Source organism: Limosilactobacillus galli (assembly GCF_947381495.1).
GTDB classification, from domain to species: domain Bacteria; phylum Bacillota; class Bacilli; order Lactobacillales; family Lactobacillaceae; genus Limosilactobacillus; species Limosilactobacillus galli.
In genome coordinates this window covers 1-57671 of record NZ_CANCWK010000001.1, presented here as the reverse complement: position 1 = coordinate 57671, position 57671 = coordinate 1, and the positions used below count along the sequence as shown (strand labels likewise).

60 protein-coding genes and 1 other annotated feature (1 of these 61 running past the window's edge) are annotated in these 57671 nt (G+C 52.8%); of the genes, 55 read left to right on the top strand and 5 right to left on the bottom strand.

All coding sequences use genetic code 11. The features are described 5' to 3' along the window. The 10 genes from thiI to QOS10_RS00255 form a co-directional block, all read left to right on the top strand. Nucleotides 1-728, top strand: partial view of a tRNA uracil 4-sulfurtransferase ThiI gene (gene thiI / locus QOS10_RS00300; protein WP_283592997.1) — the 3' portion only. It extends 493 nt beyond the left edge of the window; 728 of the gene's 1221 nt are visible here — the last part of the coding sequence; its start codon lies beyond the left edge, outside the window; it ends in the stop codon at nucleotides 726-728. Between the two features lie 46 nt (nucleotides 729-774). Further along, nucleotides 775-990: a binding site (T-box leader), on the top strand. 83 nt (nucleotides 991-1073) lie between these two features. Then, entirely contained in the window at nucleotides 1074-3731 is a 2658-nt protein-coding gene (locus tag QOS10_RS00295) for a valine--tRNA ligase (protein ID WP_283592996.1), read from the top strand. A 74-nt stretch (nucleotides 3732-3805) separates the two neighbouring features. Beyond that, the gene (locus QOS10_RS00290) at nucleotides 3806-5119 is read left to right on the top strand and encodes a bifunctional folylpolyglutamate synthase/dihydrofolate synthase (RefSeq protein ID WP_283592995.1); all 1314 of its coding nucleotides are present in this window, start codon (nucleotides 3806-3808) and stop codon (nucleotides 5117-5119) included. Between the two features lie 55 nt (nucleotides 5120-5174). Beyond that, nucleotides 5175-5816 (top strand): JAB domain-containing protein, encoded by a 642-nt coding sequence (locus tag QOS10_RS00285; RefSeq protein WP_283592994.1) that lies wholly within the window; start codon nucleotides 5175-5177, stop codon nucleotides 5814-5816. 144 nt (nucleotides 5817-5960) lie between these two features. Then, complete coding sequence (locus tag QOS10_RS00280; protein ID WP_283592993.1) at nucleotides 5961-6965, top strand: rod shape-determining protein; 1005 nt, start codon at nucleotides 5961-5963, stop codon at nucleotides 6963-6965. Between the two features lie 109 nt (nucleotides 6966-7074). After that, a complete protein-coding gene (gene mreC / locus QOS10_RS00275; protein WP_283592992.1) occupies nucleotides 7075-7929 on the top strand; it encodes a rod shape-determining protein MreC in 855 nt (284 codons plus the stop codon). Nucleotides 7930-7935: 6 nt separating this feature from the next. Next, the gene (gene mreD, locus QOS10_RS00270) at nucleotides 7936-8472 is read left to right on the top strand and encodes a rod shape-determining protein MreD (RefSeq protein ID WP_283592991.1); all 537 of its coding nucleotides are present in this window, start codon (nucleotides 7936-7938) and stop codon (nucleotides 8470-8472) included. Between the two features lie 465 nt (nucleotides 8473-8937). Beyond that, entirely contained in the window at nucleotides 8938-9579 is a 642-nt protein-coding gene (locus QOS10_RS00265) for an amino acid ABC transporter permease (protein ID WP_283592989.1), read from the top strand. A 16-nt stretch (nucleotides 9580-9595) separates the two neighbouring features. Next, entirely contained in the window at nucleotides 9596-10273 is a 678-nt protein-coding gene (locus tag QOS10_RS00260; RefSeq protein WP_283592988.1) for an amino acid ABC transporter ATP-binding protein, read from the top strand. 16 nt (nucleotides 10274-10289) lie between these two features. Further along, nucleotides 10290-11138, top strand: a complete 849-nt coding sequence (locus QOS10_RS00255) for an amino acid ABC transporter substrate-binding protein (RefSeq protein WP_283592987.1) — start codon at nucleotides 10290-10292, stop codon at nucleotides 11136-11138. Here QOS10_RS00255 and QOS10_RS00250 read toward each other — a convergent pair. Further along, nucleotides 11135-11341 carry a hypothetical protein gene (locus tag QOS10_RS00250; RefSeq protein WP_283592985.1) on the bottom strand — a complete coding sequence of 69 codons (207 nt, stop codon included), beginning with the start codon at nucleotides 11339-11341 and terminating at the stop codon, nucleotides 11135-11137. The two genes, QOS10_RS00255 and QOS10_RS00250, sit on opposite strands and share 4 nt — an antisense overlap. Here QOS10_RS00250 and yfmF point away from each other — a divergent pair. From yfmF to trxA, 23 genes are all read left to right on the top strand, one after another. Beyond that, nucleotides 11336-12586 (top strand): EF-P 5-aminopentanol modification-associated protein YfmF, encoded by a 1251-nt coding sequence (yfmF, locus tag QOS10_RS00245; protein ID WP_283592984.1) that lies wholly within the window; start codon nucleotides 11336-11338, stop codon nucleotides 12584-12586. The two genes, QOS10_RS00250 and yfmF, sit on opposite strands and share 6 nt — an antisense overlap. A 4-nt stretch (nucleotides 12587-12590) precedes the next feature. Beyond that, nucleotides 12591-13889: an EF-P 5-aminopentanol modification-associated protein YfmH gene (yfmH, locus tag QOS10_RS00240; protein WP_283592983.1), complete on the top strand. Its 1299-nt coding sequence runs from the start codon at nucleotides 12591-12593 to the stop codon at nucleotides 13887-13889. 84 nt (nucleotides 13890-13973) lie between these two features. Next, nucleotides 13974-15029 (top strand): helix-turn-helix domain-containing protein, encoded by a 1056-nt coding sequence (locus tag QOS10_RS00235; protein ID WP_283592982.1) that lies wholly within the window; start codon nucleotides 13974-13976, stop codon nucleotides 15027-15029. A gap of 15 nt (nucleotides 15030-15044) precedes the next feature. After that, entirely contained in the window at nucleotides 15045-15629 is a 585-nt protein-coding gene (pgsA, locus tag QOS10_RS00230) for a CDP-diacylglycerol--glycerol-3-phosphate 3-phosphatidyltransferase (RefSeq protein ID WP_283592981.1), read from the top strand. Between the two features lie 86 nt (nucleotides 15630-15715). Continuing rightward, nucleotides 15716-16963 carry a competence/damage-inducible protein A gene (locus QOS10_RS00225; RefSeq protein ID WP_283592980.1) on the top strand — a complete coding sequence of 416 codons (1248 nt, stop codon included), beginning with the start codon at nucleotides 15716-15718 and terminating at the stop codon, nucleotides 16961-16963. Nucleotides 16964-17053: 90 nt separating this feature from the next. Next, the gene (recA, locus tag QOS10_RS00220; RefSeq protein ID WP_283592979.1) at nucleotides 17054-18127 is read left to right on the top strand and encodes a recombinase RecA; all 1074 of its coding nucleotides are present in this window, start codon (nucleotides 17054-17056) and stop codon (nucleotides 18125-18127) included. A gap of 182 nt (nucleotides 18128-18309) precedes the next feature. Continuing rightward, nucleotides 18310-19863 carry a ribonuclease Y gene (gene rny, locus QOS10_RS00215; protein WP_283592978.1) on the top strand — a complete coding sequence of 518 codons (1554 nt, stop codon included), beginning with the start codon at nucleotides 18310-18312 and terminating at the stop codon, nucleotides 19861-19863. A gap of 153 nt (nucleotides 19864-20016) precedes the next feature. Next, nucleotides 20017-22704 carry a DNA mismatch repair protein MutS gene (gene mutS, locus QOS10_RS00210; protein ID WP_283592977.1) on the top strand — a complete coding sequence of 896 codons (2688 nt, stop codon included), beginning with the start codon at nucleotides 20017-20019 and terminating at the stop codon, nucleotides 22702-22704. Between the two features lie 10 nt (nucleotides 22705-22714). After that, entirely contained in the window at nucleotides 22715-24733 is a 2019-nt protein-coding gene (gene mutL, locus QOS10_RS00205; RefSeq protein ID WP_283592976.1) for a DNA mismatch repair endonuclease MutL, read from the top strand. Between the two features lie 19 nt (nucleotides 24734-24752). Next, complete coding sequence (gene ruvA / locus QOS10_RS00200) at nucleotides 24753-25346, top strand: Holliday junction branch migration protein RuvA (protein ID WP_283592975.1); 594 nt, start codon at nucleotides 24753-24755, stop codon at nucleotides 25344-25346. A 15-nt stretch (nucleotides 25347-25361) separates the two neighbouring features. Next, on the top strand, nucleotides 25362-26375 hold the full coding sequence (gene ruvB, locus QOS10_RS00195; RefSeq protein WP_283592974.1) for a Holliday junction branch migration DNA helicase RuvB: 1014 nt from the start codon (nucleotides 25362-25364) through the stop codon (nucleotides 26373-26375). Between the two features lie 11 nt (nucleotides 26376-26386). Next, entirely contained in the window at nucleotides 26387-27460 is a 1074-nt protein-coding gene (locus tag QOS10_RS00190) for a tRNA-ribosyltransferase family protein (RefSeq protein ID WP_283592973.1), read from the top strand. 64 nt (nucleotides 27461-27524) lie between these two features. Then, complete coding sequence (gene yajC / locus QOS10_RS00185; RefSeq protein ID WP_283592972.1) at nucleotides 27525-27986, top strand: preprotein translocase subunit YajC; 462 nt, start codon at nucleotides 27525-27527, stop codon at nucleotides 27984-27986. A gap of 154 nt (nucleotides 27987-28140) precedes the next feature. Continuing rightward, the gene (gnd, locus tag QOS10_RS00180; RefSeq protein ID WP_283592971.1) at nucleotides 28141-29052 is read left to right on the top strand and encodes a phosphogluconate dehydrogenase (NAD(+)-dependent, decarboxylating); all 912 of its coding nucleotides are present in this window, start codon (nucleotides 28141-28143) and stop codon (nucleotides 29050-29052) included. A gap of 132 nt (nucleotides 29053-29184) precedes the next feature. After that, entirely contained in the window at nucleotides 29185-30141 is a 957-nt protein-coding gene (locus QOS10_RS00175; protein WP_283592970.1) for a DHH family phosphoesterase, read from the top strand. A gap of 17 nt (nucleotides 30142-30158) precedes the next feature. Next, nucleotides 30159-31532 (top strand): DEAD/DEAH box helicase, encoded by a 1374-nt coding sequence (locus QOS10_RS00170; protein WP_283592969.1) that lies wholly within the window; start codon nucleotides 30159-30161, stop codon nucleotides 31530-31532. Between the two features lie 257 nt (nucleotides 31533-31789). After that, the gene (alaS, locus tag QOS10_RS00165) at nucleotides 31790-34444 is read left to right on the top strand and encodes an alanine--tRNA ligase (RefSeq protein WP_283592968.1); all 2655 of its coding nucleotides are present in this window, start codon (nucleotides 31790-31792) and stop codon (nucleotides 34442-34444) included. Nucleotides 34445-34568: 124 nt separating this feature from the next. Continuing rightward, nucleotides 34569-34838, top strand: coding sequence for an IreB family regulatory phosphoprotein (locus QOS10_RS00160; protein WP_057807046.1), 270 nt, complete (start codon nucleotides 34569-34571; stop codon nucleotides 34836-34838). Continuing rightward, nucleotides 34835-35278: a Holliday junction resolvase RuvX gene (gene ruvX / locus QOS10_RS00155; RefSeq protein ID WP_283592966.1), complete on the top strand. Its 444-nt coding sequence runs from the start codon at nucleotides 34835-34837 to the stop codon at nucleotides 35276-35278. The genes QOS10_RS00160 and ruvX overlap by 4 nt, the downstream gene beginning before the upstream one ends. A 12-nt stretch (nucleotides 35279-35290) precedes the next feature. Then, nucleotides 35291-35593 (top strand): DUF1292 domain-containing protein, encoded by a 303-nt coding sequence (locus tag QOS10_RS00150; protein WP_283592964.1) that lies wholly within the window; start codon nucleotides 35291-35293, stop codon nucleotides 35591-35593. Between the two features lie 71 nt (nucleotides 35594-35664). Further along, nucleotides 35665-36195, top strand: coding sequence for a CvpA family protein (locus tag QOS10_RS00145; RefSeq protein WP_283592963.1), 531 nt, complete (start codon nucleotides 35665-35667; stop codon nucleotides 36193-36195). A gap of 13 nt (nucleotides 36196-36208) precedes the next feature. Then, on the top strand, nucleotides 36209-38578 hold the full coding sequence (locus QOS10_RS00140) for an endonuclease MutS2 (RefSeq protein WP_283592962.1): 2370 nt from the start codon (nucleotides 36209-36211) through the stop codon (nucleotides 38576-38578). Between the two features lie 87 nt (nucleotides 38579-38665). Further along, entirely contained in the window at nucleotides 38666-38980 is a 315-nt protein-coding gene (gene trxA, locus QOS10_RS00135; protein ID WP_283592961.1) for a thioredoxin, read from the top strand. Nucleotides 38981-39030: 50 nt separating this feature from the next. On the opposite strand, the gene QOS10_RS00130 is transcribed toward trxA, so the two are convergent. Further along, nucleotides 39031-39579 carry a YslB family protein gene (locus tag QOS10_RS00130; protein ID WP_283592960.1) on the bottom strand — a complete coding sequence of 183 codons (549 nt, stop codon included), beginning with the start codon at nucleotides 39577-39579 and terminating at the stop codon, nucleotides 39031-39033. A gap of 172 nt (nucleotides 39580-39751) precedes the next feature. Between QOS10_RS00130 and murI the strand changes: the two genes are divergently transcribed. From murI to cbpB, 4 genes are read left to right on the top strand one after another with little or no spacing between them, the layout of a single operon-like run. Next, a complete protein-coding gene (gene murI / locus QOS10_RS00125; protein ID WP_283592959.1) occupies nucleotides 39752-40543 on the top strand; it encodes a glutamate racemase in 792 nt (263 codons plus the stop codon). 16 nt (nucleotides 40544-40559) lie between these two features. Next, nucleotides 40560-41153, top strand: a complete 594-nt coding sequence (locus QOS10_RS00120) for an XTP/dITP diphosphatase (RefSeq protein ID WP_283592958.1) — start codon at nucleotides 40560-40562, stop codon at nucleotides 41151-41153. Further along, a complete protein-coding gene (locus QOS10_RS00115) occupies nucleotides 41153-41674 on the top strand; it encodes a metallophosphoesterase (RefSeq protein WP_283592957.1) in 522 nt (173 codons plus the stop codon). The genes QOS10_RS00120 and QOS10_RS00115 overlap by 1 nt, the downstream gene beginning before the upstream one ends. Nucleotides 41675-41686: 12 nt before the next feature. Next, complete coding sequence (cbpB, locus tag QOS10_RS00110; protein WP_283592955.1) at nucleotides 41687-42151, top strand: cyclic-di-AMP-binding protein CbpB; 465 nt, start codon at nucleotides 41687-41689, stop codon at nucleotides 42149-42151. Between the two features lie 41 nt (nucleotides 42152-42192). On the opposite strand, the gene QOS10_RS00105 is transcribed toward cbpB, so the two are convergent. Both QOS10_RS00105 and QOS10_RS00100 read right to left on the bottom strand, forming a co-directional pair. After that, nucleotides 42193-43029: an HAD-IIB family hydrolase gene (locus tag QOS10_RS00105; protein WP_283592954.1), complete on the bottom strand. Its 837-nt coding sequence runs from the start codon at nucleotides 43027-43029 to the stop codon at nucleotides 42193-42195. Continuing rightward, the gene (locus QOS10_RS00100; RefSeq protein WP_283592953.1) at nucleotides 43019-43897 is read right to left on the bottom strand and encodes a mechanosensitive ion channel family protein; all 879 of its coding nucleotides are present in this window, start codon (nucleotides 43895-43897) and stop codon (nucleotides 43019-43021) included. The genes QOS10_RS00105 and QOS10_RS00100 overlap by 11 nt, the downstream gene beginning before the upstream one ends. A gap of 148 nt (nucleotides 43898-44045) precedes the next feature. On the opposite strand from QOS10_RS00100, the gene QOS10_RS00095 reads away from it, so the two are divergent. From QOS10_RS00095 to QOS10_RS00010, 18 genes are all read left to right on the top strand, one after another. After that, a complete protein-coding gene (locus tag QOS10_RS00095) occupies nucleotides 44046-44486 on the top strand; it encodes a DUF948 domain-containing protein (protein WP_283592952.1) in 441 nt (146 codons plus the stop codon). Beyond that, a complete protein-coding gene (locus tag QOS10_RS00090; protein WP_283592951.1) occupies nucleotides 44479-44910 on the top strand; it encodes a hypothetical protein in 432 nt (143 codons plus the stop codon). Before QOS10_RS00095 ends, QOS10_RS00090 begins: the two co-directional genes overlap by 8 nt. A 157-nt stretch (nucleotides 44911-45067) precedes the next feature. Then, a complete protein-coding gene (gene ccpA, locus QOS10_RS00085; protein WP_283592950.1) occupies nucleotides 45068-46081 on the top strand; it encodes a catabolite control protein A in 1014 nt (337 codons plus the stop codon). A 6-nt stretch (nucleotides 46082-46087) separates the two neighbouring features. Then, nucleotides 46088-46945, top strand: a complete 858-nt coding sequence (locus QOS10_RS00080) for a hypothetical protein (protein ID WP_283592949.1) — start codon at nucleotides 46088-46090, stop codon at nucleotides 46943-46945. Between the two features lie 72 nt (nucleotides 46946-47017). Then, nucleotides 47018-47764 carry a YebC/PmpR family DNA-binding transcriptional regulator gene (locus QOS10_RS00075; protein ID WP_283592947.1) on the top strand — a complete coding sequence of 249 codons (747 nt, stop codon included), beginning with the start codon at nucleotides 47018-47020 and terminating at the stop codon, nucleotides 47762-47764. Between the two features lie 101 nt (nucleotides 47765-47865). Further along, nucleotides 47866-48843, top strand: coding sequence for a competence type IV pilus ATPase ComGA (gene comGA, locus QOS10_RS00070; protein WP_283592946.1), 978 nt, complete (start codon nucleotides 47866-47868; stop codon nucleotides 48841-48843). Then, a complete protein-coding gene (locus tag QOS10_RS00065; RefSeq protein ID WP_283592945.1) occupies nucleotides 48761-49831 on the top strand; it encodes a type II secretion system F family protein in 1071 nt (356 codons plus the stop codon). Before comGA ends, QOS10_RS00065 begins: the two co-directional genes overlap by 83 nt. Nucleotide 49832: 1 nt before the next feature. After that, a complete protein-coding gene (comGC, locus tag QOS10_RS00060; RefSeq protein ID WP_283592943.1) occupies nucleotides 49833-50150 on the top strand; it encodes a competence type IV pilus major pilin ComGC in 318 nt (105 codons plus the stop codon). Next, nucleotides 50147-50575 carry a type II secretion system protein gene (locus tag QOS10_RS00055; protein ID WP_283592942.1) on the top strand — a complete coding sequence of 143 codons (429 nt, stop codon included), beginning with the start codon at nucleotides 50147-50149 and terminating at the stop codon, nucleotides 50573-50575. Before comGC ends, QOS10_RS00055 begins: the two co-directional genes overlap by 4 nt. Then, nucleotides 50556-50846 carry a hypothetical protein gene (locus QOS10_RS00050; RefSeq protein WP_283592941.1) on the top strand — a complete coding sequence of 97 codons (291 nt, stop codon included), beginning with the start codon at nucleotides 50556-50558 and terminating at the stop codon, nucleotides 50844-50846. Before QOS10_RS00055 ends, QOS10_RS00050 begins: the two co-directional genes overlap by 20 nt. Beyond that, nucleotides 50843-51271, top strand: coding sequence for a ComGF family competence protein (locus tag QOS10_RS00045; RefSeq protein WP_283592940.1), 429 nt, complete (start codon nucleotides 50843-50845; stop codon nucleotides 51269-51271). Before QOS10_RS00050 ends, QOS10_RS00045 begins: the two co-directional genes overlap by 4 nt. Next, nucleotides 51264-51434: a hypothetical protein gene (locus QOS10_RS00040; RefSeq protein ID WP_283592939.1), complete on the top strand. Its 171-nt coding sequence runs from the start codon at nucleotides 51264-51266 to the stop codon at nucleotides 51432-51434. Before QOS10_RS00045 ends, QOS10_RS00040 begins: the two co-directional genes overlap by 8 nt. 124 nt (nucleotides 51435-51558) lie before the next feature. Continuing rightward, nucleotides 51559-52533, top strand: coding sequence for a class I SAM-dependent methyltransferase (locus QOS10_RS00035; protein ID WP_326520590.1), 975 nt, complete (start codon nucleotides 51559-51561; stop codon nucleotides 52531-52533). A gap of 19 nt (nucleotides 52534-52552) precedes the next feature. After that, complete coding sequence (locus QOS10_RS00030) at nucleotides 52553-53755, top strand: acetate/propionate family kinase (protein ID WP_283592938.1); 1203 nt, start codon at nucleotides 52553-52555, stop codon at nucleotides 53753-53755. Nucleotides 53756-53848: 93 nt separating this feature from the next. Beyond that, nucleotides 53849-54457 carry a metallophosphoesterase gene (locus tag QOS10_RS00025; RefSeq protein WP_283592936.1) on the top strand — a complete coding sequence of 203 codons (609 nt, stop codon included), beginning with the start codon at nucleotides 53849-53851 and terminating at the stop codon, nucleotides 54455-54457. Nucleotides 54458-54503: 46 nt separating this feature from the next. Continuing rightward, nucleotides 54504-55049: a YutD family protein gene (locus tag QOS10_RS00020; RefSeq protein WP_283592935.1), complete on the top strand. Its 546-nt coding sequence runs from the start codon at nucleotides 54504-54506 to the stop codon at nucleotides 55047-55049. Then, a complete protein-coding gene (locus tag QOS10_RS00015) occupies nucleotides 55046-55819 on the top strand; it encodes a TIGR01457 family HAD-type hydrolase (RefSeq protein WP_283592934.1) in 774 nt (257 codons plus the stop codon). Before QOS10_RS00020 ends, QOS10_RS00015 begins: the two co-directional genes overlap by 4 nt. Further along, nucleotides 55812-56468, top strand: coding sequence for a TIGR01906 family membrane protein (locus QOS10_RS00010; RefSeq protein WP_283592933.1), 657 nt, complete (start codon nucleotides 55812-55814; stop codon nucleotides 56466-56468). Before QOS10_RS00015 ends, QOS10_RS00010 begins: the two co-directional genes overlap by 8 nt. Here the strand turns inward: QOS10_RS00010 and QOS10_RS00005 are convergent. Beyond that, nucleotides 56418-57059, bottom strand: a complete 642-nt coding sequence (locus QOS10_RS00005; protein WP_283592932.1) for a VTT domain-containing protein — start codon at nucleotides 57057-57059, stop codon at nucleotides 56418-56420. The genes QOS10_RS00010 and QOS10_RS00005 overlap by 51 nt on opposite strands. Between the last annotated feature and the right edge of the window lie 612 nt (nucleotides 57060-57671).

Below are 57671 nucleotides of genomic sequence, written 5' to 3'. Positions count from 1 at the left end.
AGACAATCAAGGGGGCCGGTGGTCTGCCGGTTGGTACCGCTGGTAAAGGAATGATGATGATGTCCGGTGGGATCGACTCGCCAGTAGCCGCCTACCTGGCGATGAAGCGGGGCGTTTCCCTGGAAATGGTCCACTTCTACAGTCCGCCGTACACCAGTCCGCAGGCGTTGGCTAAGGCCCAGCAGCTGACCGAACGTCTGGCCAAGTACAGCGGGAGCATCCGCTTCATCCAGGTGCCATTTGCCGAGATCCAGGAAACAGTCAAGGAGAAGGTGCCCGAGGGTTACCTGATGACGGTGCAGCGGCGGATGATGCTGCGGCTGGCGGCGGCCCTGATGGTTAAGCGGCACGGCCTGGCAATCTTTAACGGGGAGTCCCTCGGTCAGGTGGCTTCCCAGACGATGGAGAGTATGCTGGCGATCAACGACGTTACGTCTTATCCTGTTCTGCGGCCGGTCCTATCCTATGACAAGACGGAGATCATCAAGATTGCCGAGCAGATTGGCACCTATGACCTGTCGATCCTGCCGTACGAAGACTGTTGTACCGTCTTCACACCGCCGTCGCCAAAGACCCGGCCAAATGTGGAACGGGCCCGTAAGTACGAACAGCGGTTGGATATTGAAGGCTTGATGAAGCGTTCCCTGGATGGGATCAAGATTACCAATATCCATCCCGGTGAAGACTTCCTCAACCAGAACGAAGACGTTTTTGCCGAATTGCTGTAATCGGTGCTTGACGCTCAGCGATAATTTAGCTATTATACAAGCATAATATTAAGCGATGACCGAAATAGTAACGAGGTACCATGATTCACCAGAGAGGGTCGCTGCTGGAAAGACCCGGATCAGCTTCGCGAATGTAGCTCGGGAGCTAGTTCGCTGAATTTCAGTAGGCGGGCCCGGTTCATTTACCGTTATTAAATGAACAAGCGGGGCAGTCCAGTGGCTGCTCAACGTAGGTGGTACCGCGAATTCAATCGTCCTATCTGTTTTGATAGGGCGATTTTTATTTGGTCACCGTTTTTATATGATGAAACTCAATTTTATAATCTTGAAAGGAGCGATTATACGATGGCAGCCGATAAGGAAATGTCAACAAAGTATGATCCGACAGCCGTTGAAGCTGGTCGTTACCAATGGTGGATTGACCAGGGTCTCTTCAAGCCAAGTGGCGATAAGAAGGCCCACCCATATTCAATTGTTATTCCACCGCCGAATGTTACTGGGAAGCTGCACCTGGGACACGCCTGGGACACGACCCTGCAGGATATGCTGATCCGTCAAAAGCGGATGCAGGGTTACGACGTTCTCTGGTTACCAGGGATGGACCACGCCGGAATTGCTACCCAGGCCAAGGTGGAAGCGCGTTTACGCAAGCAGGGAATTTCCCGTTACGACCTTGGGCGGGAGAAGTTCGTTCAACAAGTCTGGGACTGGAAGGACGAATACGCCGACATTATCCACAAGCAGTGGGCTAAGCTTGGGATCTCCGTGGACTACGACCGGGAACGGTTCACCCTGGATGAAGGGCTGAACAAGGCCGTCCGGAAGGTCTTCGTTGACCTGTACAAGAAGGGCTTGATCTACCGGGGAACCTACATTATCAACTGGGATCCGCAAGCACGGACGGCCCTGTCTGATATTGAAGTTATCCACAAGGACGATAAGGGTGCCTTCTACCATGTTAAGTACCCATTCACCGACGGGACGACCTTCAACGGCAAGGACTACATTGAAATTGCCACGACCCGTCCAGAAACCATGTTTGGTGACGAGGCCGTTGCCGTTAACCCGAACGACGACCGTTACAAGGAGCTGGTCGGCAAGCACGTCCGGGTTCCATTGGTTGACCGGGAAATCGAGATCATCGCTGATGACTACGTAACGCCGGACTTCGGAACTGGGATGGTTAAGATCACTCCTGCCCACGACCCGAACGACTTCAAGGTTGGGAAGCGTCATAACCTGCCAGAATTGAACACGATGAACGAAGACGCCTCCATGAACGAGAACACCGGCAAGTACCAAGGGATGGACCGGTTCGAAGCCCGGAAGGCCATGGTCAAGGACCTGACCGACCAGGGCTACATGCTCAAGGTAGTCCCAATTGTGCACTCCGTTGGTCACTCTGAGCGGACCGGGGTGCAAGTTGAGGCCCGCTTGTCCACCCAATGGTTTGTTAAGATGAAGCCGCTGGCTAAGCTGGCCCTCGACAACCAAAAGACGGCGGACAAGGTCAACTTCATTCCGGGACGGTTCGAACACACCTTCACCCAGTGGATGGAAAACGTTCACGACTGGGTTATCTCACGGCAGCTCTGGTGGGGCCACCGGATTCCGGCTTGGTACCACAAGAAGACCGGCGAAGTATACGTGGGCATGGAAGCTCCAAAGGATGCCGAAAACTGGACGCAGGATACCGACGTGCTCGATACCTGGTTCAGTAGTGGTTTATGGCCATTCTCAACCATGGGCTGGCCAGACACCGATTCACCGGACTACAAGCGTTACTTCCCAACCAGCACCCTGGTTACCGGTTACGACATCATCTTCTTCTGGGTATCCCGGATGATTTTCCAATCTCTGGAATTCACTGGTAAGGCCCCATTCAAGAATGTCCTTCTGCACGGTTTGATTCGTGACGAACAGGGTCGGAAGATGAGCAAGTCCCTCGGAAACGGGATTGACCCAATGGACGTCATCAAGAAGTACGGGGTGGACGCCTTGCGCTGGTTCCTGATCACTGGATCTACCCCTGGTCAGGATATCCGGTTCTCCTACACGAAGATGGATGCCGCTTGGAACTTCATCAACAAGATTTGGAACGCCAGCCGGTACGTCATCATGAACCTCGGCGACATGCCAGCACCAGTCCTGCCTGACAAGTCGAAGTGGGACCTGGCTGATCGTTGGATCCTGAGTCGGCTGAACGCTACCATCAAGCAGGTCAACGAACAGTTTGACAAGTTTGAATTCGGTGAAGCGGGGCGGGCCCTGTACAACTTCATCTGGAACGACTTCTGCGACTGGTACATCGAAATGACCAAGGAGAAGCTCAACAACGGGACTGATGAGGAGAAGGCCGACACCAAGAACATCTTGGGCTACGTCTTAGACCAGACCCTGAAGCTGATGCACCCGATCATGCCATTCGTGACCGAAAAGCTGTGGCAGTCAATGCCGCACGACGGCAAGTCCATCATGGTCGCTAAGTACCCCGTTGCTAACGCGGACCTGGATGACCCCGCTGCTACTGAGCAGATGAGCAACCTGATCGAGATGATCAAGGCGGTCCGGAACATCCGGAACGAGGCCAACGCCCCAATGTCCAAGCCGGTTGATATCCTGGTTAAGGTTGATAACCAGCACCTCGGTGACATGCTCAATGCCAACCGCGACTACATCGACCGCTTCTGCCACCCGGCAGAGCTGACCATCAGTACGGATGTGCAAGCCCCTAAGCTGGCCATGTCCGGAATCCTGGCCGGGGCCGAGGTCTACATCCCAATGGCCGAACTGGTCGACCTGGATGAAGAACGGGCCAAGATGAAGAAGGAAATTACCAAGCTCGAAAAGGAAGTTCAACGTTCCCAAAAGAAGCTGGGCAACGAGAAGTTTGTCAACAACGCCCCTGAAAAGGTCGTGGAAGCAGAAAAGCAAAAGGCCGTTGAATGGCAGCAGAAGCTTGATTCTGCCAAGGAACGGTTGGCTTCGCTGGAAGAAGCCTAAACGATTAAAAGGTGATTGTGGTACTATTTCAGTATCACAACCATCTTTTTTGTTTTTGAAGGGGAGAGAAGATCATGATTCAAAACTACGCAGACGCCCTGGCCTTTATCCATGGCCGGACAAAATTCAAGAAGATTCCGACCCTCAAGCGGATGCGCCGCTTTCTGGCCGAACTAGGTAACCCGGAGCAGGGCCTGCACTACATTCACGTGACCGGGACCAACGGGAAGGGGTCGACGGTGGCAATGCTGCGTTCAATGCTGCTTGACAGCGGCTTGACGGTGGGCAGCTTCACCTCGCCCTTTATCACCCGTTTCAACGAGCGGATTGAGTACAATGCCCAGCAGATCAGCGATGATGACCTTGTACGCTTGGCCCAGCGTCTGGAGGCGGTGGTTGCAAAACTCGACCGTGAGCTGCCGACCGGGGGGCCAACCGAGTTTGAGATCGACACCGCGCTGATGTTCTGCTACATGGCCGAGAAAAAGCCGGATGTTGTCCTGCTGGAGGTCGGCATCGGGGGCCTTTATGATTCAACCAATGTGATTATCCCCGACGTCAGTGTGATCACCACGGTCGGTTGGGACCACATGAAGTACCTCGGCAACACCCTGGGGGCGATTGCAACGCAGAAGGCCGGGATTATCAAGCCGGGGGTTCCGGTGGTGATCGGCAAGCTGCCGGCCGAAGCCCAGAAGGTGATTGAGCAGACGGCGACCGAGAAGAACGCTCCCTTGGCTGAGCTGGGACGTGACTTTGCGGTCCGCAAGACCAATGCCCACGGCCTACGTGCCCAGATCCAGTATGACGGCCTGAATATCCACCATGGCCGTTTCCAACTGGGCCTGGCAGGGGACTACCAGGTAGAAAACGCAGCGATCGCCCTGACTGCAGCCCAGCTCTTCCTGCAGGGGCGGAGATTGCCGGTTGATCAATCGGCCCTGCACCAGGGCCTCGCCGCCAGCCGGTGGCCCGGCCGGATGGAAGTCGTCAACCGTGAACCCCCGGTCATGCTCGACGGAGCTCATAACTTGCCGGGGATGCAGGCCCTAGTCAAGTCGATCCGGGACGACTTTGCCGATCGGGATGTGTATATCCTGGTTGCCATTCTGGCTGATAAACAATACGATTTGATGCTTGGTGAACTGGCCAGCCTGGGGAATGTCCACCTGACCGTTACCAACTTTGCGGGGCCGGGCCCCAAGCGGCCGAGTGCCGATCTGACCCAGGTGGCCGCCCAGCTGTCCAGCCGGTACCCGATTAAGGTAGCGGATACGTGGCAGGCTGGTTTCCAGCAGGTGGCCGGTCAGCTCAGCAGCGAGGATGTTATGATCGTGACCGGGTCCCTGTACTTTATTTCAGAAGTTCGCCACTTATTTGATGACTAATCGTGTTTCCTGCGTATTTATCTAGTGAGCGGATAAATACAAAGGAGCGATTGAAATGGAAGAACAGAAGTTGACGGGCTTTCAAGCCACCAGTTTGTATGAACGGGCGATCAGGTGTTGCCTTAGCGACGTCGAGATTCATGGGATAAGCGCGTATCGATATCTGCAGCTGTACTACCCGGACCTGATCGATCTCAAACAGATTTCACGAAACCAGCGGGATGAGTTATGTCAATGCGACCAGCGGATAAACCAGTTCTTTATGGCATTGGACCTGGGAGCGGCAATGGTCAAGGTGTACCCGGAGATCGAAGGAGTCGCCTATTCTAGCGTGGAGCTAGGGCAGGCCATGATTGCCCACTTTGCCGGCGAAGAGCAGGAGAGTGTCTGTGTAGCCTTTACCGACGCCCAAAATAACATCATCAAGCTTAAGACGCTGTTTATCGGCGGCAGGAGCGAGTGCGTCCTGTACCCTGACCAGATCTTTAAGCATGCCCTGCGGTATTCGGCGAGCGGCCTAGTGATGGTTCATAATCACCCGTCCGGTAATATTAAGCCTTCCCAGCAGGACCTGGCCTTTGCCAAGCGATTGGAACGGGGCGGCAAGCTCTTGGGTATCCAGGTGCTTGATTTCATGATCGTAGGCAATGACCAGTATTACAGCTGGCGGGAACAGGAACTGCAGGCGCAAAGTTAAAGAAAATTTTAATTTCGTCCGAAAAATTTTCCCTCGCAGGATTGATAATGTATATTAATGTTCGAATGTCTTTACTGGCTATGGTATAATATCCACGATATTAATTTGAATTTATCAGTTAAAAAAACGAAGGGAAGAAATAGATTGCTAGGAATTGGAACCAAAAATCTAGGAATCGACCTGGGAACCGCCAACACAATCGTTTACCTTGAGGGTAAGGGAATTGTGCTGCGTGAGCCATCAGTTGTTGCGCGTAATGCCAAGACTAATGAAGTGATCTCTGTCGGTTCAGACGCTCGTGATATGATCGGTCGGACACCAGAGAGCATCGTGGCCATTCGTCCGATGAAAGATGGGGTCATTGCCGATTACGACACGACCGTTGCCATGATGAAGTACTACATTGAGAAGGCCTTAGGAAGCAGCAATGGTAAGCCGTACGTTATGGTTTGTGTACCAAGCGGCATTACCGAAGTTGAGAAACGGGCGGTTATCGATGCGACCCGGGTAGCCGGGGCACGTGACGCCTATGTGATCGAAGAGCCTTTTGCTGCCGCTATTGGTGCCGGCCTTCCAGTGATGGATCCAACTGGCAGCATGGTTGTTGATATTGGTGGTGGGACCACTGATGTTGCTACCATTTCACTGGGCGGAATTGTTTCCAGCCGCTCCATTCGGATGGCCGGTGACAAGATGAATGATGCCATTGCCCAATACGTTCGTCAGCACAAGAACCTGCTCATCGGTGAGCGGACATCTGAGAAGCTCAAGTGGGATATCGGTTCCGCTTCCGTTGAAGCTGCTGATGAGATGGGCAAGACTGAGGTTCGTGGTCGGGACCTGGTTACTGGTCTGCCAAAGACAATGGAGGTTTCCGCCAAGGATGTTTCGACTGCTTTACAAGATGTGGTTGCAAACATCATCGAAGCTATTAAGGGGACGCTGGAAGAAACGTCACCGGAAATCGCTGCGGATGTCATTGATCACGGAATTGTTTTGACTGGTGGTGGAGCATTGCTGAAACACCTGCCAGATGTAATTGCGGATGCTACCAAGGTGCCAGTATTCATTGCCAACGATCCGCTTGACTGTGTGGCAATCGGGACTGGCGAATCCCTTAAGAGCATCGACGTAATGAAGAAGAAATAAAACGAGCAGGTACATGGCTGCTCGGCAATTGGGCGGGGCTGGTCGCAAAACGATTTGTTTTGTCTAGCCGCGCTTTTGTTATTTTGTAAATTACATTTGGAGGATTATCATGCGCAAGTTCTTTTCCAATCGTCGGTTGGTTATTATTGTGGTAATTCTGGTGGTCTGCTTCGGTCTGATGGCGGGCTCAATTACCATGCGCAATCGCCGGAACACACCACCGCTGATTCAGCAGTTTGGCAACGATATTGTCGGCTTTGCGGATAGTGCCGTGGCCCTGCCGGTTAATTGGCTGCAGACCAGTTTCAGCTCGGTTAATGACTTGATGAATACTTACTCGGAAAACCGGGAACTGAAGCAGCAGGTTACGGATCTCGCCCAGACAAAGGTCCGCAACCAGGCACTGGCTCATGAAAATAAACAGTTGAAGCAGGAACTCAAGCTCAACAACTCTATGACCGATTATGATACGGTTACGGCCGCCGTGCTGATGCGGACGCCATCAGCTTGGCAACAGCAGCTGGTGATCAATAAGGGTCAATCCAGCGGTATCAAGAAGAATATGCCGGTAATGAGCAATGGCGGCTTGATCGGCCGGATCGCCGAGGTCAATAAGACCAACAGCAAGGTTGAACTGCTCAGCGACACCAGTGAATCATCCAACCGCTTTGCGATCTCAATTCATTGCACGGACGGGGATGTCAACGGCATCATTACCGGTTACAATGCCTCACGCGGTGAGCTGGTCATGGGACAGGTTAACTCCAAGGCCAAGCTTAAGAAAGGGGCCCGGGTAACGACCAACGGTATGGGGGGCATTACCCCAAAGGGCCTGTATGTTGGTAAAGTTGCCCGCATCGGCAAGGACGACTATGGCCTTGCCCAAAAGGTTTATATTACTCCGGCAACGAACTTTAACGACATCAACATCGTTACGGTCGCTGAATCGGCATCTCAGGAGTGATGAAGAATGTATCGATTATCACGATTAAAATACGTTTTCCCCGTGGGCTTGTTTGTCTGCCTGTTTCTGGACGGGGCAATCAGTCACGTGTGGGCGCCATTGTTCTTTCACTACCCATACTCAATGGCAAGCGAATTAGTACTCTTGTGGCTAACCCTGGCTTATTTCTTTGAAAATGGGATTGAGATTCCGCTGATTCCGTTTGCCGTGGCCGCCGGAGTGGTGGCCGACTTATACAATTTCGGCATTCTAGGTCTGTACATGTTTCTGTTCCCATGCATTGTCGGTCTGACAACGATCCTGTCCAAGTATTTCAGTTCGTCGTTTTTATCGATGATCATGATCTTCTTTATTGACCTGGTTGTTTTCATGACCCTCAATTACTGGGCCTACTCATTGGTTGGTGTAACGTCAGCGGATTTTGGCGATTACCTGATTCACGTCCTGGCGCCAACCCTAGCCCTTAACCTGGTTTATTTTGTAGTTCTTTATTGGCCGATCCGCTCAATCTTTAATTGGGCGACGGACGAAAAAACTGCTTGATGCGGCTTGACAAGTCATGGGGAAGAGTGTAAGATACAACACAATTAATATCACGAACGACAATGAACAGACTAGTAGGGTAGTATTGGTTGCTAAGCGAGTCCCGTGAGATGGGAAGGGACCTTCCGAAATGCCTGAATCACATCTGTGAGTTGGTTTCCTAAATCAGCAGTAGGGGAACCCGGGGAAGCCCGTTACAGCACGGAGTTTAATTTTGAACTCGCTAAGGTTGATACTCGTGAGGGATCAACAAGATGAGGTGGAACCGCGGAAACGCCCTCGTAGCCATTTGGCTCGAGGGCGTTTTTTGTTTAGCGGCTTCAAAATTGAACTTAACGAGGTGGTCGCTGTGAGGCGGTCACGAACATGGGGTGGTACCGCGATTGATTCGTCCTCTAGGCATTTGGCCTAGGGGACTTTTTGTTTATTATCGTTTGGCGTTTTGAGAATGAAGGAGGACTTGATATGCAATACGTTACTGAGATTTTGCCATCATTATTACAAGGAGCCAGGCTGACCTTGCAGATCTTCTTTTGGACCCTGCTTTGCTCACTGCCGCTGGGGATCCTGGTCAGCTTGGGATTGATTTCCAAGGTTCGGCCTCTGCAATGGATCCTTGAAATCTACGTCTGGTTGATGCGGGGGACCCCATTGCTTTTGCAACTGATCTTTGTATTCTATGGTTTGCCAATTATCGGAATTGTCTTCCAGCGTTATGATGCCGCCTTGGTGGCCTTTATCCTGAACTACGCCGCCTACTTCGCGGAAATCTTCCGGGGCGGTTTCCAAGCCATCGATGAAGGACAGTTCGAAGCCGCACGGGTTTTGCGGTTGAGCTACTGGCAGACCCTGCGTAAGATTGTGATCCCCCAAGTGGTCAAGATCGTCATTCCGTCAATCGGGAACGAAGTCATCAACCTGGTTAAGGATTCCTCATTAGTTTACGTTATCGGTCTGGGTGATCTCCTGCGGGCCGGTAACGTTGCAACAGCCCGGGATGTTACCCTGGTACCGCTGCTGCTGGTCGCCGTGATTTACCTGATCCTGGTTGGGATCTGCACCCTGGTTCTGCGCAAGGTTGAACAACGCTACTCATACTTCAAATAATTAGGAGGAATTGCCAATGTTAGAAGTTAAGACTTTATACAAGAGTTTCGGTGACCGGGTCATCTTAGACAACGTCAACTTAACGGTTAAGGATGGCGAAATCCTCAGTATCGTCGGCCCGTCTGGAGCCGGGAAGACAACCCTGCTTCGTTGCATCACGGGGCTGGAACAAGCTGACAAGGGAGAATTTCTCATCGATGGCAAGCCCTTTGATCCGCAGGGGACGGCGGAATCCGACCGGGTGATCGGGGTCGTCTTTCAAGACTACAACCTCTTTCCGAACCTGTCCGTGATGGAAAACGTCACTCTGGCCCCAATCATGGTATTGAAGAAGTCCAAAGAAGAAGCTGCGGGCGATGCCAAGCGATTGCTGAAGGAACTTGGACTGAGCACTAAGGGCGACCTGTATCCGTGGCAGCTGTCCGGTGGGCAAAAGCAGCGGGTGGCCATTGCCCGGGCCCTGGCGATGAGCCCGAAGATCCTCTGTTATGATGAGCCGACCTCCGCACTGGACCCCGAGATGCGCAAGGAAGTTGCCAAGATTATCCTGGGTCTGAAGAAGGACGGCATGACCCAACTGGTGGTTACCCACGACTTTGACTTTGCTGACGAGATTGCCGATGATATCTTGAAGGTCAAGGCCCTCGACAAGTCGTTTGATCAGGTTCAGGATGTTGATAAGGAAAAGGAATAGAAGGGGAGAAAAGCGTATGAAGAAGTTCAAAGCAATCTGGCTGCTACTGCTGCTTTTGATTCCCACGCTATGTCTGACCGGCTGTGAGAGTGTAACGACGCGGGCCAATCACCAGGATACCTGGTCACGGATTGAGCGGCGCAAGAAGGTAATCGTCGGCCTCGACGATAGCTTTGTGCCGATGGGCTTCCGCCAGAAGAACGGGAAACTGGTCGGCTACGATGTTGACCTGGCCCGGGCCGTCTTCAAGCAGTACGGCATCAAGGTCGACTTTCAACCGATCGACTGGTCAATGAAGGAAACCGAGCTGAAAAACGGGACCATTGACCTCCTCTGGAATGGTTACTCCGTCAATGCCAGTCGGCGCAAGAAGGTGGCCTTCAGCCGCTACTACCTGGCTAACCGGCAGGTCCTGGTTACTCTGAAGCGGGACCGTATTAACAACCTCAACGACATGCAGGGGAAGACCCTGGGGGTTCAGACCGGTTCCACCGGGGATACGGTTCTAAACGAACACCCGAAGCTGCTGAAGGATAAGATCAAGGGCAAGACTCCTGTGATGTATGATACCTTCCCGAACGCCTTCATTGACTTGAATGCGGGACGGATTCAAGGGATCTTGATGGATGAGGTTTACGCCAACTACTATGTCAAGCACCAGAAGAATCCGGCCGACTACCGAGTCGAAGTTAACCGTCAATTCCCGGTTGAATACTTCGCGGTCGGGATGCGCAAGGGTGACAAGACGCTCCGGAAGAAGATTAATGCCGGCCTTGGCAGGCTGCAGCGTAATGGTCAGCTGAAGAAGATCAACGAGAAGTGGTTTGGGACCAACAGCACCTTCCTGGGCCCCGATAATGATTAATAGTCAGAATTAAGCTGGCGAGATGATGAATCTGCCAGCTTTTCTTTTGGGGTTAATTTGACTGAAATACCGGGATTAGTTTGTAATTTAGCTCGGTTTAACGTATCATTATTCAGTATGACTAATTCGGCAAAAAAGTTTGGCGAACGTTTTTCCTGCTTACAAACGTTTGATTTAATGGAAAGGAGAACATCACAGTGCATTTTGATCTTGCCAGTGGCGTGGCCCTCCACGTTATTCCCACCCAGCAATTTAAGATGACGCACGTTCTGATTACATTTACCACTCCACAGACCAGTGACAACGCGACGGCCCGCAACCTCCTTGCCAACCTCTTGGAGACCAGTACCCACCGCTACCCAACCCAGACCGCGTTGGCGCGGCAGCTCGCAAAGCTTTATGGGGCCTATGTCGGCATGGGAGTTGGCCGGGTCGGCCGCCTGCACACCGTCCGGCTACGGGCCAGCTTTGTTAATGACCAGATTGCCGGGACGAATCTTTTCGACCAGGTAGTGGACCTGATCAATGAGATCCTGTTCCACCCATTGATTGACGACAACGAATTCGATGGGCCGACCTTCCGTATTCAGGCTCATAATCTTGAACAGACAATTACGGCCTTGTATGATGACAAACAGTTTTATGCCAACCGGCAGCTGATGAACCTCTACTACCCGGATGACTCGATCATGCGGGTGCCGAGTTTTGGCCAAGTAGCTGATCTGGCCAAACTGACGGCGCAGAATCTGGTTAAGGTATACCAGGAGATGATTGAACGCGACCGGGTGGACATCTTCGTTCTGGGGGACGTGGACCCGGCTGCGGTTAAAGATGCCCTCGGGCAGCTGCCCTTTATTCCGCGTCAGTCAACGGACTTGCAGCCCTTCTACCGGCAACCGCTTTATTCGGCCCCTAAGCGCCAGGTAGAGCACCAGCCGGTAGTGCAGGCGAAGCTGAACCTCGGTTACCAGCTGCCGGTCTACTATCAAGACGAAAATTATTATGCCGGGCTGGTCTTTAACGGCCTGTTCGGCGGAACCCCGTACTCCAAACTCTTTACCAACGTCCGGGAAAAGGCTAGTCTGGCTTACTATGCGACGAGCCGGCTGCTGCCATTTACCGGTTTTTTAGGGATCCAAACGGGGATTCAGGCGGCGGATGCGCAGAAGGTGGAGGACCTGATTGCTCAGCAACTGGCAGATATCTGCGCCGGAAAGTTTAGTGCCGACCGGCTTGCTGAGGTCCAGGATAGCTTGGTCAACCAGTACCGGGCGAGTCACGACTTGGCCAATAACATTTTGGGCCGCGAGCTCCTGCGGGCACTGCTGAGCTTGCCGGAAGAGACAGCCGTGATCGAAAATATTAACGCGGTGACGGCTGCGGACATCTCCCGCGTGGCCAAGATGGTGAAGATGCAGGCAATTTACTTATTGAGTGGTGAGAAATAAACAGATGGATAGACAAACGTATCAAGAATTTAATCGCACAATCTACCGGCAACGGCTTGCTAACGGCCTGCTTGTTCAGCTGCTGCCAATGCCGGGCTTCCAGAAGACCTACGCGACGTTCTCGACGAATTTCGGGTCGATTGACAACCACTTCATCCCATACCACGAACAGGATTCGGTCCGGGTTCCCGATGGGGTTGCCCATTTCCTTGAACATAAAATGTTTGAAAAGGCCGACCATGATGCCTTTGACCTGTTCGGCAAGCTGGGGGCGGACTCTAATGCTTACACCAGTTTTACCCAGACCAGCTACCTCTTTTCGACCACCAGTCACTTGCATGAGAACCTGGATGTCCTGCTCGACTTTGTCCAAGATCCCTACTTTACCGCCCAAACGGTCCAAAAGGAGCAGGGGATCATTGGCCAGGAGATCAAGATGTACGACGATGATGCCGACTGGCGGCTCTACCTGGGCCTGATCGGAAACCTGTACCCGCACGACCCAATGCGGATCGACATTGCGGGGACCGTTGATTCCATCAGCAAGATCACCCCGGAGATCCTGATGCAGAGCTACCGAACCTTCTACCAGCCGGAGAACATGAACCTGTTTATTGTCGGCAACCTGGATCCCGAAGAAACCCTGGCCTGGATTGAGCAGAACCAGGATGCCAAAGCCTTCCCGCCGGCCGAGACGCCGCGGCGGCTGTTCGAGTTAAACGACCCGACCGCCCACGATGTCATTCCGTTCCGGTCACTGACAATGAATATTGCCCGGCCAAAGGTGATGGTCGGCCTGCGGGGGATCAAACAGTTTGATGATGGTCGCGAGCGGCTGCGCTACAAGCTGGCAATTGATCTTCTGCTCGACGTCTTATTCGATGACACGTCAGATAACTACCTGCGGCTTTACAACAACGAAGTCCTGGACGACTCCTTCGGCTACAGCTTTGAGATGCAACGGGGCTTCCACTTTGCCTACTTCAGCTCGAACACTGACCAGATGGAACGCTTTGCTGATGAAATTGTGGCAATTCTGGAGAGTGCCGATAAGCAGATTGATGCCGCCCGGACCCGGTTTGATGGGATCAAGCGGGCTGAACTCGGCCGCCTGATCGGGCTGATGGATTCACCGGAGGCCGTTGCCAACCGGTACGCTGGTCGGCTTTTTGACGGTGCCAACTTGATGGACGAAATTCAGACACTGAATACAATCACCTTAGAAGACCTTTACCAGGTGGCCAAGGAGTTTATTACGCCTCAGGGAATTTCGGTATACCAGGTTGTTCCCCACCATCAATAACGATACCTTTTCTTAACTTCAGTTCTAAAGAGAACATGATATAATGTCCAAGGATATGTGAATAATTTAAATGGAGATAGGCTAATGAGTGAAAACAATAGCGAACAACAAAAGCATGTTGAGATCGGTAAAAAGCTGCAGAAGGCCCGTCAAGCCAAGGGGTACACGCTTGACGACCTCCAGCAGATTACCAAGATCCAGAAACGATACCTGATCGCAATCGAAGATGAAAAGTTTGACGAACTGCCGGGCGACTTCTATGTCCGGGCCTTTGTCAAGCAGTATGCGGATACGGTCGGCTTGGATGGGGACGACCTGATCAAGGAATACAACGATGATCTTCCAAAGGCCAAGACGGCTGAATACTCTGACCACATTACCCAGGCGGTAGAGTCACGGGCTGGACAACGCAAGACGATTAGCAACCAGGTTAACAAGAGCCGTCGGTACGTACCGACAATCATCATTACCGTGGTGATTATCCTGGTCCTGGCGGCAATCTGGTTCACCGCTATTGCCCGGAGCCATCGTGACTCCTCAACCCGGATTGACAACAGCTCCGTTTCTGTTTCGGGTGAGAGCCGCAAGAAGGCCTCCTCATCCAGCAAGAAGGTTGTCAAGAAGACGGCTAAAGACACCATTAAGCTTAAGCAGGCCAACCGCAACGATACCAGTGTGACCTACACAACCGACCGGCTGAGCGCTGATACGACCTTGCGGATTAACCCGGCGGACCGGGCTTGGATGCAGGTGCAAGCTAACAACAATACCCTGCTGAACCGGACCCTGAACGCCAACGAAAAGACCAGCATCAAGGTTGCCCGGGATACGACGAGCCTGGTTATCACGGTCGGCAATGCCCGTTCCACTAAGCTGCGGATCGGCAACCAGACGATTGACTTCACTGACAATGGCCGCTACCAGAATACGCGGACGGTTACGATCAACTTCGGCAACCAGCAATCCAGCAGCTCCTCATCCTCATCCAGCAGTACGACGAGTACCGGGAGCAGTCAGCGGCCGTCAATCAGCAGCAGTGCTTTCAGCCAGCAGCCGGCTAACACTGCTAACCGGCAGTCCACGACGGCGACCTCAAATGCTAATAACCAACAACAGCAGACAAATACGCAGACGCGCTAATTGGAGGATGAGACCTTGAATTTACCTAATAAATTAACCGTTGTCCGGCTAATTATCATTCCATTTTTCTTGATTCTGATGGTAGTTCCGCTATCCTGGGGGAGTGTTACCTTCTGGGGGGCCACGATTCCGGTTGCCCAACTGATTGCGGCCATCCTGTTTATTGCCGCGACAATCACCGATAACCTGGATGGCCGGCTCGCCCGGCGGGACCACCTGGTGACGAACTTTGGTAAGTTTACCGATCCGCTGGCCGATAAGCTGTTGGTCATGACGGCTTTCATCGTCCTGACAGGTAATCAAGTTGTCCCATCATGGGTCACGGCAATCATCATCTGGCGTGAACTGGCCGTAACGGGCCTGCGTCTCCTGCTGGTTGAACAGAGCGGGATTGTGCTGGCAGCCAAGATGCCGGGCAAGATTAAGACGACCACGCAGTTCATTGCGATTATCTTCTTGCTGTTAAACAACGTGATTTTTGCCATCTGGGGGATTCCATTTGGCCAGATCATGCTCTACATCTGCCTGTTCTTCACGGTTTACTCCGGGGTCGACTACTTCATCCAAGGACGGGGTGTCTTCTCCGACGGTTTCAAATAATCATTATTAAGCTGGTGAGATTTTCTCCCAGCTTTTTTAGTATCTCGGGCTATAATTTACGTATTGGCTATATAGGGGTGGATAGAATGAATGCTGAGATTATATCGGTCGGCACGGAGATCGTGCTCGGGCAGATTGTAAACACAAACGCGCCGCTGCTTGCCCGGCAGCTGGCCACATTGGGAATAGCGGCTGACCGCCAATTAGCTATTCCGGACTGTCACGACCTGATGGTGGATGCGATTCGGGCAGCTTGGCGCCGGTCGTCACTGGTGTTTGTCTGTGGCGGCTTGGGACCAACTGCTGATGACGTAACCCTGGCGGCGGTTGCGGAGGCTGTGGGTACCGGCTTGACGGTGGACCAGCAACACTGGCAGTGGATTCAGGAGACCTTTGCTGAGCGGCACCAGGCGATGATGCCGGAGAACATCCAGCAGGCCAAGTACCTAACGGGTGGTTCACCGTTAAAGAATGCGGTGGGGCTCGCCCTGGGCAGCTGGTACGAACGTGATGGTCATCGCCTCGTAGTATTGCCGGGACCGCCGCGTGAATTCAAGCCGATGGTTGTCCAAGAGGTCATGCCGCGCCTGACCAAGGTTGTGCGCCAGCACGTCCAGATTACCAGCCGGACGCTGAACTTCTTTAGCCGGCCGGAATCCCAACTGATGAATGAGATCGCCGCGGTGACTGCTGATCTGACGGGGGTGACGATTACCTCTTATGTTCAGCCGGACGCCATTCAGGTACGGCTGACCGTGCGTGATCAGCCGCAGGACGTAGCAAGCAAGTTGTTGGATGCCGCCCAGGACGCGATCGTCAAAAAGGAGGAACCGTTCTTCTTCGGGGTTGGCGATGACTGCCGGCTCGCCAATGTGGTGGTCGATCTGCTGCGTAAACGCAACTTGCGGGTGACGGCGGCCGAAAGCCTGACCGGGGGAATGTTCCAGAGCACGATCTGCTCGGTTCCGGGGGCCTCGAATGTCTTTGATGGCGGCTTTGTGACCTATGCGGCGGCGGCCAAGGAGCAGCTGTTAGGGATTGATCCTCAGCTAATCGAAAAGCATGGGGTGGTCAGTGCCGAAACGGCTGCTCAGATGGCCGAGAAGAGCCGGGGAAAGCTGGGCGTAGACGTCGGCCTCGGCTTTACCGGGGTGGCCGGTCCCGACAGCCTTGAGGGGCAGCCGGCCGGGACCGTCTGGATCGGCCTGGCAATTGCTGGACGCCCAACCCAGACCAGGCTCTGCCGCTTCGGTGCTTACCGCGGGCGGCAGGCAATCCGGCAGCGGAGTGTTCAGACTGGCCTGCAGATGCTCTATCGGGCCCTTATTAAATAATCGAACCGCTGTTCGCTTTTTTCTTGTTTTTTTGTGGAAAACTGTTATCATTAATTAGCGGATATTTCGATGCAAAGGAGGAATTTTGATTTGGCTGATCAGCGAAAGGCAGCACTAGATGTTGCTATCAGAAAGATCGAAAAGAATTTCGGCAAGGGCTCCATCATGCGGATGGGGGACGCTGCTGACATGAAGATCGCGACGATTTCCAGTGGTTCATTGGCAATCGATAAGGCACTGGGGGTTGGTGGCTATCCTCGTGGCCGGATCGTAGAAATCTACGGACCAGAAAGTTCGGGGAAGACAACGGTGGCCCTGCATGCCGTTGCGGAAGTTCAGCGGCAGGGCGGTACGGCGGCTTACATTGATGCCGAAAACGCCCTGGATCCGCAATATGCTGAAGCCCTCGGGGTTGATGTTGATAACCTGCTCCTCTCACAGCCGGATACCGGTGAAGAAGGACTGGAAATTGCCGATGCCCTGATTTCGAGTGGTGCGGTTGACCTGGTCGTGGTTGATTCTGTAGCGGCCTTAGTTCCTCGTGCTGAAATCGAAGGTGAGATGGGGGACGCTCACGTTGGTCTGCAGGCCCGGCTGATGTCGCAGGCCCTGCGGAAGCTTTCCGGTGAGATCAATAAGACCAAGACGATTGCCATCTTCATCAACCAGATTCGTGAAAAGGTCGGGGTAATGTTTGGTAACCCCGAGACAACGACTGGGGGCCGGGCCCTGAAGTTCTACTCCACGATTCGGATGGAAATTCGGCGGGCCGAACAGATCAAGAACGGGACCGATGTGATCGGTAACCGGGCCAAGGTCAAAATTGTTAAGAACAAGGTTGCGCCACCGTTTAAGCGTTGCGAAGTCGACATTATGTACGGCGAAGGGATCTCCAAGACTGGGGAGTTGCTGGACATGGCGGTTGAAAAAGACTTGGTCAACAAGAGCGGTGCCTGGTACTCCTACGGCAGCGAACGGATTGGTCAAGGACGTGAAAACGCCAAGAAGTGGTTGGCTGAGCATCCGGACCAGATGGCCGAATTGATGAACAAGGTACGGGTGGCCTACGGAATGGCACCGCTTGAAAATACCAAGAGTACCGATAGCGAGGGTCATGACGGCGACCAGAAGCAAGAGACAATTGAAGAGGCAAGCAAAAACTAGGCTTGTCTGACCAAAGGATTGGCAGGATCAGCCGGTCCTTTTCTTTTTGACTGTCGAACGTATTCAATGGTTGACACCCTTGTTAGGCAAGCTTAAAATTTAATTTGTGTGATGTTTTAACATGACACGGTGAAATTAATTTAATTAACCAACAACAGAATAGTTGAAGCGGAGGTGAAATGATGAAATTATTAATTTTCGCCGCGCTTGCTATGGTTGTCGGGATTATTATCGGCTATGCAGTTCGGAAGGCTTCATATGAAAAACAGATTAAAGAAGCCCACCAGAACGCCGATGGAATTATTGCGGACGCCAAGAAAAAGGCGGCTACGGCGAAAAAGGAAGCCATCCTGGAGGCGAAGGAAGATAGTCACCGCTATCGCGAGAGCGTTGAGGAAGAACTCAAGCAGCGGCGCAACGAGATCCAGCGCCAGGAGGATCGGCTTTTGCAGCGTGAGACATCGCTTGATCGCAAGGATGATGCCCTTGAGAAACGGGAGAATACGGTTGGTGCGCGTGAGCAAAAGCTTGACCAGCAAACAGAACAACTTCATCAATCACAGAAAAAGGCAACGGCATTAGTAGAGCAGCGGCAACAGGAATTAGAGAAGGTTGCCGAAATGACGCACGATGATGCCAAAGAGCAATTATTGCGTGAAATGAAAGATCGGTTGAAGACCGAACGTGAAGTAATGATTCGAGATAGCGAACAGGAGGCCGAGCTGACGGCTGACCGGAACGCTAAGAAGCTGATTGTTGAGGCTATTCAGCGCAGTGCCGCCGACGTGGTTTCGGAGGCGACCGTCTCGGTGGTCAACCTGCCAAACGATGACATGAAGGGCCGGATCATTGGTCGTGAAGGGCGGAACATCCGGACCCTGGAGACCCTGACCGGGATTGACCTGATTATTGATGATACTCCGGAAGCAGTGGTGCTCAGCGGCTTTGACCCCGTCCGGCGGGAGATTGCAAAGATTGCTTTGGAGAAGCTGATTCAAGACGGCCGGATTCACCCAGCCCGGATTGAAGAGGCAGTGGAGAAGGCCCGCAAGGAAATGGATGCCCAGCTCCGGGAGACCGGTGAGCAGGCGCTGTTTGACCTGGGAATCCACTCCATGCATCCAGACCTGATCAAGACGGTCGGCCGGATGAAGTACCGGACCAGTTATGGGCAGAATGTTCTTAACCACTCGATTGAGGTGGCCAAGCTGGCTGGCATCATGGCCGCCGAACTCGGCGAGGATGTGACCATGGCCAAGCGTGCCGGCCTCCTTCACGATATTGGGAAGGCGGTTGACCATGAAGTTGACGGCTCCCACGTCGAGCTGGGGGTTGAACTGGCCCGCAAGTACAAGGAAAATAAGGTTGTCATCAATACGATCGCTTCGCACCACGGGGATGTTGCCCCAACCTCGATCATTGCAGTGTTGGTTCAGGCCGCGGATGCCATTTCCGGTGCACGGCCGGGTGCCCGGAGCGAGTCGCTTGAGCAGTACATCCAGCGTTTGAAGAAACTGGAGAGCATAGCAAATAATTACGATGGTGTTGACCATAGTTACGCAATTCAAGCTGGTCGTGAACTGCGGGTAATCGTCAAGCCGAAGAAGATTTCGGACCTGCAAGCTACCACCTTGGCCCATGATATCAAGCAGCAGATTGAACAGCAGCTTGAGTACCCTGGCCACATCAAGGTAACAGTTATTCGAGAAGTACGCGCAGTGGACTACGCTAAGTAAGAGAATTGGGGAGTGTCCCCAGTTCTTTTTTGTTTGCGTTGTTTTCCTTGCACCGAATGAGGGCAGAAAATATAATTGAACTATGTGTCAAACGCGCAAAAATAAAGAGCTGCCGTATTATTTGATTAGTGAATTTTTAATGAGGTGAATCTATTGGCAAAAAAACTGACACCGATGATGGAACAATATCAAAAGGTGAAGGACCAGTATCCGGATGCCTTCCTGTTCTATCGTTTAGGTGACTTCTATGAACTCTTCAACGATGATGCGGTTAAGGGTGCCCAGTTGTTGGAACTGACGCTGACGACGCGGAATCACAGTGCCAAGAACCCGATTCCCATGTGTGGTGTCCCGCACCGGGCAGTAAAGAACTATGTCGACATCCTGATCGACAAGGGCTACAAGGTTGCTATCTGTGAGCAGATGGAGGACCCCAAGAAGGCTAAGGGAATGGTCAAGCGGGCGGTGACCCGCCTGATTACGCCGGGGACCCAGATGGATCTGACCGGGGATGCGGCGCGGCAGAATAACTACCTGACGGCGATCAGTGCCAAAGATGGCCAATTTAACCTGGCCTACACCGACCTGTCGACCGGGGAGCTGAAGACCACTACCCTCGACAGCGTCAACGCGATTATCAACGAGTTGGTCAACCTGCAGAGCAAGGAGACCGTGGTCGACGGGCAGCTGCCGGAAGAGCTGACTGACCAGCTTGCCAAATGCAACATCCTCCAGTCCCACCAGCCGGAGATTTTGAAGAACGCTGAGGTGAGCTACCTGACCCAGGACCTGGAATCACCGGACCAGCAGCACGTGGTAGCGTTACTGGTATCCTACCTGCTGACCACCCAGAAACGGTCACTGGCGCACATGCAACGGGCGGTGGCTTACCGGCCGAGCGCCTTCATGAAGATCGATCACTACTCCAAGACCAATCTGGAATTAATGACTAATATGCGCAGCGGCAAGCGGCAGGGAACCCTTTCCTGGTTGCTGGACGAAACCAAGACGGCCATGGGGAGTCGGCTATTGAAGCGCTGGCTGGACCGGCCATTAATCGATAAGGACCGGATCAATGAGCGGCAGGACAAGGTCCAGGAGTTGTTAGACCACTATTTCGAACGCAGCAACCTGCAGCAAGAATTGATCAAGGTGTACGACCTGGAGCGGCTGGCTGGCCGGGTGGCGTACGGGAGCGTTAACGGGCGGGACCTGATCCAGCTCAAGACTTCTCTCCAGCAGGTGCCAAAGATCAAGTATGTCCTGGAAACGTTGGATTCACCGGTCTTTGAGTCACTGACGAAGCGGCTGGACCCGCTGAATGACGTTGCCGAACTGATTGACCGGGCCATCGTGGCTGATCCGCCGATCTCCGTCACGGATGGCGGCCTGATCAAGACGGGCTATAACAAGCGGCTCGACGAGTATCGGGACGCTATGAATAACGGGAAGCGCTGGATTGCTGATCTCCAGGCCCAGGAGCGCGAGGTCACCGGGATCAACAACCTGAAGATTGGCTATAACCATGTCTTCGGTTATTATATCGAGGTTACCAAGGTCAACCTTTCCAAGATTCCTAAAGACCGTTACGAGCGCAAGCAGACCCTGGTGAATGCGGAGCGCTTCTCTACTCCAGAATTGAAGGAGAAAGAAGCCCTGATCATGGGGGCCCAGGAGAAGTCGACGGCCTTAGAGTACGACCTCTTTGTTGATATCCGGGAACGGGTCAAGAAGGAGATCAAACGGCTGCAAAAGCTGGCCCAGGCCCTTTCTGAGCTGGATGTCCTGCAGAGCTTCGCCGTGGTCAGCGAAGACTACCACTTCGTCCGGCCGAAGATGAACACTGGCCACACCCTGAAGATCAAGGATGGCCGCCACCCGGTTGTGGAGAAGTTTATGGGGCACCAGGAATACGTCCCAAACGATGTCATGATGGACGACCAGACCGACATCTTGCTGATCACTGGTCCCAACATGTCCGGGAAGAGTACCTACATGCGCCAGCTGGCCCTGACGGCGGTGATGGCCCAGATGGGGTGCTTTGTTCCGGCCAAGTCGGCAGAGCTGCCGATCTTTGACCAGATCTTCACCCGGATCGGGGCGGCCGACGACCTGATTTCCGGGGAGAGTACCTTCATGGTTGAGATGATGGAGGCTAACAACGCCCTGGTTCATGCCACGGACCGCAGCCTGATCCTCTTCGATGAGATTGGGCGGGGGACCGCTACCTATGACGGGATGGCCCTGGCCCAGGCGATCATTGAATACGTTCACCAGCATGTCCGGGCGAAGACTCTCTTCTCCACCCACTACCACGAACTGACCGCGCTGGAGGATGCCTTGCCGCGGCTGAAGAATGTTCATGTGGGGGCGACGGAGAAGAATGGCGAACTGGTCTTTTTGCATAAGGTCAGTGCCGGTCCGGCTGACAAGTCTTACGGGATCCACGTGGCCAAGCTGGCGGGAATGCCTGACCAGCTATTGAAACGGGCCGATCAGATCCTCCAGAAGCTGGAGAATAAAGAGAATGCGTTGCCGACGCCGGCCGCTGAGAACGCGGCAAGCTATGGAGCTGATTCTTCATCAGCGGACCGGGTACAGGAGAGCACAGCGCCGGCCAGTGCAGAAGCGGCTCCGGTCAGTGCGGCGCCAACCAGGCCAGCGCCGGCCCCGGCAGTGGATGCCAACGGGCAGATGGAGCTGTTTGCCCCAGCCCCAAAGAAGACCCGGTCAAACAAAGGGGATAAGATTCTTCACCAGCTCAAAGAACTCAACCTGATGGGGATGACCCCGATGGAAGTAATGAACCAGATTTACCAATGGCAGGAAAAACTGAAGTGAGGTGCGTATCTTGGGAAAGATTCACGAACTAGACACGGTCCTAGCCAACCAGATTGCGGCGGGGGAAGTAATTGAACGCCCTGCTTCGATCGTCAAAGAATTGGTTGAAAACTCGCTGGATGCCCATAGCCAGCGGGTTGACATCATCGTTGAAAACGCGGGTCTCGATAGTATCCGGGTGATCGATGATGGCGATGGGATTACCAGCGATGATGTCCAGCTGGCCTTTCGCCGTCACGCCACCAGTAAGATTGCCAGTCGGAAGGACCTGTTTAGGGTACAGACGATGGGCTTTCGTGGTGAGGCCCTGCCCAGTATCGCCTCCGTTGCCGATGTCGAGCTGGTGACTGCCCAGGCCGGCCAGGATGCGGGCACGCAGATTCATCTTCGCGGCGGTAAGACTGTCGAAAAGAAGCCCGCACCGGCACGCCAGGGAACTGATGTCCGGGTCACGGATCTCTTCTTCAACACGCCGGCGCGGCTGAAATATCTCAAGTCGCCGCAGACGGAGCTTACCCGGATCACCGACATCATCAACCGCCTGGCCCTGGCCAACCCAGCCGTGGCCTTCAGCTTTACCCATAACGGTAAGGAGATCTTCCGGTCAGCCGGCAACGACAACCTCCAGCAGGTGATTGCGGCGATCTATGGGATCAAGGCCGGCCGCAAGATGCTACCGATCGCAGGTGAGGACGATGACTTCAAGGTAACCGGCTTCGTGTCCCTGCCCGAACTGACCCGGGCCTCGCGGCAGTACATCACGCTGACGATTAACCACCGTTACATTCGCAACTTCGAGCTGACCAAGGCCATTATTCAGGGCTACGAGTCCAAGCTGATGGTTGGCCGGTACCCGATTGCGGTGGTCAACATTGACCTGGATCCGGTCCTGGTGGATGTCAACGTTCATCCGGCCAAACGGGAGGTCCGGCTGAGCAAGGAACCCCAGCTGACCAAGCTGATTGCCAAGACGATTCGGGAGCGGATCGCCAGTGAAAACCTAATTCCCGACGTCAGCCCAGACCAATTTGGGCCGAGCGCTGAAGACGTTGCCAAACTTGACGAGCGGCTGAACGAGGCGTCTGGCCACTACCAGGTCGGTGGCGGGAGTGCACCAAATTCCACTGAGGCGGCCCCCGAAGAGGAGCAGCCAGCCAGCCGTCCCGTTGATGGTCCCGCTGATGCCGATGCTGACGACAGTCAGGTGGCAGAGCCGGTCGTTATCCACCATGCCGCCGAATTAACCGGTCCGGCCATGCGGGCATTTGACGAGCATTACCAAGCAGAAGGGGATACCCAGCCCTTTGGTCATCCGTTAGACACGCCAGCGCCGGCGTATCCGGTGCACTCGGCACAGAACCTGGAGCTGGACGTTCATGACAAGAGCGACAAGGCTAAGAAACGGTTCCCAGACCTCCAGTACATTGGCCAGCTACAGGGAACCTTCCTCCTGGCCCAGGCCGGGGATGGCCTCTACATTGTTGACCAGCACGCTGCTCAGGAGCGGATTAATTATGAACGCTACCGCAAGGAGATCGGCCAGGTCAGCTCTGCTCAGCAGGCCTTCCTGGTTCCGCTAGTGCTTAACTATTCCACCGTTGATGCAATGACCATTAATCAGCACCTCGACACGCTGGCGGGGGTGGGCCTGAACCTGGAATCGTTCGGCCAGAATAGTTTCATCCTGCGTTCCCACCCGACGTGGTTTAAGGAAGGGCAGGAAGAGGATACCGCCCGGGAGATGATCGAGTGGCTGATCAAGGATGGCAAGATCACCGTGCGCGACTTTCGCATGAAGACGGCTATTATGATGAGCTGTAAGCGGGCCATCAAGGCTAATCACCACCTCGACGATCGGGAGGCCAAGGCCCTCCTGCGCCGCTTGCCCCAGTGCGAGAACCCCTTCAACTGTCCCCACGGGCGGCCGGTGACGGTCCACTTCAACGACCAGGATCTGGAGAAGATGTTCAAGCGGATTCAGGACAGCCATACGCCGTTTGCTGACGAGTTTGATGATCATGAGTTTTAGTGAAAAGTAGGTTGAATCAATGTATGAATATTTGACGGGGCTGGTTACGAGTGTGACCCCCCAGTATGTTGTGCTGGAAGTCGGCGGGATCGGCTACCAGCTGTTTGTGGCCAACCCGTACCGCTTCCAGGAGGATTCTGAAAAACAGGTGCGGATCTACGTTTACCAGGCCGTTCGCGACGACAACATCTCGCTTTTCGGCTTTGTTGACCGGGCCGAAAAGCAGCTCTTCTTGCAGTTGATCAATGTTTCTGGGATCGGGCCCAAGAGTGCCTTGGCGATCTTGGCCAACCCTGACCACCAGGGCCTGATTGACGCGATTGCCAATGACAACGTGGGCTATTTGACGAAGTTCCCTGGAATCGGCAAGAAAACGGCTTCCCAAATTGTCCTGGACTTAAAGGATAAGGTGGCCGATATGAGCAGCGCGCCGCTTCTATCACCGGCAGCTGCTCCAGACGAGGAAACACCAGCATTGCGGGATGCCCTGGCTGCCCTGTCAGCTCTGGGCTACAAGGAGCGGGAGATTAAACGGATCAAGAAGCAATTGCTAAAGACCGATGCCGCTACAACCCAGGAGTACCTGAGCCAGGCATTGGCGATGATTAATTGATGAGGAGGCGATTAGATGGCTGAGGATCATGGATTAATGTCCGATCACTCTCAAGACGACGCAGAGGAGCAGATTGAACTGACGCTCCGTCCCCAACGCCTGCAAGACTACATTGGCCAGGAAAAGATCAAGCATGAGCTGAGCGTCTACATTCAAGCCGCCCAGGCACGTGAGGAAGCCCTGGACCATGTTCTGCTGTACGGACCGCCGGGACTGGGGAAAACCACCCTGGCGATGGTGATTGCCCATGAGATGGGGGTTAACATCAAGACCACCAGCGGGCCGGCAATCGAAAAGCCGGGGGACCTGGTGGCCATGCTTAACGAGCTGAAGCCGGGGGATGTTCTTTTTATCGATGAAATCCACCGGCTCCCCAAGGTCGTAGAGGAAATGCTCTACTCGGCGATGGAAGACTACTACATCGATATCGTGGTTGGCGAGGGTCCGACTGCGCACCCAGTCCACTTCCCGCTGCCGCCCTTTACCCTGATCGGGGCCACGACCCGGGCCGGGATGTTGTCCGCTCCGTTGCGGGACCGCTTCGGAATTGTTGAACACATGAACTACTACAACCAAGACGAGCTCAAGCAGATCATCTTCCGCTCGGCCAAGATCTTCAATACCAAGATTGAGGATGAGGGGGCCCATGAACTGGCGATGCGGTCCCGGGGGACGCCGCGAATTGCCAACCGGCTGCTCAAGCGGGTGCGGGACTTTGCCCAGGTTGCCGGGAAGCCCAGCATTGACTCGGCTACTGTCAGCAAGGCCCTTGACCTCCTCCAGGTGGACCAGCGGGGGCTTGACGGAATTGACCGCAAGATGCTGCTGACGATGATCAATTACTATCATGGCGGTCCGGTCGGCCTGAAGACAATTGCTGCCAACATTGGTGAGGAGACCAACACGATTGAGGAGATGTACGAACCGTACCTCCTGCAGATCGGATTTATCAGCCGGACCCCCCGCGGCCGGGTGGTTACCCCGGCTGCCTACCAACACCTGGGGATCAGTTACCCAACGGAAAAATGAAGGAAGAATCGATGAGTAAGAAGTTAACATTTCAGATTAGCCATCGCTATCAGTCAATGCGGACCGGAACGGTAAAGGTGAACGGTCGTCAGCTGGCGACCCCGGCCATTGTGCAGACGGGGAGTGCCCTGACCACTTTGACACCAGCAGAACTGAAGGCTTGCGGTGTGCAGGCCATCAAACAGGACGCTCTGGATTACTGGCGCTCGGCCGCTGATTACGGGGACCTGCATGCTCTGCTGGGGTGGCCTGGCGTCTTGGTAACCGCCGCGGGGTCAGAGCAGGCCTACCGCTGGGCCAAACCACGGGGCCGCAAGCAGGACGGGGTCAGTTTTCACGACCCTGATAACGGCCAGTTGCGGTTCTACACTCCGCAGGATGCCCTTGCGGAGCAAAAACGCTTAGGGGCTGACATCAGCCAGGGCTTTGCCCGCGATGCCGGCTACTTTGCCCCAGTCGACGATCTTAACGCCGCGGCTGAACAAAATGCCCGTTGGCTAGCGGGACAGCCGGCCCTTGCTGGGAACCTGGCCCCAATTGTTGGGGGCGGCCTGTTGCGGGTGCGGCGGGCCAGTTTGAACGCCATTCCCGCGGCCGTTGCCGGTTATAGCATTATGGGAGTCGCTTCGAATGTACCAGTTAAAGAACAGAGCCGGCTGGTCACAGAGGTAGTTGGTATGCTGGATGAGACCAAGTTGCGCTACCTGCCAACCGCTGGGGATCTCCACCAGCTGGCTGCGATGCTCTTGGCCGGGGTTGACCTGCTCGACAGCGACCTGGCCGGCCGGGAAGCCGCCATGGGGAACGCCCTGGTCGGAGCAGAACGTCTGCACTTGGATCGGGAACGGCTTGCCAGCGACCAGCGGCCACTGGCAGACCACTGTAAATGTCCGGCCTGCCGCACCGGGGTTTCCCGCGCGACTGTTCACCATCTGCTGGTAACAGAGCAACCGGTGGGGGAACGTTACCTGCTTATGCATAACCTGTTCACCATCAACCAATTGGTCGCCCGGATCCGGGATATGATCGCAGAGGGACAGGTACCGGCAGAACTGCGTAAATTTGCCGCTCCTTGCGACCAGTAGTGGCTTTTTATAATAAAGTTTGTTACAGTTATTGATGAGTATTTTTGAAGGGATGGATATTACTGTGAATAGTTTAACTTTTGGAATTTTAGGCGCTGCCAATTCTGGCGCAAGCAGTTACTCTGGAATCATCCTGATTCTGTTGATGATTGCTTTGATGTACTTCTTCATGATCCGGCCGCAACAAAAGCAACGGAAGCAGCACCAGGACATGATGAGCAACCTGCACCCTGGTGACGAGGTTGTTACCATTGGTCGTCTCCACGGTAAGATTGACTCAATCAACCAGGCCGACCGGACGGTAACCCTGGACTGTGAAGGCATCTACCTGACCTTTGATATGGTTGCCATTGCCCGGGTCGTTAAGACCAAGAGCAACGACAACGCGGCCGCAGCTCAACCGGCAGCATCTGATGCCCCAGCTTCTTCTGCCGAGAGTACCCAGCCAGCTGAAAGCGCTGAACCTGCCGACGATGACAAGACGGCTGATTCAGCTGCCAGTCAGGCTGACGATCAGGAAAAGTAATTGACTAATTCCCCAAAAAGTGGGAAACTTTTAACGGACGTCTGATTGAATGCACTTACCAGACATTTAACCGGACACGACGTTTACGCGTCCTTATCCCTTGCTGAGGGCTGCATTTCCTTAGTGAGACCGTAAATACAGGAGGGAAAATCTAATGCAAATCGGATTGATTGGTTTAGGTAAGATGGGTATCCACCTTTGCCAAAACATGTTGCGCAACGACAACCAAGTAGTTGCCTTTGACCTTGATAAGAAGTTAGTTGACGAAGCTGCTTCTTACGGTGCCGAACCTGCCTACACCCTGGAAGAAATGGTTAAGAAGCTTAACCAGCCACGGACTGTTTGGGTAATGGTTCCAGCCGGCAAGCCAACTGACTCCACGATGGACCAGTTAGCTAACCTGCTTGACGCTGATGACACGGTTATCGACGGTGGGAACACTTTCTGGAAGGACTCCATGCGTCACAACCGCATGTTCACCGAAAAGGGTATTCACTACTTCGACTGCGGTTCTTCAGGCGGTTGGAAGGGTGCCCTCAAGGATGGTAACTTCATGATCGGTGGGGACGAAGAAGACATCTTCAACGAACGTCTTGCTCCACTGTTCGATGGAATTGCTGAAAAGGACGGCTACCTTTACACTGGTAAGGCTGGTTCCGGTCACTACCTCAAGATGGTTCACAACGCTATCGAATACGGTATGATGGAAGCCATGGGTGAAGGTTTCGAAGTTCTTGAAGCTTCTGACTTTGACTACGACAACGCCGCTGTTGCCAAGATGTGGAACCACGGTTCTGTTATCCGTTCATGGCTGATGGAATTGGCTCAAGAAGCCTTTGAAAAAGACCCACACCTGGACAAGATCGCTGGTCGGATGCACAGTTCTGGTGAAGCTCACTGGACCCTGATGGACGCAATGGACAAGCAAGTACCAACGCCAGTTATCTACGAAGCATTAAGTCAACGGTTCCGTTCAATGCAAGACGACTCCTTCGATGGAAAGGTCGTTTCAGCACTGCGGAACGGTTTCGGTGGCCACGCAATGGACGCTGCTAAGAAGAACTAATCAGACGATTAGTTTGATCAAAATACCTCCTGCAATTCGGCAGGGGGTATTTTGTTTTAAAAATTGGCCCGTCTGGCGATTACTGGTATACTTAATTGTTAGAAGAAATTTTGGATAAGAGGGTAAATAATTATGGCTGATCAATTAGCAGCAATTTTCGCACAAATCAAGAAGTACAACAAAATCATTATCCATCGGCATCAGCGTCCTGATCCGGACGCCATCGGTTCCCAGGTGGGCTTGGCTGAAATCCTGAAGGCCTCCTTTCCCTACAAGCAGATCTACGTGGTCGGCAAGCACATCCCCGGCTTTGACTGGATCGGCACGATGGACGAGATCGATAACGACATCTTCGACGATGCCCTGGTGATTGTTACCGACACTGCAAATGCTCCCCGGATTGATGACCGGCGCTTCAACAATGGGGACGAACTGATCAAGATTGACCACCACCCGAACGACGAGCCGTTTGGCGACCTGATGTGGGTTGAACCGGATGCCTCCAGCTGTTCGGAGATGATCTACGCCTTCTACCAGCACTTTGCCAAGGAACTGAAGCTGCCCAAGAAGGCGGCCAGTGCCCTCTATGCCGGCATTATCGGTGATACCGGACGCTTCCTTTACCCCGCCACGACGCCGCGGACGATGCTGGTTGCCGGTGCCCTGATGGCGGCCGGTGCCGATGCCGCGGCCATCAGCCGGCGGGAGAATGAAATCACCCTGCCACTGGCCCGGCTGTCCGCATACGTTTATGAACACTTGACCATCCTGGATCATGGGGCTGCCTATGTGGTCTTAACCAATGAACTGTTAGACAAGTTTGGCCTGACCGAGGCCGGGACCTCTGCCGTGGTTTCGCTGCCGGGGCGGATCAAGGATGTCAGTGCCTGGGCAATTTTTGTCGAGCAGGCAGACGGCCACTACCGGATCCGGCTGCGTTCTAAGGGCCCTGCTATCAATGGCCTCGCCAAGCAGCATGATGGCGGGGGCCACGAGCTCGCCAGCGGTGCCAAGGCCAAGGATCAAGAAGAGATCAAGCAGGTGATCAGTGAGCTTGACCAGCTGACAACGGATTACGCAACGAAATAACCGAAAGGAACTGACTAATGACTGAAAATAAGTTTAAGAATTTTAAGCTGCCGCCGTACCTGATCAAGGCGGTTCAAGCGATTAACTTCTACCAGCCGACTGCCATCCAGGAGCGGGTAATCCCCGACGTCCTGAAGGGGCAGAGCGTGGTCGGCCAATCGGCAACCGGGAGTGGGAAAACCCACGCCTTTCTTTTGCCGCTCTTTGCCCGGATTGACCCTGAAGTCCAGGCGGTCCAGGCGGTGATTACCACCCCCAGCCGGGAACTGGCCTACCAGATCTACGCGGCGGCCAAGCAGCTGAACAAGTTCGCCCCGCAACCGCTGACCATTCATAATTACGTCGGGGGGACCGACAAGCAGCACCAGCTCGACCAACTAGCGCGAAAACAGCCACAATTGGTAATCGGGACGCCCGGTCGGGTGCTGGACCTGATCAAGAGCCAGGCACTCGATATCCACACGGCAACGATGTTCGTGGTCGATGAAGCGGACATGACCCTGGACATGGGCTTCTTGGAGCAGGTTGACCAGATCGCCAGCAACTTCCCTGAGGACCTGCAGATGATGGTCTTCTCGGCAACCATTCCGAAGAAGTTGCGGCCGTTTTTGAAGAAGTACATGGCTAACCCGCAGGTTGAGGAGATCCCGACCCAGGCGGTCATCAACCCTGATGTCCAGAACTGGCTGATGTCAACCAAGGGCCAGGATAAGAACCAGCTGATCTACCGGCTCCTGACGATGGGAGAACCATACCTGGCCCTCGTCTTTGCCAACACTAAGGAAAGAGTCGAGGAACTGACCCGCTACCTGGAGGGGCAGGGCCTCAAGGTGGCTATGATCCACGGGGGCTTGGAGGCCCGCCGGCGGAAGCGGACCATGCGGCAGGTGCGTAACCTGGATTATCAATACGTGGTGGCCACCGACCTGGCTGCCCGGGGGATTGACATCGACGGGGTTTCTTTGGTGATCAACGATGATATCCCGACCGACCTCGAATACTTCGTTCACCGGGTAGGGCGGACTGGCCGCAACGGGATGAACGGGACGGCCATCACCCTGTACGCACCAGCTGAGGATGACCTGATCGATAAGCTGGAAGAGCGGGGAATCAAATTTATCCCAAAGGAATTCCGGGGCGGCCGCTTGGTAACCACCCACGACCGGAACCGGCGGAAGAAGTACCGGCGTAAGCAGGCGGAGCTGGATCCGTCAATGAAAGGCTTTGTCAAGAAGACCAAGAAGCGGGTCAAGCCGGGCTACAAGAAGCGGATCAAGCGGGCCATCAAGAAAGACGAGCAGCAGAAACGCAAGCTGGAGCTCCGTCACAAGATTCGCAAGGCCAAGCGTCAGCGTCAACGTCAGCACCGTCGGGAACGGAATGCCCGTTGATTTTAGCGGTTAAGTTCGCTATAATATGGCTTGTTTGGGATATGTCCACCAGGGACGATTTTCAGAAACGGTCGGGTTGCTGTGACGGCCGATGAATGTCTGGCGGGTGCTCCCCATTCATAAAATTTGATATTCAACTCGGCGGTTAGTCGAGAAATAAGAGGTAAACGAAATCCATCGTTGCAAACAGAGTGGTACCGCGTCGTCCGGCGTCTCTGATCGCAAGGATGGATTTTGTTTTTGGAAAGGGAGATATCATGAAAAAGTTGAAGAAGCTGAACAGTGCTCAAGTTCGGCGGATGTACCTGAAGTTCTTCGAAGAACACGGGCACAAGATCATGCCAAGTGCATCCCTGGTTCCGGTCAATGACCCAACCCTGCTGTGGATCAACTCCGGAGTTGCTACGATGAAGAAGTACTTTGACGGCAAGGTTGTTCCGGAAAACCCGCGGATGACCTCCTCACAGAAGAGTATTCGGACCAACGATATTGAAAACGTTGGGAAGACTGCCCGGCACCACACCATGTTTGAAATGCTGGGGAACTTCTCCGTTGGTGACTACTTCAAGAACGAGGTTATTCCGTGGGCCTGGGAACTGCTGACCAGCGACAAGTGGTTCGGTTTTGACCCCGAGCGGCTCTACATCACCTACTACCCAAAGGACCACGACGCTTACAATAAGTGGCGTGAAGTCGGGGTTGCTAAGGACCACCTGATCCCGGACGAGGATAACTTCTGGGACATTGGTCAGGGTCCATCCGGTCCTGATACCGAAATCTTCTATGACCGTGGTCAGGAATTCAACAACCTGGCTGACGACGATCCGGAGAACTACCCGGGTGGAGAAAACGAACGCTACCTGGAAATCTGGAACATCGTCTTCAGTCAGTTCAACCACACCCCTGAGGATACTTACGAGCCGCTGCCGCACAAGAACATTGATACCGGAATGGGGCTCGAACGGGTGGTTTCCATCTTTGAAAACGCCCCAACCAACTTTGAAACCGACCTCTTCATGCCGCTGATCAAGCAGACCGAAGAGTTCAGCGGAACAAAGAAGTACGGCGTAAACAAGGAAGACGATATCCAATTCAAGATCATCGCCGACCACATCCGGACAATCACCTTTGCCATCGGTGACGGTGCCTTGCCATCCAACATGGGTCGGGGCTATGTCATCCGGCGTCTGCTCCGGCGGGCCGTGGTTGCCGGCAAGAAGCTGGGCATCGACAAGCCATTCCTGGCTAAGATGGTCCCAACGGTTGGCAAGATCATGCAGGACTACTACCCAGATGTCCTGGAGAATGCCGACTACATTGCTTCCGTCATCAAGTCCGAAGAAGACCGCTTCAGTGCAACCCTGAACGGTGGTTTGAACCTCTTGAACAACGTGATCGCTGAAGCCAAGCAGAACGGTACCAACGAGATCGACGGGAAGACGGCCTTCAAGCTCTATGATACTTACGGCTTCCCAATTGAACTGACGAAGGAATACGCTAGTGACGAGGGCCTGACGGTTGACCAGAAGGGCTTTGAAGCAGCTATGACTGAACAACAGAACCGGGCCCGGAACGCCCGTGACATGGACAACGGAATGGGTGTTCAAACTGACCTGTGGACGGACTTCAAGGAAGACAGCAAGTACGTTGGCTACACTGATCTGACGGTGGACAATGCCAAGGTCATTGGGCTGGCCCATGATGGCAAGCAGGCAGACTCTGCCGACGCTGACGACAAGGACATCGAGGTTATCTTTGACGTCACCCCATTCTATGCTGAAATGGGTGGCCAGGTTGCCGATACTGGAGACATCATCGACAACTACGGTAAGAAGGTCGGCCGGGTTGTCGACGTTCAGCACGCACCAAACCAGCAGAACTTGCACCGGGTTGAACTGACGGCCCCACTGAAGAAGGGTGCCCGTTACAAGTTGGTTGTGGATCGGCTGCGTCACCTGAAGATCGAGAAGAACCACACCGCCACGCACCTGCTTGACCAAGCCTTGCGGAACGTTCTGGGTGGCCACACGCAGCAGGCTGGTTCCCTGGTTGAGGAACACTACCTGCGCTTTGACTTCAACCACTTTGGGCAGGTTACGGCCAAGGACCTGCAGGCGGTTGAACAGATGGTCAACGAGCAGATCTGGAAGGAAATTCCGGTTAAGACCGTTGAGACCGACATTGATTCCGCCAAGGAGATGGGTGCCATTGCCCTCTTCTCCGACAAGTACGGTGACAAGGTCCGGGTCGTTAAGATTGGTGACTACAACACTGAATTCTGTGGTGGTGACCACGTCAAGAACACCAACGAACTGGGGCTCTTCAAGATCATTTCCGAAGGTGGGGTTGGTGCCGGTGTTCGGCGGATCGAAGCCGTTACCTCCAGCGACGCCTTCAAGTTCCTCCAAGACCGCGATAACCTGCTGGAACAGACGGCGGCAGAATTGAAGACTGCCCAGATCAAGGAGGTTCCTCACCAGGTTGCTGCTCTGCAGGCTGAACTGAAGGAAGCCCAGAAGAAGAGTGCCGCTCTGGAAGCCAAGATCGCTGCTCAACAGGCTAACAACGTCTTTGAAAACGTTCAGGACACCAAGCGGGGGAGCCTGATCGCCGCTGAGGTCAAGGTTGCCGGGATGGGCCAACTGCGTCAGCTGGCCGACAGCTGGCGGGCTAAGAAGCTCTCCGACGTATTGGTTCTTGGAACGGCCAACGGTGACAAGGCCAACTTGTTGGTTGCCGTAAGTGACGACAAGGTCAAGGCCGGCTTAAAGGCTGGCGACCTGATCAAGTCCATTGCCAAGGCCATCAACGGTGGCGGCGGTGGTCGGCCAAACCTGGCCCAGGCCGGTGGGAAGAACCCAGCCGGGATTCAGGATGCGCTGAAACTCGCTAAGGAATACATGAATAAGTAACCGTAATAGGGGTAACCGGGGGAACCTGGTTATCCTTTTTTCGTCCCCGAAAACGTCACAATTGTGATTTAGCAATATTTATAGTAAAATATATAGCTAAGAGACTAGCCGGAGGTGACGATTTATGACTACCAATAATGATGAAACAATGTTCTATGACTTTGGTCAGGAACGACAGAAGAATATCAAGGATACCCTCAAGACGGTATATGAATCCTTAGAGGAGAAGGGCTACAACCCGATCAACCAGATTGTGGGCTACCTTCTGTCTGGTGATCCGGCATACATTCCCCGTTTAAATGATGCCCGGAATTTGATCCGCCAGCACGAGCGTGACGAGATCATTGAGGAATTAGTTGTGTCGTATCTGAAGAATAACGGTGAAACCAAATGAGACTAATGGGTCTGGATGTCGGTTCAAAGACGGTTGGGATCGCGGTCAGTGACCCCCTGGGATGGACAGCGCAGGCGGTTGAGATTATTCCCATCGACGAAGACAATGAAGTCTTTGGGATTGACCGCGTCGCTGAGCTGGTCCAAAAAGAACAGGTTGCCGGCTTCGTGGTCGGCCTGCCAAAGAACATGAACAATACCGAGGGGCCGCGGGTTGATGCTTCTAAGCACTATGGCGAACTCCTTTTGCAACGTTTTCCTGATATTCCCGTTGATTTCCAAGACGAACGACTAACCACCGTTGAGGCTCACCGGATGTTGGTCGAAGAAGCCGACATTTCCCGGGCCAAACAAAAAAAGGTGATCGATGAAGTTGCTGCAACCTTTATCTTGCAGAGCTACTTGGATCGTCACGGCCGCTTAGTCCAGAAATTAAAATAAGGATGAATTCATATGAGCAAACAACAATCTAATAACGATGAAAACTTAATCACCCTGATCGACGAGGACGGTAACGAACAGCTTTTCAAGGAGCTGTTCACCTTTGACTCTGATGATTATGGCAAGTCCTACATCTTTATCTACCCTGCCGAGCAGGAGAATGATGATTCGGTTGATATCCAGGCTTACATCGTTGCAGATAACGAAGACGGCGATGGCCAGGACTTAGTACCAATTGAGGATGACAAGGAATGGGACATGGTTGAACAGGTCCTTAACACCTTCCTCGATGATGACGGGAACTTCAATGCTTAAAATATAGTGAGTAATCGGGAAGTGACAGCTATAGTGCTGTCGCTTCCCTTTTCTATCGATAGGGTAATAACATGATTCTGACAACATTAATTATTTTGATCCTGATCGGCTGCTTCATCAACGGCCACCGCCGCGGCCTGTTGATGATGGCCCTGTATACGGGAACCTACCTGGTCAGCTGGCTGGTTGCCAAGTGGGGGGCGCGGGCGATTGGCGGCGGCCTTAGCAGTTTGCTGCCCGATGTCAGCCAGAGTGCGGCATACTCCACCATGATTCTGAGAGCGGTCAACAATAACACTTTTTTCTATAACGGGATTGCTTTCCTGGCGATTTTCACCCTGGTTTCGGCCCTTTGTCACTGGGGGATCGGCAAGTTGCGCTGGATCAAGCGGCTGCCGATTATCGGTACCTTTGACCGGCTCGCCGGGGGAATATTATCTTTGGTAATCGGCTACGTGATAATCTACGTGGCCCTGGTGATCTTGCAGCTATGGCCAGCTGGCTGGTGGCAGCTGCAGCTTGCCAATTCGGGGCTGGCTCAGTTCATGATCAATCAAACACCGGCCCTGGCCCAATTAATGATCAATACGCTTATTAAATAAAGGAAGAGTGAGAATGAACCACAAAATTACGGAAACACTAGAATTTGCACGCATCAAGGGGATGCTGGCCCACTACCTGGTTTCGGCAGCTGGTCATCATGAGCTAGAACGGATGGTGCCGCAGGGCGACTATGACCGGGTACAGCAATACCTGACGGAGACCACTGATGGTGCCGATATCCTGCGGCTTGAAGGCGGCATTCCGATTCCCAAACTGGCCGATATTCAGCCCCAGATGAAGCGGCTCAAGATCGGCGCCAACCTGAACGGCACAGAGCTGGCCCAGGTGACCAAGGTCCTGCAGACCAGTATGAGTGTGAAGAACTTTTTCGACGAGCTGCGGGAAAAGAAGATCAAGTTACGGGTCTTGGACCAACTGGTCGACCGGCTGGTCACGATCCCTTCAATTACCCAGCGACTGGTCCGTTCGGTGGACCCGGATGGCCGACTGAATGATGAAGCCTCCAGCAAGCTGCACGGCATTCGCCAGCTGATTGTGAAGACGGAAGGCGAGATCCACCAGCAGATGGAACGTTACACGCGGGGAAAGGGTGCCAAGTACCTGAGTGAACCGGTGGTAACTATCAGAAATGACCGCTACGTTGTGCCGGTCCTGGCCCGTTACCGGAATAAACTGGGCGGAGTGGTCCACGACCAGAGTGCCAGTGGGCAGACCCTCTACATTGAACCAGCTGGGGTGGTTGAGTACAACAACCGCCTGCGCCAGGCTCAGATTGAGGAACGCCAGGAAATGTTACGGATCTTGGCCGAGCTGTCGGCTTTGATTGCCCCATACCGGCATGATATTCAGAATAACGAACGGGTACTGGGGAAACTCGACTTCATCAATGCTAAGGCGGCCCTGGCCCACGATATGAAGGCCAGCCTGCCGTTGCTCAGTCGGGAGAACCACGTCAATCTCCGTCGTGCCCGCCACCCCTTGATTGATCCCAAGAAAGTTGTCCCTAACGACATCAAGATTGGCGAGGATTACCAGGCCATCGTGATCACCGGTCCAAACACCGGTGGGAAGACGATCACCTTAAAGACCCTCGGCTTGATCCAATTGATGGGGCAGTCCGGTTTGTTCATTCCAGCTGAGGAAGGGAGCACGATCGGCGTCTTCGATAACATCTTCGCCGACATCGGGGATGAGCAGTCACTGGAGCAGAACCTCTCGACCTTCTCCGGTCACATGGATAATGTGAAGGCCATTCTGGATCAGATCACCGACCGGAGCCTGGTCCTGCTGGATGAACTTGGTGCCGGGACGGACCCAAAGGAAGGGGCCGCCCTGGCCATGGCCATTTTGGACCAGATCGGCAGCAAGGGGAGCACGGTAGTCATTACGACCCACTACCCAGAGCTGAAGGTCTATGGGTACGACCGGGCCAAGACCATCAACGCCAGCATGGAGTTTGACACCGAAACCCTTCAGCCGACTTACCGCCTTATGTTGGGAATCCCTGGTCGCTCCAACGGGATTGAGATTGCCCAACGACTGGGAATCGATGCGGCCGTAATTGATGAGGCCCGGTCCCTGGTAAGTGATGACAGTCAGGACCTCAACAAGATGATCGGTGACCTGGTGGCGCAGCGGAAGGCCGCCCGGGAGGAGAACGAACGGCTGACCAAGCTGGTAGCGGATAATGAACGGACCCAAAAGGAGCTGGATGAGAAGCTGACCCGGTTTAACGAACAGCGCGACAAGCTCTTCGACCAGGCCCGCTCTAAGGCCAACCACCAGGTATCAATGGCCAAGCGCAAGGCCAATAGCATCATCCATCACCTCCGCCAGCTGGAGATGCAGCAAGGGGCCAACGTTAAGGAGAACCAGCTGATTGACGCCCAGGGGGCCCTGAATGCCCTGCACCAGGAGGACCCGCGGCTTAAGCACAACAGTGTCCTCAAGCGGGCCAAGGCTAAGCACGACCTTCACAAGGGGGATGCCGTGATGGTCAAGTCGTATGGCCAGTATGGTGAGCTGCTGGATAAGCGCGGCAACCACAAGTGGGAAGTCCAGATTGGGATTCTCAAGATGGAGATCGACGAACGCGACCTGGAAAAGGTTGATAAGAAGTCTCTGCCAAAGGAAAAGGCGACGCGGCGGTCCAGCGCGGTTCACACTACCCAGACCCGGCACACCTCAGCCCGGCTTGACCTGCGGGGACACCGCTATGAACAGGCGATGAGCGAGCTCAGCGACTTCATTGACCACGCCCTCCTGAACAATCTGTCCTCAGTTACCATCATTCATGGTAAGGGAACCGGGGCCCTACGGAAGGGAACCCAGCAGTACCTGCAGAGTAATCCGCGGGTCAAGTCCTTCAGTTACGCCGCCCCAAACAACGGTGGCGATGGGGCAACCATTGTTAACCTGTAATTAACCGATAAAAAGTAAGCAGAATTCGTGACAGGGTAATTGGCCTCTGCTAGAATGAAAGTATCAATTTAATAGGAGGAAAAACTAATGGCTGTTAACGTAACAACTGATCAAAGTTTTGAAAAAGATACTGCAAATGGGGTCGCTCTGATTGACTTCTGGGCAACCTGGTGCGGCCCATGTCGGATGCAGTCACCGGTAGTTGAGGCATTATCCGAGGAGATGGCTGGAGTTAACTTCTACAAGATGGATGTTGACCAGAACCCGGATACCGCCCGCAAGTTCCGGATTATGAGTATCCCAACCCTGATGATCAAGAAGGATGGACAAGTAGTTGACCAGATCGTCGGTTACCACCCAAAGGAACAGCTTCAGCAGATTCTGCAACAATACACGGCCTAACTAACACAAAAGCCCTGATGAACAGCGCTTCGTTCATCAGGGCTTTTTTACTATTCTTTGTGTTTCTTTTTAAGCAGTGAGTGCTTGTGCTTTTTCTTGGGTGCTTCTTCATCTTTCTGCGGGGCGGTAACGTGGATGAAGGTCACCAGCTCGCTTCGTTCACTATCGGCATCGGTTTTGGGATCGTTTTGGACGGTGATGTCGACGTATTCGTGGTGGCGGTCAGAAAGCTCCGCCTCGGCCACCGTGCCGAGCTGAAACTCAATTTCCTGAGCCAGAAAGCCCAGCTCCAGGCCAAAGGAGGTTTGCTCCTCGTCGCGGTGGATCCGTTCGGCAACGAGCGGACCGCCGAGCCGCCAGACCTGGCTGGCCTTATCATGTCGCTGCAGCTTGAGTTCGCCCAGGCCCAGCTGATGAGTCAAAATGATGAGATCGTCGTGGGTGGCGACGGGGTATTCGCGCGCGAGATCCTTGCCGATCCAATAGAGCATGTCGTCGGCTTCCTTGCCGAGAATGCTTGGCAGGATGACGTCGCGCAGGGTCCCGTTCATCAGCCCTTGATGACTGGCTAGCAATTGATCATAACGTTTTTGACTCATTATATTTTTAACTCCTTTATCGCAATCAAGTCCTATTATACTTAAAAATGACGGTGGTAATAGTAAAAATTTTTAAAACTTGCAAATTTTGCGATTGAAAACCATAATATAGTTTCAAGCAATTTTAAACGGATGAAATTGAATTGTTAATGATAATAATGAGGTGAATAAAATGGATGAACGGCCAATTGGCTTAATGGATTCGGGACTGGGCGGCCTGTCAGTAATGCGGGTCCTGCATAAGCAGCTTCCCGATGAATCACTCATTTTTGTGGGGGACCAGGGCCACTTTCCCTATGGGACCAAGAGCCAGGAAGAACTGCAGCAGTTGGTGCTGAAGATTGGCCGCTTTCTGGTGGACCAAGGCATCAAGATGATGATCATCGCCTGCAATACGGCCACGGGGGCGGCCCTGCCCCTGCTTCAGCGCGAACTGCCGGTACCGGTGATCGGGGTGATTGAACCGGGCGCCACCGCAGCGGTTAACCACCACCTGAAGACGGTCGGGGTAATCGGGACCGCGTCAACAATTGAGAAGGGGGCCTACCCCCGAACCCTCCACCAGTTCGACGCCAACATGACAGTTTACAGCCACGCGGCCCAGCCCATGGTTTCGATTGTTGAGCATGGCCTGACCGGGACGCCAACTGCTCAGCAGACCGTTGACACGGAGCTGGCCTACTTTGACCAGCACCCGGTTGATGGCCTGATTCTGGGCTGCACGCACTTCCCATTCCTGGCGGCTGAGATCCAACGGAAGATGGGTGACGGCGTCCTGCTGATTGATCCGGCCTACGAGACGATCAAGCAGGCACAGGAGCTGCTGACCAAGCACGGACTGTTGACGGATAAGCCGTCCGGTATGATCAGACTGTACACAACCGGTGAGCGGGCCGACCTGGTTGCTGGTGCCGAGAAGTGGCTTGCTGGCCAGTTTACCAGTTGCGACCACGTTGACTTGTAGAAAGAAGGATATTCAGATGACCACATTAGTAATTGCTACCAAGAACGCCGGCAAGGCCCGGGAATACCGGAAGATGCTCGCCCCGCATGGCATCACGGTGAAGACACTGGCTGATTTTGCGCCGATCAAGATCAATGAGAATGGAACCAGCTTTGAAGAAAACGCGACGATTAAGGCCCAAACCGTGATGGCGGCCCTGAACCTGCCCGTGATGGCTGATGACTCGGGTCTAGTGGTCGATGCCTTAAACGGGGCGCCGGGCATCCACTCTGCCCGGTACGCTGGGGACCACGACGATGCGGCCAATAACGCCAAGCTCCTGCATGAGCTGGCGGATGTGCCCGATGAAAAGCGGACCGCCCACTTCCACACAACTATTGTGGCATTGAAGCCGGATGGGGCCAAGCTGGTTGCTAACGGCCGGGCTGATGGCCGGATCCTTCGCGAGCGCCACGGGGAGAATGGCTTCGGCTATGACCCGCTTTTCTTCGTTGAATCGCTGGGCAAGTCGATGGCTGAGCTGACGGCGGACCAGAAGAACGCCATCAGTCACCGGGGGGCCGCTTTGCGTGAGTTCATGGCCAAATTCCCAGAATGGTGGCAAGCATGATGAAGGCCTTAATTATCAGTGATAACCACGGTGATCAGCAGATCCTGGAGCAGGTAACGCAGTCCTGGCAGGACCGGGTGGACTTCATGATTCATTGCGGCGATTCGGAAATGGTACCGACATTGCCGGTGATGCAGCGCTTTGACGTCGCGGCGCAGGGAAATAACGACTGGGGTCTGGAATATTCGCTGGAGCAGACGGTTGTAAAGGATAAGCGGCGAATCTACGCTACCCACGGCCACCGCTACCAGGTCAATTCCACGCTCACGCCCTTGATGCTTAAGGGGCAGGAACAACGGGCAGATATGGTCTGCTACGGTCATACCCACCAGCTCGCCGTGACGGTCGAGGACGGCATGCTGATGATCAACCCCGGCAGCATCAGTCTGCCGCGGGGACAGTATGCTGGACTTGGCGGAACCTATGCAGTAGTCGGGATTGACGATGAGCGCTTCAGCGTTGACTACTACACCCGTGATAACCAGCCGGTTGCCGACCTGCACTTTGTCTTTAATCGTTAGGAGGCCCTTTTTGTGATTGACCAACACCTGCAGCAGATGCTCTTGACCAACAAGCAGAAATTCATGATTCCCGCGAGTCTGGTTGCCACCGTCAATGTAACCAACAGCCTGGACCATGCCTTCCTGGTTCTGACCAAGGATCGCTACGCCAAGATTGTGGTGATTGATAACGATAATCGCTACCGGGGACTGATCTCACTGGCGATGATCACTGACCGTCTGCTGGACACCCGGCGGATCGCCGTTAACCGCCTGCAGCAATTTGTGGTTGGCGACGTCATGCAGACGGATGCCCCGACGATTACCGATCCCTTTGACGTGGAGGAGAACCTTCACCTGCTGATCGACCAGTCCTTCCTGACGGTGGTGGATGACAAGCAGCATTTCCGGGGAATTGTCACCCGGCGTGAGTTGCTGAAGGCAGTAAATTATACCGTGCATAACTTTGATCATTTCTATCAAATTCAAGATAAATAATAAAAAGGACCAGCACAAAATTCCGCTGGTCCTTTTCGTATTTAATAATCGTTTTTCAATAGTTGTTCGATGGTTTCAAGTACCCCGTCATGATTGTTATCAATGTCGGTGGTGTGAGCAGCCTGCAGCTTGATAACCGGGTTGGCATTCTGCATGGCGTAGCTCCGGGAGGTCATCGCCAGCATCCCCAGGTCATTTTCATTATCGCCAAACGTGACGATTTCATCATCACGCAGGTGGAGACGGTGCTGGAGAACGGCCAAGGCATTACGCTTGGTTCCCTGCGCATTGCCGATCAGGTCAGTGTTGAAACCCGAGTTCTCAACGATCAAAGAAGGCGGCAGGTAGCCGTCCATCACGGCTGCCACCCTATTGAGGTCAATGTGGGGCGCGAAGTTGATTGAGATCTTGGTAAAACGTTCGTCGGGATATTCACTGAAGACCTGGCGGATATCCGGGACCCGCACCACCCTTTCGTAAAAGAGCTTAACGATGGCGAAGTTCTTGGTATCCATCTGCTGGTCAACGTAGGAAGTGGTCGGCCCGGAAACAACGAGCTGGTTGATATCCTGGGGACCGTAGAAGCGGTCGAGGATGTGCATCACCCGCTCCAGCGCGGTTACCTCAATGGGGTAGGCCGCGAGAAACTTATGGCCGTGGTGGATGACGGAACCGTTCTGCGAGATGAAGTCCATCTGGTCAACGTAGGGTTGAAATTCCCGCGCCAGCCGGGGGAAACTGGAGCCGCTCGCCGCTACAAAGCGGATGTTGCGCTTTTGGAGCTGGCGGAAGAGGCGTTTGAAACGGCGCTGGTTATAATGATGGTCGTCACGTAAAAAAGTACCATCCATATCAGTAGCGATTAGTTTAATGGTCATTGTGATGATTTCCCTCCCATGATAATGGAATATTTTGGGCGTGCAGGGCCTGTAAGTAGGCGGCCAGGAACTTGCTGGAAATCCGGGACTGACTGCCATTGGCAACGGTGATGGTTACCCGGAAGGCCAGTTGGGTGCCCACCGTGACGGGTCCCACGATTACGGGCTGGGCCCGTAGCTCCGGCGTGGTGGCGATGAGCTTTTTGTTGACGGTCACCACCACATCCCTGACCGCAGAGAGCACGGCATTGGGGGCGATGTAGATATCAACGTTGGCCACCATGTCGTTGCGGGAGAAGTTGCGAACAATGGTGATGTTGCGGTTGGGGATGTAGTTAAGCGTCCCGTCCGCGCTGGTGACTTTGGTTGTCCGGATGCCGAGCGCGGTGACGGTTCCCTTGATATTATCGACTTCAACGATGTCACCCACGTCAAGCTGCTGTTCGAGCAGGATGAAGAAGCCGTTGACCAGGTCGCTGACAAATCCCTGGGCCCCCAGCCCGAGGGCGATACTGAAGATCCCGGCCCCGGCGATCAGGGTGCCAACCGGGACGCCAATCTCGGAGAGCAGGGCGTACAGGAAGAAGAAGTAGCAGGTATAGCGGTAGATGTTAAGGGTCAGGGCCCGGATGGTAGCCAACCGGTTGCTGTTCTTCAGGAGCTGGTACTTGTTAGATTCAAGAAACAAGTGATTGATGATGAGCCGTCCAAGCCACAGAATAACCGCAAAGAGCAGGAACGTCAGTACGATTAACAGGAGCTTATTCAGGCATTGCTGGAGAATCTGGTGCCAAGACAGGTCGGTGAAGGCTTTGCGGACCTCCTCAATTTGTTTATTAAACTGGGCATAGCTGGCAGCGATGGCCATATTATTTTCCCCCTCGTTAGTAATTAGGTCAATTCTAACAGGGAATGCCGTGAAATGTCGATAGGACAATTGTCGTTCGGCCCCGTTTTGTGATATTCTAATCGTAAATAACCCATATAGATGACCACTGATTCAAAGGAGGAGTACGATGACTTTTGGACAATTAGCGGGTTTGATTGCTGCCATTGCTTTTCTGATTCTGGTTGTGTTTGCCTGTGTTGTGTTGACACAATTGAGTAAGACAATAAAGGAGACCAACGCCAGCATCACACTCTTGACGCGTGACATGGATAACCTGAGCAAGGAAGTTGAGGATGTCCTCGGCAACACCAATTCCTTGTTGGAAGACATTAACAAGAAGTCCAGCCAGCTGGACCCGGCTGTCAAGGCGGTGGCTGATGTCAGCCAGAGCGTAATCGATATCAACGACAGCCTGCATGAAGTAACGGAAAAGGTTAATGCCCGGCGGGAGAAGGCTCAACTGGGAATGGGGCTGTTGAAGACAGTTGGTAAGACTGCGATTGTGAACGGAATTACGCGGTTCAGAAAACGGCGTGCAGAAAAGAAAGGAGTCGAGACAGATGAGTAAGAAAGCATTAATCGGGGCACTCCTGGGCAGTGCAGTAACTGCGGCTGCCTGGAAGCTTTTGCCTGACGAGAAGAAAACAGCATTAAAGCAACGAGTCAACGAGACAGCAACCGACCTGGCCGATTGGACAACTGACTACGCCTTGGATGCCCTCGACATTGTTGATGCTAAGATCGCCGAGTCAGAAGCCGGCGACCGGTTCAGCGGAGTTGTTGATGGCGTCAAGGGTGCCAAGGATAAGGCCAAGCAGACGGCCAGCCACCTTACCGATCGGTTGACGAACGATGATTTTGACCAAGAGACGGCCGACATCCGGCGGGAGCTGGCGGCTGCCGCTCACCCAGATGATAACGATGACCCGGTTGTTGATGATGATATCGTGATCGATGCCACCGACAATCAGGATAAAAAGGATGCTGAATAGGTAAGAATCAGTGATGGCAACTGGCGGTCTGTAAAAAAGACAGTTAGTTGCCATTTTTTTGTTGAAAACGTTTGCCATTTGAGGGCTGATCTGATATATTAGTAAAGTTATGAAAAGTCATGAAAACAGACAAGATCAGTGAAGAAAGGGCTATCTTATGGAGAAACAATCAGTAACAATTTACACTGTGGCACGTGAAGCGCGGGTTTCGATGGCAACTGTTTCACGGGTTGTCAATGGTAATCCGAACGTCAAGCCGGCTACCCGCCAGAAGGTCATGGACGTCATCAAGCGGCTTAACTACCGGCCAAACGCAGTTGCACGGGGCCTGGCTTCCAAGAAGACCACTACCGTTGGGGTTATTATTCCGCGGATTACCAATCCTTACTTTGCGGACCTGGCCTTGGGAATCGATGATATTGCCTCAATGTACAAGTACAATATCATTCTGACCAACTCCGACAACGATGATGACAAGGTCCTCAAGGTGGTGCGGAACCTTCTGGCCAAGCAGGTCGATGGCATTATCTTCATGGGTTACAGCATGCCAGACGAGCTGCGCGATGAGCTTAAGAGCAGCAACACCCCCGTGGTAGTGGCCGGTTCTGTCGTAAACGATGATGAGTTGGCAACCGTCCGGATCGATTACGAAAACGCTGCTAAGGAAGCCACGCTGAAGCTTTTGGATAATGCCAAGGATCACGTGGCCTTTGTCACCGGTCCCCTGAAGTACGTTATCAATGGTAATGATAAGCTGCGCGGTTACAAGGCCGCTTTGGCAGAACGCCACATTGATTTTGATGACCAGCTGGTCGTGGAAACCGACGGAACCTACCAGAGCAGCTATGACCAGGCCAAGAAGCTGGTAGAAGCAGGCGTCAAGGCTGCCTACATCAGCAATGATAACCTGGCGGTCGGTCTGCTGAACGGCTTGACTGATAATGGGGTCAAGGTCCCCGAAGAGTTTGAGATCATTTCTTCAAACGATACCACCTACACCAAGATCTCCCGGCCAACGATTTCCTCGATCACTCAACCGCTTTATGATATTGGTGCGATTGCAATGCGGCTGCTGACTAAGCTGATGGATGGCAAAGACTCTGCTGCGGACGCAGATGAGAAGGATGTCATCTTGGATCACGGCTTTGCAAACCGGCAGTCAACCCGGTAAAAAGATTTGACAACCAGAAGTGAAATCCGTGCCCAGCGGGAAGCGGCCGAACAGGCCAGCACGCCGCCGGTTTCTGATCCAGAACCAGCGGCAGAGAAAAGCAACCACTTCTTTAACCTTTGGGGAACCATCTTCTTGATCCTGTTCATTTTGAGTGCGATCTTGAATGCGACCATCCTCAATCCTAAATTTGTCCTCCATGAGGTCAGAAACTCAGTGGTGGAAACGACAATTACCGATCAGGTGAACGGGGCCTTGGAGCGTTACGGGGTGCCGACTTCGGTCCTGACCGATAAGGATACGGACCGCCTGCTTAATCAGGCGGTCAACCAGGTCTATGCCGGCAAGAATATTCACCTGGACCTCAGCACAGTGACTCAGCGGGCCGGGGCGGCGGCCGATAGTCAGCTTGCTCAATATGGTCTTGCCGGCGTAGGCAGTGCAGCTTCTTCTGCGCTGAGCCAAAATATTAACAGTGTGGTTAATGGGCAATTGAACACGCCTGCAGTGGCGCGTTTGGCAAACGGAATCCACCTCGCCAAGGTGGCAACTAATATGATTTTCACGGTAACCGGGATCGGCCTGATGGTACTAGCAGTTCTTGCTGTTTTGGGCCGTCACTTTGCGCAGAGCTTCAGCCGGATGGGAATCTGGACGGTTATTATCGATGGGGCCCTGTGCGGTGCAATTGGCAAGCTGGCCCCACAGCTTGCGGCCGATCAGCCTGACTACACCGCCTTTGTTGCCCAGCTGTCAACTGATTTTATGCGGACGGCGTTGACGATGATTGGCATGGTTCTGGTGGTTACCATCATTCTGCTTATCTGGCGGATATTTGGCCGGCGGCTGCTTTCCCGCCGTTAACCTTGAATTAATCACTAAACTTTGCTAAAATTTATCTGTTTATCACATTAATTAAGAAAAGAGGAGTCAGTAATGTCAGGACATTCAAAATGGCATAACATTCAAGGGCGGAAGAACGCCCAAGATGCTAAGCGTGGTAAGATTTTCCAGAAAATCTCACGTGATTTGTACCAAGCAGCTAAAGCAGGTGATCCTGATCCAGCGAACAACGCTCAACTGCGTTTGGTAATTGATAAGGCACATGCGGCTAACATGCCAAAGAAGAACATCGACCGGGCCATTGCTAAGGCTTCTGGTATTGGTGGTGCCAAGTTCGAAGAAGTAACTTACGAAGGTTACGCTCCGGGTGGTGTTGCCGTTATGGTTTCCGCACTGACTGATAACAAGAATCGGACGGCCTCCGCTGTTCGTTCTGCCTTCAGCCACTCTGGCGGTTCCCTCGGTGCTAGTGGTTCCGTTTCCTACATGTTTGATCGCAAGGGCCTGATCGAAATTCTTCGTGATGGTCTGGATACCAGTGAAGATGACATGTTGATGGACGCCTTGGATGCTGGTGCCGATGACATGAAGGCCAGTGATGAGAAGTTCCAAATCTTCACTGACCCAAGCAACATGGCTAGTGTTCGCGACGTTCTTCAAGGCAAGGGCTACGAACTGGATACGGCCGAAGTAACGATGATCCCACAAAACCGGACTGCCGTTCCTGAAGACAAGGTCAAGCAATACCGTCACTTAATTGATGAATTGACCGCTAACGATGATGTTGCCGACATCTACGAAACTGGTATTCTGCCAGACGACGATGACGACGAAGAATAATTTGGGTTATTGAACCCCTAAAGAGCTACTGAATTTTCAGTAGCTCTTTTTTCGTTTAAAAGTATTTCTTTGCCGTCCTTATTAAGTAGGGGGGATGGATAATGGAAGCCTTTGAAAAGGACCTGAACGTGATCATCAGTCGGCGGATTGCGGACCTTTATGTACTGCCGTTTAAGAACTATTACCGGCTCATGGCAGCCGAACGGGGACAGTTAAAACTGTTCAAAGAGGTTCCGCAAGACTATGGCTGCCGCCTGATTACCTACCTGAAGTACCGTGCCGACATGGCCGTCAGTGAGCACCGTCGGCCGCAGCTGGGGGCGATGACTTGGCATTGCGGTCCGGAAAAGGTCAACCTGCGTCTGTCCAGTGTTGGCGACTACCAGGGCCGGGAATCGCTGGTAGTCCGTTTTATTTACCAGCTGACTGATGACCGTTATCACCTGCTTTTTCCGGAGCAGTGGCAGGAACTGAAGACAATGCTGCACCGCCGGGGCCTGATCCTCTTTGCGGGACCGATGGGATCGGGGAAGACGACGACAATGTACCGGCTGGCCCGGGAGCTGGCGAGTAAGCAGGTCGTCATGACGATCGAGGATCCGGTAGAAATCAACGAGCCCCGGTTCATCCAGCTCCAGATCAATGACTTGGCGGGGATGGGGTATCAGCAATTGTTGCGGCTGGGGCTTCGTCACCGGCCTAACGTTTTTATCATTGGGGAGATCCGCGACCCCCAGACCGCCATGATGACGATTCAGGCGGCCTTGAGCGGGCATTTAGTATTGGGCACCGTTCACGCCCGTGATGCCTACGGGGTGATTGCCCGGCTAATTCAGCTGGGAGTCCCATCCTACTATCTTGAGCAGGTCATGACCGGGGTTTGCTATCAGCGCCTATTGATGCAAACCGATGGGACCCCGGCCGTCCTGTTTGACCAGTTGAACGGGACGGCGTTGATAAAAGAAGTGAAAAAGCAGCAGGGGAGGGGAATGACCGATGCGTGGACACACTATCTTGACCAGGCGGTATCGCTGGGCCAGATCACACCTGAAGAAGCGGCCAAGTACCAAAACGGTTAAGTTTACGCCGTTCGTCCAGGGCCAGTGGTTTTTGCTGGTTCATGACTTGCTGACGGTAGGCTTTTCGCTCCAGCATGCCCTGCGCTTTACCAAAACGGTGATGCCGGCCCTGCAGCCGTTGCTAACCGATGTCGAACAACAGATGGCGGCGGGGGAGATGCTGGCAACCGGGTTGCAAAAGTATGTGAGTCAAGACCTGTATTATCAGTTGCGCCTGGCAGAGCTGCACGGAGCCTTACCCCAGACACTGAAGGAGTTGGGAACGCTGCGCCTGACTGAGGCTCGGCAGCGCCGTAAACTTCGGGGATTGTTACAGTACCCGCTCCTCCTTTTAGGAATGCTGGCGATCGTCGTCAGCGGCCTGGTGATTTTCGTCTACCCCGAACTTAACAGTTGGCAGACACATGCGCAGGGCGGGACTTGGCGCGAGATCAGTCTGAACTTGGGGTTGTATCTGCTAACCGGCCTAGTGATCATTGGGGCTTTTCAGTGGCGGCACTGGCGGCGGCTAACAACCTGTCAACGGATGGTGTGGCGGTGCCGGTTGCCATTCTTTGGGCGTTGCTTTCGCCTTTATTATGGCTACTACCTGACAACCAACCTGGCAGGGATGCTTCGGCATGGCCTATCGCTGAAGGAGATTATCCGGGTGACCGGTCAATATGATCCACAATCTCTTCTTTACCAGTTCGGCGCCATTATCCGTGAATTAGTGGCGGAGGGCAAACAGGTTGATGAGGTGATTATTCACTATCCCTTCATTCCGGATGAATTGCTTGTCTTTATCAACAAGGGTGCCACTTTGGAGGAACTTGGCGACGAACTAGCTGTTTTTGCCCAGCTACAATTTAAGCGGTTGGTGAAAGCGATTGAAGGGTTGTTGCTGTGGGTCCAACCAGTTATTTTTGTCCTGATTGCGGGAATTATTGTTGCCCTATACCTGAGTATTTTGCTGCCAATTTATCATTCCTTACAGGGGGTTGCATGACATGGTAAAAAAGTATTTGATGAAAAAACAGCCAGCCTTTACACTGCTGGAGATGTCGATTGTGTTGTTCATTATCAGCCTGCTGATCCTGATTATCCTGCCTAACCTTGCTCACCAGCGGCAAAACGCCAGCCGAATCCACCGGGATGCAATGGTATCAGTGGTTCAGACCCAGGTTGATGCTTACGAAAACGAAACCGGCGCCACCAATGTCAGTCTGGACCAGCTCCGTCAGCATGATTATCTGACGGCGGCCCAGGTGCAGAAGGCTAAGAAAGAACACATTGCAGTTGTCAATGGGAAGGCGGTCCAACGATGAAGAACCGGCGGGCGTTCACCAGTGTTGAGATGATTGTGGTTCTGGGGCTCGTAGCAGTCATTTACCTGGTGATTACGCCAACTTTTCAGCCGAGCCGGCAGGCAATTGCTGAGCAGCAATTCTGGCATGAGCTGCGTCAGGACTGGCGGGCGGCCCAGGTCACGGCCCAGGTTCGGCATCAATCGACTACCGTTCAGCATTATTTAAGTACCCGGCAAATTGTCTTTAATTCTGATGGTCACCGGACCATTTTGAACATTCCGCCGACAATTGAGGTTGAACCATTTGATATGTTTATCATTGACAAGACTGGCTATGCTGCTCCACAGACAATCGAGTTTAAATCACGCCTGAAGCATTGTCGTTATCTGATGAAAATTCAATTAGCGTGGGGAGGTTATCGACTTGAAAAAGTACCGGATTAGCGGCTTTGTAATGGCCGATAGCATCTTAGCACTGGCGGTGGTGACTTTAGGAATTATCACTTTGCTGACCTGCCAACAACAGTTGACCCGTCAGCAGGCCAAGCATGATACCAAGTTGATGGCGGCCCGGCTGGCAAAGGAAAGCAGTGACCAGCTGCTGGCCACGGGACATCCCGCTGCCATTGAGCGTGGGGAATACAAGGCGGTGGCCGGCCCTGATCGGATAACGGTCTACCGGAATTCGCGATTGGTGGTGTCGCTGCGAAGATGAAACATTTTAAAGGATTCACCATTATTGAATGCGTTGCTGCACTGGCCATCACCGCCTTGACGCTGCTGTTGGCAGGGTGGTCGCTGACGGCCCTATCGGCTAGTAATCGCCATTCACTGGACTGTTCGGTTGACTGGTACGTCTTCTTAAAAGAGATGGAAGCGGGTAGCCACCACTTTGTCCTGCAGGAGGTTCACGTTGACAACATCAGGGTCCACAGTCCGCAAACCGATCTGGATTACCTTTTGCAAAAACACAACGATAACCTGTACCTAACCTCGTGGAGCCGCGGGGGTTATATGCCGTTATTCAGCGGGATTGAAGCATGTACTTTTAAGCAATTGCCGGGACGCCGGGTCCTGGTGGAGGTGACACGGGAAAATGGCGAAAAATTGGCAGGGGTTATTCAGTTCTATCATGAGTAGGCGGCGGGGGTATGCCCTGCTGACGGGGATGGTTGTTCTCGCAGTTATCTGTTTAGCGGTGGTTTGGCAATATCATTACTACGCTGAACAATGGCTGATTGAGGATCAGCTGACCCGGCAGTTTCTCCATGAGGCGGCCCATAACTTATCAAATGAAAAATAATTGTTTAGTGAAAGGCGGATTCTTGAATTTATTCGTTTTAATCGGTAAACTATTAAGTGGAATGATTGTAATCTAACGGAGGTGACCAACACTGGCACAGCAAACACCACAACAATTATTTCAATTGTTTGACCAGGGAACGGAGATTCTTCGATCCGCATTGCGGAGCTCATACCTTGATGCCATGCTCGAAAACATCGAGAACGTCAATGACAACGAAGTGCAAGTTGAAGATGGGGTTCCTGATCCAGCAACGGTCAAGAAGTTGCAAGAAATTTATCAACAGCTTGATATCGCCAACGCAGATGCCGAGGCATTGCGGCAATTGGTTCAGCTGAGTTTTTTGAAGGTTATTCGCAAGGATGCCATTCAAGCTAACCACCAGATGACGCCAGACACGATTGGCTTTCTGATGGCCTTTTTGATTGAAAAGGTAACGAAGATCAACCGGTCGTACAGTATTTTTGATCCGGCGGTGGGCACAGCCAACCTTTTGACAACAGTCATCAACCAGTTGCAAAAGGCAAGCAAAGAGCCAATTCACGGTTATGGAATCGATAATGATTCAGCGATGCTCGAAGTTGCAAGTGCCAGTGTCGCACTGCAGAAGCTGAATGTGGACCTGTATCACCAGGATGCTATTAATGCATTGGATATTCCGCAATGTGATTTAGCAGTGTCTGACTTGCCGATTGGCTATTATCCGCTGGATCAAAATACTAAGAACTACCAGACGCGGGCGAAGAAGGGACACTCTTACGTTCATCATCTCTTGATTGAACAGTCGATGAATTACTTGCGGCCTGGTGGCTTTGGGGTATTCCTGGTGCCAAGCAACTTATTCCAGACCAAGGAAGCACAGTCATTTGTTAAGTGGATCCAATCGGTCGCTTACCTGCAGGGACTCGTTAACCTGCCAGCTGAATTATTTGCCAACCCGGCAGCGCAAAAGGCGATTCTTTTACTGCAGCGTCATGGCGGTGGCAGCAAGCAGGCAACGAAGGTCCTCTTGGGCGAGTTCCCATCGTTCAAGAAAACCAAGGAATTTGGCGACTTTGTAGGAGAGATCGATCACTGGGTTGCTACGAATTTAGTTTAGTAAAGGAGACAGTTTTATAATGTCAAAGACAATTGCCGTTAATGCGGGGAGTTCAACATTAAAGTTTAAGCTATTTGATATGCCAAGCGAAGACGTGGTTGCTGAAGGAACCATCGAACGGATTGGCGAAAAGATGGGTCACGCCAAGATCAAGTATGGCGATGGCCAAAAGCACGAGGAAGAAAAGCCGTTTGCTGATCATGGTGCCGCTGTTAACTACCTCTTGGATCAGCTGATTGATCTGGGAATCGTCAAGAGCTACGACGAGATCACTGCCGTTGGTCACCGGGTTGTTGCCGGTGGTGAATTTTTTAAGGATTCGGCAGTTATTAATGATGACGTCATCAAGAAGATTGATGAATTATCTGAGTACGCTCCACTGCATGACCCCGCTGAATTGATTGGGATCAAGGCCTTCCGGAAGGTATTGCCGAACGCCTTTGCGGTTGCTGTTTTTGATACCTCCTTCCACGTTAACATGCCAAAGATGAACGCCCTCTACAGTGTTCCTTATGAATGGTACGAGAAATATGGTGCGCGGAAGTACGGTGCTCACGGTACCAGTCACCGTTACGTTGCCGGCCGGGCTGCTAAGATGCTTGGTAAGCCGCTCAAGGATCTGAAGCTGATCACGATGCACATTGGTGCCGGTGCTTCCATTACGGCAATCAAGGGCGGCAAGTCCTACGATACTTCCATGGGCTTCTCACCACTGGCCGGAATTACCATGGCAACCCGTTCTGGGGATGTCGACCCATCCCTGGTTGCCTTTGTTCAAGAAAAGCTGGGGGTTTCCTCACAAGAGATGATCAGCATCTTGAACCACAAGTCTGGTCTGCTGGGGATTTCCCAACTTTCACCAGATATGCGTGACATCCTGGCCGCTGCTGACAAGGGTAATGACCAGGCTCAGCTGGCCCTTGACATGTACGTCAACCGGATCGTGCGCTACGTTGGTGCCTACATTGCTGAAATGGGCGGCGCCGATGCGATTGTCTTCACTGCTGGGGTTGGTGAAAACAGTATTCCAGTGCGGAAGTTAGTTACCGATAAGTTGGCTTACTTTGGCATCAAGATTGACCAGGAAAAGAACAAGTGCCACGGGGTTGAACGTGACCTATCTACTGATGACGCTAAGATCAAGACGCTTCTTATTCCAACCAACGAGGAATTAATGATTGTTCATGATATTGAACGTCTGAAGAAGGAACAGGGTAAGTAAGCTCTAAATGATGAATGAATAAAAATAACCTAAGACTGGAACAGTCCAGCCTTAGGTTATTTTGTATAATAAGACAAGCAGGAGGGTGATTATATGCAATTTGTAACGGCTGATACGCATTTCTTCCACAGTGACCTACTGGGGATCGATGATTTTGCGCCGCGGCCATTTCCAAATGTTCAGGTGATGAACCAGACGATTATCGATAGCTGGAATAACAAAGTAGGGACGGATGATATTGTTTATCATCTTGGCGACATCGCCCTCTACTTCACCAAGCCAGCGAAGAAATCGTATGAAGCAGTTTTTGAGGTCTTAAACAGCCTCAATGGACACCTGGTCCTGATCAAGGGGAACCATGACAGCCGGACCCTGTTTAAGTACTTAGCGGCACATAACTATGAGTTTGGCGGCCTGCCTAAGTTTCGTTTTCACGACGTGGGGGTTCTGCTGAAGTATGATCACCGGCAGTACTACCTGACCCATTATCCAATGATGCTGGGGATCGCTCCGCAAATTATCAACCTTCATGGTCATATTCACCATTACACCGTTCCCGCTAAGGAAAACATTAATGTGGGCGTTGATAGCCCTGAATTAGCTTATCTGACTGATAAACCGGCCTTTGGCGAGCCGCTGAACTTTGCGGAGGTTGAACAGATGGTGGAACGCAAGGCAGTTGACTTTGCCAAGCGGAAGTGATACTTGTGGTATGATTTATGAAGACAGACTATAAAGGGGAATGCGGATGAACCGAGCAAAAATACAAGACTACATTGACCAGCGGGAAGAACAGCGGGCGGACCTGTACCACTTCACGGCCCAGGACCATACGCGCTTTACGCTGAATGGGCATCCATATGAGTTGGTCAAAGAATATCGGGATGGTTTTAGCGGCGAGGAGCTGGCCAAGCGCTTCAGCAATATTCTCAGCAAGTACGATTATATTGTCGGCGACTGGGGCTACGACCAGCTTCGCCTCAAGGGCTTCTATGATAAGAGCAACCCGCAATTCAATCCTGAGCAGGGCGTGGATACGATTGAGGATTACCTTTACGAAGACTGTAACTTTGGCTGTGCCTACTTCATCATTCACAACGATGATGTGTGGGTTCCGCGCCGGCGTCGGCGGGGGAAGAAGGGGCCGAAGAGTCCAGTGATTAAGGAACGTCGGCGCAAGCTTAAGCAGCCCGGCGTTCGCCATCGCCGCCACCAGCATGCGGAACGGGTTAAGACCGGCAATCATCAGCAGAAGTTTGTTATTCATAAGCGTCGACAAGGAGCAAAAAAATGAAGGATTACCAAGGATACTTTATCGATCTTGACGGGACCACCTATAAGGGAACTGAACGGATTCCCGCTGCGGCCCGTTTTATCAAGCGTCTGCAGGATGCTGGGAAGACGGTGCTGTTCGTAACCAACAACAGTACCCGGACACCAGAATTTGTGGCCAATAACCTGCGGGAGAATCACCAGATCAACGTCACCGCTGACAATGTCTACACGACTGCACTGGCGACTGCCGATTACCTCGACAAGGCAGCCGGTGACCGGCGACGGGTTTACGCAGTCGGGGAGAGCGGCTTAAGAGACGCTTTAAGGCATCGTCACTTCCGGTTGACTGACCAGCACCCCGATTATGTGGTGGTTGGCCTAGATTCCCAGGTAACCTACGCTAAGCTGGAGACCGCCGTTTTGCTGATCCGGGCTGGAGCAACCTTTATCGGGACCAACGCGGACAGCAACCTGCCCAACGAACGGGGGATGGTGCCGGGAGCCGGCTCCCTGGTTAAGCTGGTCGAGTATGCGACCCAGCAACAGCCGATTATGATTGGCAAGCCCGAGGCGACAATCATGAAGATGGCTCTGCAAAAGGCGGGATTGACCAAAGACCAGGTCGTGATGGTTGGTGATAACTACAACACGGATATTCGTGCCGCCATTAATACGGGGATGGACAGCCTGCTGGTCTACACGGGACTGTCAACGCCGGAACAGGTGGCGGCAATGCCGGTTCAGCCGACCCATACGGTGAACAGCCTTGATGAGTGGACAGTTGAATAAGCAATTACGGGCAATCGTGACGGTCATACTATGTGTGCTGACTGTGATCGGGGTTGCCCTTTTTATTACCGTTAACTTGTCACCGCTGTTTATTCACGTATCGGCAGCTGCTCTCCTTTGCTTGACACGGGGGCAGGTACAGACTGATTACTGGCGGCTATTGGCCTATCTTGAACTGCCCTGGGTAAGGCACCTTCAATTGCAAAGCATTCCCATAACTGCCCAGGCGCTCATTCATTTTCGTGATGTGCGGCATTTACTGTTAATCGGTGAATTGGTGAGCGGGGTTAGTCTGGTCATCACCATTTGGCTAGTGCATAAACAAAAACGGCAAGGGCAGCTGTGGCGCTTACTCTTACCGTTGAAGTGGTCATTATATTTGATTGTAATGTTGGCATGGCTTCCGCTGATTAACTTCTCTGCGGACTTTGTTGCCATGCATCGGGTGCTGTTTACTAATCATGACTGGCTCTTTTCACCGCAACGAGACCCGATCATCCTTTTGATGCCAGAACAGTTCTTCTGGCGCCTATTTATGATCTGGCTAGTGGTGGCTCTTTTATTGATCGGCACTTTGTGGGGATGGCTGATGTTTGAACTAGGCCTTCCCAAGCTTCGAACGAATAAAGCCAACAATCGCCGGGATTAGGGTTACTACAATGATCGCCAGGATAATGATTGAGAAGTGCTTCTGCACGAACGGCAGGTTACCGAAGAAGTAACCGCAGGCACAGCAGAGGGCAACCCAACTGGTACAGCCAATAATGCTATAACGAATGAACCGGCTATATGGGAAGCCAGATCCAGCGGCTGCGAAGGGAGCGAAGGTACGGATGATCGGCATGTATCGAGCTAGGATGATTGCCGTCGCACCGTGCTTCTCAAAGAATTCCTCGGCTTTAGCTAAGCTGTCCTTATTGATGAGCTTTCCAAAGAGTGAATGATTCGAAAGACTCTTGCCGATTTTATGACCGATCAAGAAGTTGACCGAGTCTCCGGCCAGGCAAGCAAACAGGAATGTCAGAACAAAGATCCAAATATTGAGGTGGTAGCGAGGATCTGCCGCTAGTGCACTGGCGGCAAAGAGCAACGAATCACCAGGCAGGAATGGCATGATCACCGCTCCGGTTTCAATGAAGACGATTGCTAGCAGTATAAAGTAAGTACTATTGCCAAACTGATTAACAATTTGAATCAGGTGGACATCAATATGGAGGATGAAATCTATTAATGTAGACAATGTTTTCTCCTTTATTCTTTTTTATTGTTAACAATACTTGAGTTTAGCAAGATTAGTGCTTTTTGTGAACTGTAATTTGGAAATATATAAAAAAGAATGAAAGAGAAAAATAAAAGTATTGTTTGGCTTTTAGAACAAAATTGATTCGCCCAGCCTTTTACTATGATGGATAAATCATATAATGCGAACTTTAACGGTTGCTTTCAAAGGATAATCAGTATAGGAACTTTTGATAGGATGGCGTCTACCCAAAAAAACTGTTGACAATGAATGGCGACCACGGTATAGTAGTTATCGTTGTCAGTGACCAACACGTCAATTTGAACAGCTTGTTAAAATTGACTGTTGACAGTGATCTGACGACATGATATATTATTTAAGTCGCTTGCTTAGCGATTGTTAGAATGAAAAAAGTTCTTGACATGATTAAGCTGATGTGATAAAATAATTTTGCTGGGTTTACTCAGCAAGGTAGACCTTTGAAAACTGAACAAAGTTTTGACGAACTAAATGTGTAGGGTCTTCAATCACTTCGGTGATTAGAAGCAAAACATTTGCGAAGTCAATTCGCTTAATTAATTTGAATTAGAGCTATTCAAGTTCTTATATTTT

What these genes read in the sequence shown, in the direction of transcription:
- QOS10_RS00115 (WP_283592957.1), top strand. Translation starts at nt 41,153, where the DNA reads ATGAAGGCCTTAATTATCAGTGATAACCACGGTGATCAGCAGATCCTG.
- QOS10_RS00075 (WP_283592947.1), top strand. Translation starts at nt 47,018, where the DNA reads ATGTCAGGACATTCAAAATGGCATAACATTCAAGGGCGGAAGAACGCC.
- QOS10_RS00095 (WP_283592952.1), top strand. Translation starts at nt 44,046, where the DNA reads ATGACTTTTGGACAATTAGCGGGTTTGATTGCTGCCATTGCTTTTCTG.
- QOS10_RS00295 (WP_283592996.1), top strand. Translation starts at nt 1,074, where the DNA reads ATGGCAGCCGATAAGGAAATGTCAACAAAGTATGATCCGACAGCCGTT.
- QOS10_RS00105 (WP_283592954.1), bottom strand. Translation starts at nt 43,029, where the DNA reads ATGACCATTAAACTAATCGCTACTGATATGGATGGTACTTTTTTACGT.
- mreD (WP_283592991.1), top strand. Translation starts at nt 7,936, where the DNA reads ATGTATCGATTATCACGATTAAAATACGTTTTCCCCGTGGGCTTGTTT.
- QOS10_RS00160 (WP_057807046.1), top strand. Translation starts at nt 34,569, where the DNA reads ATGACTACCAATAATGATGAAACAATGTTCTATGACTTTGGTCAGGAA.
- trxA (WP_283592961.1), top strand. Translation starts at nt 38,666, where the DNA reads ATGGCTGTTAACGTAACAACTGATCAAAGTTTTGAAAAAGATACTGCA.
- QOS10_RS00055 (WP_283592942.1), top strand. Translation starts at nt 50,147, where the DNA reads ATGAAGAACCGGCGGGCGTTCACCAGTGTTGAGATGATTGTGGTTCTG.
- QOS10_RS00100 (WP_283592953.1), bottom strand. Translation starts at nt 43,897, where the DNA reads ATGGCCATCGCTGCCAGCTATGCCCAGTTTAATAAACAAATTGAGGAG.
- QOS10_RS00025 (WP_283592936.1), top strand. Translation starts at nt 53,849, where the DNA reads ATGCAATTTGTAACGGCTGATACGCATTTCTTCCACAGTGACCTACTG.
- QOS10_RS00030 (WP_283592938.1), top strand. Translation starts at nt 52,553, where the DNA reads ATGTCAAAGACAATTGCCGTTAATGCGGGGAGTTCAACATTAAAGTTT.
- QOS10_RS00020 (WP_283592935.1), top strand. Translation starts at nt 54,504, where the DNA reads ATGAACCGAGCAAAAATACAAGACTACATTGACCAGCGGGAAGAACAG.
- alaS (WP_283592968.1), top strand. Translation starts at nt 31,790, where the DNA reads ATGAAAAAGTTGAAGAAGCTGAACAGTGCTCAAGTTCGGCGGATGTAC.
- QOS10_RS00140 (WP_283592962.1), top strand. Translation starts at nt 36,209, where the DNA reads ATGAACCACAAAATTACGGAAACACTAGAATTTGCACGCATCAAGGGG.
- ruvA (WP_283592975.1), top strand. Translation starts at nt 24,753, where the DNA reads ATGTATGAATATTTGACGGGGCTGGTTACGAGTGTGACCCCCCAGTAT.
- QOS10_RS00015 (WP_283592934.1), top strand. Translation starts at nt 55,046, where the DNA reads ATGAAGGATTACCAAGGATACTTTATCGATCTTGACGGGACCACCTAT.
- QOS10_RS00045 (WP_283592940.1), top strand. Translation starts at nt 50,843, where the DNA reads ATGAAACATTTTAAAGGATTCACCATTATTGAATGCGTTGCTGCACTG.
- QOS10_RS00235 (WP_283592982.1), top strand. Translation starts at nt 13,974, where the DNA reads ATGAGTGAAAACAATAGCGAACAACAAAAGCATGTTGAGATCGGTAAA.
- QOS10_RS00285 (WP_283592994.1), top strand. Translation starts at nt 5,175, where the DNA reads ATGGAAGAACAGAAGTTGACGGGCTTTCAAGCCACCAGTTTGTATGAA.
- QOS10_RS00190 (WP_283592973.1), top strand. Translation starts at nt 26,387, where the DNA reads ATGAGTAAGAAGTTAACATTTCAGATTAGCCATCGCTATCAGTCAATG.
- gnd (WP_283592971.1), top strand. Translation starts at nt 28,141, where the DNA reads ATGCAAATCGGATTGATTGGTTTAGGTAAGATGGGTATCCACCTTTGC.
- rny (WP_283592978.1), top strand. Translation starts at nt 18,310, where the DNA reads ATGAAATTATTAATTTTCGCCGCGCTTGCTATGGTTGTCGGGATTATT.
- QOS10_RS00170 (WP_283592969.1), top strand. Translation starts at nt 30,159, where the DNA reads ATGACTGAAAATAAGTTTAAGAATTTTAAGCTGCCGCCGTACCTGATC.
- comGA (WP_283592946.1), top strand. Translation starts at nt 47,866, where the DNA reads ATGGAAGCCTTTGAAAAGGACCTGAACGTGATCATCAGTCGGCGGATT.
- QOS10_RS00040 (WP_283592939.1), top strand. Translation starts at nt 51,264, where the DNA reads ATGAGTAGGCGGCGGGGGTATGCCCTGCTGACGGGGATGGTTGTTCTC.
- ruvX (WP_283592966.1), top strand. Translation starts at nt 34,835, where the DNA reads ATGAGACTAATGGGTCTGGATGTCGGTTCAAAGACGGTTGGGATCGCG.
- QOS10_RS00150 (WP_283592964.1), top strand. Translation starts at nt 35,291, where the DNA reads ATGAGCAAACAACAATCTAATAACGATGAAAACTTAATCACCCTGATC.
- QOS10_RS00255 (WP_283592987.1), top strand. Translation starts at nt 10,290, where the DNA reads ATGAAGAAGTTCAAAGCAATCTGGCTGCTACTGCTGCTTTTGATTCCC.
- ruvB (WP_283592974.1), top strand. Translation starts at nt 25,362, where the DNA reads ATGGCTGAGGATCATGGATTAATGTCCGATCACTCTCAAGACGACGCA.
- QOS10_RS00260 (WP_283592988.1), top strand. Translation starts at nt 9,596, where the DNA reads ATGTTAGAAGTTAAGACTTTATACAAGAGTTTCGGTGACCGGGTCATC.
- QOS10_RS00175 (WP_283592970.1), top strand. Translation starts at nt 29,185, where the DNA reads ATGGCTGATCAATTAGCAGCAATTTTCGCACAAATCAAGAAGTACAAC.
- yfmH (WP_283592983.1), top strand. Translation starts at nt 12,591, where the DNA reads ATGGATAGACAAACGTATCAAGAATTTAATCGCACAATCTACCGGCAA.
- murI (WP_283592959.1), top strand. Translation starts at nt 39,752, where the DNA reads ATGGATGAACGGCCAATTGGCTTAATGGATTCGGGACTGGGCGGCCTG.
- comGC (WP_283592943.1), top strand. Translation starts at nt 49,833, where the DNA reads ATGGTAAAAAAGTATTTGATGAAAAAACAGCCAGCCTTTACACTGCTG.
- QOS10_RS00265 (WP_283592989.1), top strand. Translation starts at nt 8,938, where the DNA reads ATGCAATACGTTACTGAGATTTTGCCATCATTATTACAAGGAGCCAGG.
- QOS10_RS00120 (WP_283592958.1), top strand. Translation starts at nt 40,560, where the DNA reads ATGACCACATTAGTAATTGCTACCAAGAACGCCGGCAAGGCCCGGGAA.
- QOS10_RS00090 (WP_283592951.1), top strand. Translation starts at nt 44,479, where the DNA reads ATGAGTAAGAAAGCATTAATCGGGGCACTCCTGGGCAGTGCAGTAACT.
- ccpA (WP_283592950.1), top strand. Translation starts at nt 45,068, where the DNA reads ATGGAGAAACAATCAGTAACAATTTACACTGTGGCACGTGAAGCGCGG.
- mreC (WP_283592992.1), top strand. Translation starts at nt 7,075, where the DNA reads ATGCGCAAGTTCTTTTCCAATCGTCGGTTGGTTATTATTGTGGTAATT.
- QOS10_RS00225 (WP_283592980.1), top strand. Translation starts at nt 15,716, where the DNA reads ATGAATGCTGAGATTATATCGGTCGGCACGGAGATCGTGCTCGGGCAG.
- QOS10_RS00145 (WP_283592963.1), top strand. Translation starts at nt 35,665, where the DNA reads ATGATTCTGACAACATTAATTATTTTGATCCTGATCGGCTGCTTCATC.
- QOS10_RS00250 (WP_283592985.1), bottom strand. Translation starts at nt 11,341, where the DNA reads ATGCACTGTGATGTTCTCCTTTCCATTAAATCAAACGTTTGTAAGCAG.
- QOS10_RS00130 (WP_283592960.1), bottom strand. Translation starts at nt 39,579, where the DNA reads ATGAGTCAAAAACGTTATGATCAATTGCTAGCCAGTCATCAAGGGCTG.
- QOS10_RS00065 (WP_283592945.1), top strand. Translation starts at nt 48,761, where the DNA reads ATGCGTGGACACACTATCTTGACCAGGCGGTATCGCTGGGCCAGATCA.
- QOS10_RS00290 (WP_283592995.1), top strand. Translation starts at nt 3,806, where the DNA reads ATGATTCAAAACTACGCAGACGCCCTGGCCTTTATCCATGGCCGGACA.